Genomic DNA, 57,276 nt, shown 5'->3' with positions numbered 1-57,276 from the left:
TTCCACCATCTGCTGACCGCCTCTGTCGCCGCCAGCTCCTTTCTCTCGCCCGTGCTCACCCATGCCCAGACGTCGTCGCGCGTGCTGCTGCGCGCGGGGGACCAGAAGGGCGGCCTGCAGGCGCTGCTCGACGCGGCAGGCGAACTGAAAAACCTGCCCTATGACATCAAGTGGAGCGAATTCCCGGCGGCAGCGCCCCTGGCCGAGGCGCTCAATGCCAATGCCGTGGACTTCGGCCCCATCGGCGACGCGCCGCTGCTGTTCACCCTGGCGGCAGGCAGCCGGGTCAAGGCGTTTGCGGCCAGCCGGTCGGACGCCTACGGCACCGCCGTGCTGGTGGCCCCCAACTCGCCGCTCAAGTCAGCGGCCGATCTCAAAGGCAAGAGCATTGCCACCAACCGGGGCTCCATCGGCCACTTCGTCACGCTCAAGGTGCTGGAATCGGCCGGCCTCAAGGCCGACGACGTGCAGCTGCGCTTCATTCCGCCGCCTGACGCCAAGCTCGCGCTCACCCAGGGCTCGGTGGACGCCTGGGCCACCTGGGAGCCCTACACGGCGCTGGCCGAAACGAGTGGCCATGCGCGCGTGCTGGTCAGTGGCCGCGGGCTGTGGACGGGCCTGTCCTTCCTGGCTGCCACCGATGCGGCGCTGGCCGAAAAGCGCGCCGTGCTGCAGGACTTCAAGGACCGCGTGGCGCGCGCGCAGGTCTGGTCGTACCAGAACTCCAAGTCGTTCGGCCAGTCGCTGGCCCGCATCATCGGCATCCCGGCCGACGCTGCGCAACTGCAGTTCGACCGGCGCGCCACCCGCTGGCAGGACATCGATGCACAGGTGCTGGCCGACCAGCAGAAGACGGCGGATTTTTATCTGGCTGCAGGCCTCATCAAGCAGCGCCTGGATGTGCGGGGCACGTTCGATACCAGCTTCAATGTGGGCAAGGGTTGAGAACGTGAGCCGGTTCTAAAAAACTTCATGGGCGCCCCTGGCAAGCCAAGCAGGGTCGCAAGGGGCTGCATTCGCAGAACCTGCGCTGCAGTCGATTCAGGAAACATCAGCCCGAAGCAAGCGGTTCCAGCCATCGCGTCAAGCCAGGCCGCAGTGGGTGTTCTTCAGGGCATGCCTCTGTCGGGAATCGCGTTTTCGTGGCGACTGCGCACCCGCAGGCAGCACATACCTTGCCGTCCAATCGGCGCACCAGTGCGTAGGCCAACTTGGGAGGAGCATCCATCAAGTTCGGACAGCTCTCGCAAGCGGCTCTTCGCCGATCCACCGCCTCTGGTGGAAGCGTAGCAAACCCTGCAGAAGCCCATCGCCCCATCGCGTTGGCCAGCCCGCGTGCAAGCATTCCATTGGAAAGCGATTGAATTGGCTTCGGAGATGGTGACGGCGCAGAATCAAGCAGCGCTCGCAGCAATGGAGGGTGCCGGCGTCCTGCGAACAGCCGCTTTGCATAGTCGTCATCGTGCGCCACCCTTTGCAACACCTCACGGGAGACGGGGGCATCGAGACCCAATGCATCGCCAAGCTCCTGGCAATGCCTTTCCCAATCGATGTTCTCAGGCATCATCGAGCGGACCGAGTCTGGCAGAGGTGACATCTGTGTAGTCATGCTTGTCTGCCTGGTGTTCAAATGCTGCTGGCCTCTACGAGGCGGAAGTTCACCACCGAATGCTCTCGGTCCAATGAAGACCCATCGGACGCGCGCAGATTGCTCACGGCAATGGAAAACTCCTGTTCGACATCCTGTGGAAACCTTACCGTCAATAGAGCGCGGGTAGGATCCAGCGGATCGACCATTGCCGTCAGCACGCTGCTTACGGGGGTGATGGTGTATCTGGTCACATCAGTGACTGTTGAAGCTTTGAGCGGCAGATTGAAGGCGAGCTCAAGGCCCGCAGTGTCTGCCACAGACAGCGCCTGGGCCGATAGCAATTGCAACGCACCGGGGACAGGCGCACCAGCGCAATAAGGCAAGTTCTTGCCCGATTGCGCGTCCTTGAGCGATTGGATGCGGCAAGCTATGGAAGGCTCTTCGCAACGGTCAGACCCTCCGCGGTTGTCCTTTTGAATGCTTTCGAACAACTCGCACACCTGTTTGATCCCGCTCTTGAGATAGGGTGTTGAGTTGCCGTAGAAGGTCTGGTTGATGATGTAGCCTGCAGAGAAGTGATCCGCCTGCCCGGTGCAAGCGTATCCAGCCTCATCAGAGGGAGAACCGCCGATGAAGCGCCCGATTCCATGGCCCAGGATCAGGGCCAACCCTTCTTGTTCAAGGCACTTGGCGCGCACAAGGGCCCCTGACACCACGACCACGTTCAGTCCGTAGGCGCGAAACGCGAACAGGTTCGGCTCCGTCATCTCCCATTGCGTCACGATATGCACGCCCGGATACAGCCCCTTGTAGAGACGGACCAGATAGTCGAAGTTTGGCAGGTTGTACCCACTGGAGGGGGGAGCAATATCTGCAAACTCTTTGATGTCGTCGGCCTGCGCTTTATTGACGTACCGAACTGCATCATCAGGAAGCGCCACACGGTTGCCACCCAGCTATCACCATCGACATCGCGGAACGAGTAGCTGATGGTCGCCTGGTATGAAGCGCTGTTGGCGGACACAGCGACCGTACCGCCCTCGGGAGCGCGGATTTCCGATGTGGAGACGCGGCGAAGATGCACCCAGAACAGAAACAGCCTGCCAAACGCATAGACCGGAGCAATGTGGGGAGAGTCGATGGTGACGTTGATCTTTGCCCACTCTGTCCAGACACCTTCACCGGTCTTGGCCGCGTGGTAGTAGGTGTAGGGCTCGTCGCGGGTGCGTGCAAAGAGGAAAAGGGTCTGGGTTCCGGAAGCTTCGTCATCCTGCCGCTGACAACGGTATGCATCCACGAACGTGAGCGTGGTGATGGGTTCCAAGCCGGCGAGATAGTCGCGGTATGCCCTGGCCACGGCCCCATCGTCGACATTGGCCTGTAGCAGGGACTCCTCCAGCGCCTTGAAGACGGTCGTCTTGTTGCGCCTGACGGACGGAACGAGATAGTTCTCCGGGTACAGAAAGATTTTGCGGTTTGCCTCCCAGACGCGGTAGTTCATCATCCAGTCCCACCAGGCATCTGGAATGGCAAGCTTTTCAACCCCCGCTTCCAGGTTCAAGCGGCAGCGCTGCAAGTACAACTGCAAGGCGCTCAGGCCTTCGACGACCAGGGACGTGCTGGCGCAACCTCCGGTCTTTACATCGACGAGAAGGAATGCGTAAAGACGCGCGCTGCTATCGATGTCGGCAAATCGTTCCCGGATTTTCCACAGGACAACACCCTCGAGCATGTCGCGGCGCGCTTCGTTGAGTTTGGAGACTGCCACTGCGTCGACGGCTGGCCAGGCCTGCTCCGTGAACCGTGTCGATGCCAGAGTGGCCACAGAGGACGCTGTTCTTCGCCAGATGTTCCAGGCAGCCTCGTTGGCATCTTGCACGGGCAGGTTTTGCAGCACCAGGATGTCGTGCGCGAAACGCATGTCGGCGTTGATGCTGCCCAGCACAGAGAAGGCCGCGCTCATCCGCAAGATGCCCGGAACTGTGTTGTAGAGGTCAGCCCCATTGCCAACACGATCAGCCACTTCCGTGATCTGCTCAGGTGCCCAGCCGGTCAGATCGGACAATGCCAGGAGCTTGGTCCGCTCACCATTGACTGGATCCGGTGCAAGCGCCAGATAGCCAAGGAACTCCTGCACGGGGCAGTTGAGTTGCAGCAGCAGGCCCTTGTAGTCCACAAGCGCTTGGATATCTGCTGCCCCAGGTTGCGCAAGATCATGCAGTCCGAAGGCTTCGGGCATGGCTGTGATGGCTTGCACTTCCGCTGGTTCCAGTAGCAGCTTCTCGCAGGCGAAGAGTAGGCGGCGCAATACCTGCGCACTTTTTTCAAGTTCGTTCCAGGCTTTCGTGTTCTGCCCTACGGGCATGAAGAACTGAGCCAGCCAAGGTCGCCGACCATGCAGAACCTGGTCAAAGAACGACACAGCGGCCTGCAGCATTTGCGAGCTGGATCCGATCAGATCGGCGAGCTGTTCGGTTAAGAACGACAGCTGACCGTCGTAAGTGCGGTTCAAGGCCCGAGCCACTGCCGCGATCTGCTCGGAGTCCAGCAACTTACTGAGGAACTTGAGTTCGCCCACCCCCACACGCATCAGAACCAGTGCGATGCCACGCCCTGGGCCTAGCCCCATGACTGTCTTGTACGCTGGCCCCATCTGCAGCAAGAGTTCGGGCCGTGTGCTGGCAAGCAGTGAGTAAGTCTGAACAGACTCTTGGATATCCAGCAGATCGCCCGCAAACGATGCCGGCGTGATCAGGGTAGGCATCGCCTGGGCCCACAACGTCTTTACGCCGTTGTACGGCAACGCTGGCTTTTGCAATGCAGGTACACCGCTGGCATCGCCACGCACGATCAGATCCACCACGGCAGGCGTGAGCCCCGCGCCCGAAAGAGCCCGCGAACTCGTCAAAAGTAATTCCAGCCGGGACGCAGGCCAGGGATCGCGTGCATCCATGGAGTGCTGCGCCAAGAGCCTTTTCAAACCATTGGCTGTCAGCCGCAGGAATTTCATCAGCGTTGCGGCGCGGAAGAACAAAGTGAGGGTTGGCACGTCCAGCACTACGGTGTCACCGGAGTCGAAGAACAGCGCCGTAACGGCCGTCAGCTCTTCATCGCTCAGCCCCAGCGCCGCGGCCAGACGCATGCGCCCAAAACCGCAAGACACGGTTTCGGATCCATCGGCCGCCATGCTGCTGGGGGTGTCGCGGTACAAAGGGTTCGCCGCATAGAGTGGGTGATAGGGGCGCGTCCCGCGCAGCTGGTCCGGTCGATTGAAGACGCGGTCGAACAGACTGCCGCTCGGCCCGCCTGTCACATGGCTGTTGGTCGTCTTGATGTCGTGCCAGAAGGCACATGCAATATCCCACGGTGCATTTCCCAAGGATTGGCGCACCTGCACGGCATTGGCCAGCGCGATGAGCGAGTCGGCCGCGATGTCGTGAATCCCCAGGCTGGATAGTGCCCAATCAAGATCCGAGGCAGCGACCCCAGTCCACTCGGACAGTCTGAAAAAGCGATGGATGCGGTCTAGCGTTTTTTCATTCAGGTTCGTGACCGTCTGCTTTCCCTCGTCATCGGTCTGGACGTCGACGTAGTGCTTGTCGGCGAGCGGAGCATTGATGAAAAGGTCATGAGCCATCCCGGCCGCAATCTCGTCAGATTCCAAGTTCTGCAGAAGGAACTCCGGAAGCGATTCGCGAGACATGCCGGTGTGCTGGCGAAACAGCGCGGCATCAGCCAGCACCGAGAGCGGCTGCGCGTCACCCAGACCGTAGGCTGACTTCAGATAGCTGGCGGACGTGTCCGTGTTGGTCACGACAAAAGCCTGCTCTGTGGAGAGTGACAGGGCCTCGCGCGCGATAAAGGCCGTGTCAAGACCCACCGTGCAGGTTTCGAACCTGGATCCTGCGGCCCAATCCCGGTTCACAACGCCTGTAGCCGTAAGTGCATCCCAAGACTGCACGACACGCAACTGCTCGGCACCGCTGTTGTCCGTGACGCAGAGCACAGCGCCCGCCAGATTGACTGGAGGGCCTGACAACTCGAGGGTGAATGTGTTCTCCGTATGGGATTGGACCAGCGCGCCAAAGCGTGGTCGCTCGAACGCGCGAAATACGTCAGCCAGTGAGACATTGACCGATGCCAGATACTGCCGAACCTCCAGGAGCGGGACGTTGCCAGGCAGTTGAAGGGGATAGATTTGTGTTGCCAGGCGCTTGAACACGTCTGAGGTCCCAAGCTCAGTGCGCGCACGCTCTTCCAGCACGGTGTTCACGATCTGGAGCGTGGGAACCAAGGTATTCGTGTTCGCACAGTCCAGGCGCAAGGAAAAAAGGTCTTTGCGCCGTGACTCCAGGGTTTGATTCGCGGCGATTTTGTTCGGCTGCGTCACATAGCGATCGATGATCCTCATGAGGTCAACGAAGTACGCCGCAGGTCCAAAAACCGACCTGCAATGTTCACAGCTGCAGTAGTCCTGAGGACCAAAGAGCGCCTCGTAGTCAGGAAGACTTGAGAAGAAGTCGACCAGCCGGCTGTCCGCCGTGTGAGAGGCGATGCCTTGCGCAGTCTTCGAGCTGACAGCGCCATGAACTGCTGCCCACAGATGAGTCGCCTGGCCCTTGACTGTTTGTGCCCGGCGATGAAGGTCACGCGCTTGGCGGGCGCCTTCGGGAAAGGCGTCCTGGTTGGTGTCCACCCATAAATCCTCCGATACGGCGGCGATGGAATGGGCAGAGTCAAAGCCCCTTTGGCGCAGCAGGCTGGCGACTGCATGGTCTGAGCCTAGGCGCAAAAGGCGCTGCGTGGATTTGAGGGACTGGACGACGCCGTTGGACGCTCCCACAGACCGGGCCAGTCCATCCACGGCATCCCGTGAAAGAAAGTCGAACGACTCGATATCGAAGTCCGGATGGTGCTGCAGAAAATTCGCTACTTCCGATGACGCGTTCATACCGGCTCCTTGTTCCTGGGAGAGACCTATGCGGCGGATCGTGAGCGCTCCAGTGCCCGCACGGTAAGTTCAAGAACTGCCGCGCCGAGAATCGAATCACCCCATTGGCCATCGCGGTCAGCGCAATAGTCTTCGTAGGTGCGAAGCAAATCCGATCTTTCTACGAGGCCCATCGCCGCAAGCCTTGAGTCGCTGAAAATGCTCTGGAGCAAATTGCGAGAACGGTGCTTCAACGACTGCTCCATGACGTCGCAGAACGATTCCTTGACTTGTGGAAACGCGACTTCCTGCGAGCATCCCCGCTGCAGCAGGTAGCGTCGTTGCAGTGCGCGACCGTAGCGCCATTCGAAAGGCAGACTCCGACAGAACCAAACGAGTTCGGGCGTGAAATATGGATTGACCGGCCATACGCCGCGGCGCAGGAAGCAGGTGGTGCCGCTGGCCGCCGCCTCCAGTGCGCTCAGCTCCGTTGCGGGTCGAGGCGCTTCATCCAGACATTTCGCCGTCGCGTGATAGGCATCAAGACCCGCAGGCGTGAGGAACGGCGGAAAACCATCGCCATCCGTTTCGGGGGGATCGTCGTCAGGTTTCGATATGCCGTGCATCTGAAGTTCGCGCCAGGTCACGGCCGATATTTCGTCGCCTCCGGCTCCGGTGAACATCACATCCATTCCGTCTGCACGGGCCTGGTCGAGCAGTGCGCCAAGCGCCTCGTCGTAGTACTCGCCCCAGGGCACGTGAGATGTGCCCTGCACACGCTGGCTTCCAGATAGGAACGGCAAGTGATCCTCGGCCGGAATGTGGTGGTCGTTGGCTCCGGCCAGAGCTGCCACTTCATCCCGGCGGATGGACTGCCACCTGCCATTTTCTCCAGGCATGACAAGGCCGTAGCTGCGCAGTCCATGTCGGCTTTCCTTGGCGCCCACCAGTGCCACCACGGATGAATCCAGGCCTCCACTCAGCTGTGTCGCCATCGGCCTGTCATCGGTGAGCCAACGACGCATCGAAGCTGCCAGGATGGACTCGAACATACCCAGGACATCTGCGTCAGCGCGCAGCTCTTTTGCTGCGGGACGCGCCACTCGCGGCGGGTAGTCGATGCGAAGGTCTCCTGCAAGCCCGTTCCAGAAGGCTTCCGATCGCTCTGTGAGCTGGGATATTTCCGGGAAAAGCGTCACGCGTGAATACGGGCACCCCAGCCCCACCAGATAGTGGCTGGCTCTGCCGAAATCTATGGAGGATCGGACATGCGTGTATAGGTTTGCGACGTCCCAATCCGCGTACAGGATGCCGGGTCTTCCGAGGACGTACAGGGGGGCGACAGCCCATTCTCCCGAGTAGATGGAAACGGCGGCGGCGCACCGATCGATGATCAACGTGACATGATTCAGCGGCCAGCGCTTGGCCTCGTGCACGGCGGAGTCGAATTCATCGTCGGACACATCGCGCAGTGGTGAGACCTCAAGCGCGGAAACTCCGCGCCGCAGGTGTTCACGCACCACAAATGCCATGCGCCCTTTCGTACGGAATGCCAACGTTTCAATGATTCGATGGCTGTACGGCTTGACATAGCTTTGGCCACAGTACCATCCGGTTTCATCGGCATGCCAATCTTTGGCAAGATCTTCAGCCGTCAAGTTGCAGCTAAGCATGGAGCGTCATCTGTGATGTGTGTTGACAGCTCAGCCCTTTTTCTTGGTTCCCGAATCCGAGGAACCTTTGATCTTCGGTGGTGGATCAGCTCGGAAGCCCTGCGTGTCCCCGTGACTCCTGCTTTTGGTCAAGGGGCCCGGTGCCGAGGAATCCTCCGCAGGTTCATCACCTGCTGATTGGACGAAGAGTTCTGAACCATCGGGCACATCTTGTTCGAGCCCTGAACTGATCATTGCTTGCATCGCTCTCTCCTGAAGTTCACTTTCAATGAAAGTGCCGGAAGCCCCGGTTAGGTTGAAGGGAGTGCCAGCTTATGCGTGCATTTTTTTTGACCAAGCTCCTTTTTTGCACTTGACAGTGCGTAGTTCGCCTGACCTGCGGCGCGTTCTCGCCTGTGCAGCGATGCATTCGGTACGCTGGGCTTCGCGGGGATGAAACTCCATGGTCACCCAATCTTCGCCACAGCGAGGCTTCGACATGCTCACCCCGAACGGCTCAAGGATCCATCGGCCCAGGCGCGCCCCTTGCCCGTTCACGCTTGTCGAAGCGACGCACATCGCGCCATGAAGCCAAATGCAGGCTCAGACCTTCAACCCCCGGGGTGCATAGCGCTCCGCGCCAGCGCCCTTGCGCCAGCCGCACCACAATCGGGTGATATGACCTCTTCCTCCACGATGCTGCGGCTCATCAGCCTGGCGGCCTTTTGCAGCATGGCATCCATGCGCGTGTGCGACCCCATGCTGGTGGCGCTGTCCCTCGAATACAGGATCACCACCGGAGATGCCTCCGCCGTCATCGCCGCGTTTGCCGTGGCCTACGGCGTGCTGCAATTGGTGTACGGCCCGCTGGGCGATCGCATCGGCAAGGTGCGCGTGATCATCGGCGCCACGGCGGCCTGCGCGGTGTTCAGTGCCGTCACGGCGTTGGCGCAGAGCTTCACGCTGCTGGTGGTGGCGCGCGCCGCCATGGGCGCGGCAGCGGCGGGGATCATTCCGCTGTCGATGGCCTGGATAGGCGATGAGGTGGCCTACGAGCAGCGTCAGGAGACCCTGGCGCGCCTCATGGTCGCCACCGTTACCGGGATGATGGCGGGCCAGTGGTTCGGAGGATTGGCCACTGAGACGCTGGGCTGGCGTTCCGCGCTGGGTGCCTTGGCCGTGCTGTTCTTTGCCGCCGCCGCGCTGCTGCTGCGGCATGCCCGCGCCAGCGGGGCGCTGCGCACGCAGGCAGTGCAGGGTGCGGCGGCCTTCTCGCTGGGCAGCTACCTGGCGGGAACAATGGCTTTGTTGCGCATGGAGCGTGTGCGATGGGTGCTGGCGGTGGTGGCCATCGAGGGTGCGCTGGCATTCGGCACTCTGGCCTTCGTGCCGGCGCGCATGGTCGACGGCTTTGGTCTGTCGGCCGCGGCCGCGGGCGGCGTGATGGTGCTTTACGGTGTGGGTGGCCTCATCTACAGCGTGTTCGCGCGGCGCTGGCTGGCCGCGCTGGGCGAGCGGGGCCTGGCCGTCACGGGCGCCACGCTGATCGCCGTGGGTCTGCTGTCGCTGGCCTGGGCGCCGGTGGTGGGTTGGGCGATGCTGGGCTGCTTCATGGCGGGCATCGGCTTTTACATGCTGCACAACACGCTGCAGGTGCAGGCCACTCAGATGGCGCCGCAGGCGCGGGGAGCGGCGGTGACGATGTTCGCGTGCCTTCTGTTCCTGGGCCAGTCCACCGGGGTCCTGATAGTGGCCTTCAGCGTGGACCGTGGCTGGCTTGCGCCCGTGTTCTCCGTCGCGGCACTGGGCGTGTTCGTGCTTGGCCTGATGGTCTCGCGCCGCGTGCAGGCAAGGGGCGCGGCGGCGGTAGGCGCCTGAGACACACCGAAGAACGGCACGAACCGGCGTCCACTCTCCACCCCGGCGGGCTGCCGGGAACTTCAGCCGGGAGCGGTTTCGCTTGTAGACTCCCAAGAGGCCGCGTTCGGCGGGTGGGCCAGCCGGCCGGCCGGCCTGCGGGGACCGCTGAAAGCAACTCACGGGCCCACAGAACCACCATGGACACCCTACCAAGACACAGTCGCCGGGCCGCCAATTCATTGCCATGACCGATTTCTTTTCGTCCGCCCCCGCTGGATTTCCGCGCGCCCCTGGCGCGGCGAGCGACAAGATCCGGCGCTATGACTGGGCGCGCCACCCGCTCGGCCCGGTGCAGGGCTGGCCACGCGCCTTGCTCTTTGCGGTGGAGATGGTGCTGGCGTCAGACTTTCCCAAATGCCTGATGTGGGGCGAGCACCGCTACTGCTTCCACAACGATGCATTTCGCACCATTCTGGGTGACAAGCCCGATGCGTTGGGCCGCCCGGTGCAGGAGGTGTGGAGCGAGGTGTGGGACGTGATCAGCCCCATCGTGGACAAGGCATTCCGGGGCGAATCCACGTTTGTGGAGGATTTCCCTCTCACCATCAACCGCCACGGCTACGACGAGGAGGCGTACTTCACCTTCTGCTACAGCCCTGTGCGCGATGACACCGGCGTCGTGGTGGCCATGATGGACACGGTGATCGAGACCACCGGCAAGGTGATTGCCGAGCGGGGCCTGCGCGAGGCTGCGGCGTCGCTGGAGCAGCAGGTGGCCGAGCGCACCGCCGACCGCAACCGCCTGTGGCTGGGGTCCGACGCGCTGCTGATGGTGACGCGTTTCGACGGCCAGATCGTGGCGGTGAATCCGGCCTGGACCTCCGTGCTCGGCTGGACCGAACAGGAGACCGTGGGCCGCCAGGTGCAGGCCTTTGCCCACCCGGACGACGAGCCCACGCTGATGGGCGAGCTCAACTCACTGCAGAAAGGCGCCCCCAAGCGCCAGGGCACGCTGCGCTACCGCCACCGTGACGGCACCGATCGCTGGGTGGCCTGGACGGCCGCCCCGGCCGATGGCTTCATCCAGGCGGTGGGCCGCGACGTCACTGAAGAGCGCGCGCAGGCCGAGGCCCTGCGCAGCGCGGAGGAGCAGTTGCGCCAGAGCCAGAAGATGGAGGCGCTCGGGCAGCTCACGGGCGGCATCGCGCACGACCTCAACAACATGCTGCAGGGTATCGTGCTGCCGCTGCAGCTCATCCGCCAGCGCATCGCCCAGGGCCGCGAGGCAGAGGCCGGCAAGTACATCGACGCGGGTCTGGCCGCCGCCAAGCGTGCGGGCGCGCTCACGCAGCGGCTGCTGGCGTTCTCGCGCCGCCAGCCGCTGGATTCGCGCCCCGTGGACCTGGCCGCGTCGCTGGCGAGCCTGGAGACCATCGTGCGCAGCACCTGTGGCGAGAACATCGCGCTGCAAATGGCCTTGCAGCCCGACCTGTGGCCAGCGTACACCGACGTTCACCAGTTCGACAACGCGGTGCTGAACCTGTGCATCAACGCGCGGGACGCCATGCCCGAGCGCGGCACCCTGCGCATCGAGGCCGACAACGTGAACCTGGAGGCGTCGGGGGACAATTCCGTGCCGGGGCTGGATGCGGGCGAGTACGTCCGCGTGACCGTGAGCGATACCGGCGTCGGCATGTCCGCCGATGTGATGGCCCGCGCGTTCGACCCGTTTTTCACCACCAAGCCGCTGGGGCAGGGCACGGGCCTGGGGTTGTCGATGATCTACGGCTTCATGCGCCAGTCCGGCGGGCTGGCGGTGCTTGAAAGCACGGTGGGGCAGGGTACGCGGGTGTCGCTGTATTTCTGCCGCTCACGCGCCGAAGCCGCGGCCGAGCGCGCCGATCCGGCCCCCATGCTCACCAGCCCGCGCCGACCTGACTCGGCGCTCGTGGTGGAGGACGACGACACCGTGCGCGTCCTGGCGGTGGAACTGCTGCGCGACAACGGCTTTTACGTGATGGAGGCCGCCTCGGGCAGCGCCGCGATGGCGCTGCTGTCGGGCGCCGTGCACTTCGACCTGCTGGTCTCCGACGTGGGCCTGCCCGGCCCCAACGGCCGTCAGGTGGCCGACTACGCGCGCGAGAAGCTTCCCGCGATCAAGATCATCCTCATGACGGGCTACGCCGAGCAGGCGGCCATGAACCCCCAGTTCCTGGGCGCGCAGATGGAACTGCTTGTCAAGCCCTTCGACGCCCAGGCGCTGGTGAACAAGGTGCTCTCGGTGATGGGGGGCGGCGGGTAGCGGCCACAAGGCAGATGCCGCAGCGGCATGGGCAAAAATGCCTGATGCCGCACTTCAGTCAAGCGCTTGAAGCTATGAATTTCATAGCTACTGCGTTTTTTTGCTCGCCATATAAGCAATTCATCTAATCAATCGATTTTTTGATCGTTTGAGATATTAAGCTGCGCCGATACATTTCCTGCATCCCTTTTTTTCACTGACATGGGCGCCGTAGCGGGCCGACACCTCGGCCTGTGCGGCGCTCTCGCATTTCCATGATCGACTTACGGGGTATCACCCAAACCTACCAGGGCTCACAAGGCCCGGTCGAAGCCTTGAAGGGCATCGACCTGCACATCACGTCCGGCGAAGTGTTCGGCATCATTGGCAAGAGCGGCGCTGGCAAGAGCTCGCTGGTGCGCGTCATCAATCTGCTCAACCGCCCGACCACCGGCCAGGTGATCGTGGACGGCCGCGACCTCACCCAACTGAACGAATCGCAGCTGCGCGAGGCGCGCCGGGACATCGGCATGGTGTTCCAGCACTTCAATTTGCTGTCGTCCCGCACCGTGTTCGACAACGCCGCGCTGCCGCTGGAGCTCGCCGGCATGGACAAGGCGGCCATCCGCGAGCGCGTGAACCCGCTGCTGGAGCTGGTGGGCCTGTCGGCCCTGGCAGACCGCTACCCCGCGCAGATCAGCGGCGGCCAGAAGCAGCGCGTGGGCATTGCGCGCGCGCTCGCCAGCCGGCCCAAGGTGCTGCTGAGTGACGAAGCCACGTCCGCACTGGACCCGGAGACCACGCGCTCCATCCTCGACCTGCTGCGCCAGGTCAACCGCGAGCTGGGCCTGACCGTGGTGCTCATCACCCACCAGATGCAGGTCATCAAGCAGGTGGCCGACCGCGTGGCCGTGATCGAGGCCGGCCGCATCGTGGAGCAGGGCCGTGTGCTTGACGTCTTCACCCGCCCGCAGCAGCCCATCACCAAGAGCCTCATCGACGAGATCCTGCCGCAAGAGCTGCCCGCCAGCGTGCTCGACCATGTGCGCAAGCTCGCAGGCCAGCTTGATGCCGGTCGCACGGGCCGGCTGCTGCGCCTGTCCTACGCCGGCGACAGCGCCTACCAGCCCATCCTGTCGCAGCTGATCCGCGAGTTCGGCGTCGACATGAGCATCCTGCACGGCCAGGTGGACGAAATCCAGGACGAGACCTTCGGCTCGCTGGCCGTGTACGCCAGCGGCGAGGCCGGGCGCCTGTCGGGTGCCGTGGCGCACCTGCGCGCAGGCGGTGTCGAAGTCCAAGAAGTCGCTGTGGCAGGCTGAAAGCAGAGGAAGCAAACAACCATGTTCAACAATTTCACCCCCGCCATGCTGGACCTGTTCGCGTCGTCTCTGTGGGAGACGCTCATCATGGTGGGCATCTCCGGCATCGTCGGCGGCCTTATCGGCGTGCCCCTGGGCGTCTTCCTGCGGCTGACGGACCACGGCGGCGTGCTGGAAAACGGCCCTACCAACAAGCTCGTGGGCTGGCTGGTCAATGCCGTGCGGTCCACGCCATTCATCATTTTGCTGGTGGCCATCATCCCGTTCACGCGCTTCATCACCGGCTCGTCCATCGGCACGGCCGCGGCCGTGGTGCCGCTGACCATCGCCGCAGCGCCGTTCGTGGCGCGCCTGGTGGAAGCCGCGCTGCGCGAGGTGGACCATGGGCTGGTGGAAGCCGCCCAGGCCATGGGCGCCACCACCGGTCAGATCGTCTGGAAGGTGCTGCTGCCCGAGGCGCTGCCCGGCATCGTGGCGGGCCTGACCATCACCTTCGTCAGCCTCACTGGCTACTCCGCCATGGCCGGCGCCATTGGCGGCGGCGGCCTGGGCGACCTGGGCATCCGCTACGGCTACCAGCGCTTCCTGCCCGAGATCATGCTGGCCGTGGTGCTGGTGCTGATCTTCTTCGTGCAGGCCGTGCAGAGCCTGGGCGACTGGGCGGTGCGCAGGTTGAGCCACCGCTGAGCCGGACGGTGCATGCTATTGAATCAATAGCTGCTGACGATTGATGGTCAAGCGCAGACGGCCTTTTTTTCCTCAAATTCGGCCTCCACCGCCGCACCCATGGCCGCGCTTGTCTTCACTCCCTCCCCCCCTTGTGGGAGAGGGCGGGGGAGAGGGGGCGCACAGGCACGCCGCGTCGATTGATTGCCTCTCCCCAACCCTCTCCCGCAAGGGGAGGGCGAGCCTGGCAAGCGCCCTCGGACCGGCACACGCCATGCGGTTCTTCAGTCGGTGGTGATCTTGTTGTCTGCCACCAGCTTGCCAAAGCGCGCGGTGTCCGCAGCGATCTGCTGCCCCATCTGCGCCGGGGTGTTGCCGATGGGCTCGGCGCCGATCTCTTGCATGCGCTTTCTGAAGTCGGGCGACTGGATCACTTTGACCATCTCGGCGTTCAGCCGCTCCACCACCTCGGGCGGGGTGCGTGCGGGAGCAAGTACGCCGAACCAGGTGCCGATGTCAAAGCCCAGAAAGCCGCTTTCCGCCAGCGTGGGCACGTCGGGCAGCGACGAAGACCGCCTGGCCGTGGTGACCGCCAGCGCGCGCAGCTTTCCGGCCTTGATGTGGGGCAGCACAGGGGTCACGGTGTCGAACGACATCGATACCTGGCCGCCCAGCAGGTCGGTGGTGAGCGGGCCGCTGCCCTTGTAGGGCACGTGCAGCAGCGGCTGGCCGATGGCTGCTGCGAACTGCGTGCCGATCAGGTGCTGCGCCGTGCCCGCGCCGTTGGAGCCGTACGAGAACTTGTCGGGCGCCGCCTTCATCAGCGCCACCAGTTCCTTCACGTCCCTGGCGGGCGTGGTGGCGGCCACGGCGAGCACGTTGGGCACCAGCGCCACGGAGGTGATGGGCGCAAAGCTCTTCTGGAAGTCGTAGCCTAGTTTCTTGTACACACTGGTGGCGATGGTGTGGTGCACGGCGCCCATCAGCAGCGTGTGGCCGTCGGGCGCTGCCTTGGCCACGTAGTCCGCGCCGATGGTGGCGCCGGCGCCGCCACGGTTCTCGACGATGACGGGCTGGCCCAGGGCCGCGCCCAACTTTTCGCCGAGCGCGCGCGCCAGTACGTCGGTGGTGCCGCCTGCGGCGAACGGCACGACGATGGTGACGGGCTTGGTCGGCCAGGCCTGGGGCTGGGCCAGCGCCTGGGTGCCGGGCAGCAGAAAGGCGCCTGCGGCGATGGCGGCCGCGCACAGCAGACCTCGCCGCAGGGGTTGTGCGAACAGGTGGCCGGGATACAGCGCGGCAGGTACGCTGCCGGTGCGCCGGTGGGTGTCACGGTGCTTCATGCTTGTCTCCTTCATGGTTGTTGTGGCGTGCGGCGCATGACTTCGCTGGTCATGGGGGCCGGCCCCGTGCCGGGCAGGGGCGGGCTTTTTTTGGCACCCGTGCCGGGTGGCACCAGGCGCCCGGGTGCGCAGGCATCAGGCGGCGCGCTGCAAGGGCTGGCGCGCGAGCAGCTCGCACACGGCGTCGGTCACCTGCGCCGTGGTGGCGGTGCCGCCCAGGTCGCGGGTGTGCAGCGCCGGGTTGGCGGTGACCTGTTCTATCGCCTGCATCACCTGCACGGCCGCCGTGGTTTCGCCCAGGTGCTCCAGCAGCATCACCACCGACCAGAAGGTGCCGATGGGGTTGGCCAGGCCTTTGCCCATGATGTCGAAGGCCGAGCCGTGGATGGGCTCAAACATGCTGGGGAAGCGGCGCTCGGGGTCGATGTTGCCCGTGGGCGCGATGCCCAGGCTTCCGGCCAGCGCAGCGGCCAGGTCCGACAGGATGTCGGCGTGCAGGTTGGTGGCGACGATGGTGTCCAGCGTGGCGGGGCGGTTGACCATGCGGGCCGTGGCGGCATCGACCAGTTCCTTGTCCCACTTCACGTCGGGGAACTCCTGGCCGACCTGCGCGGCGATCTCGTCCCACATCACCATCGCATGGCGCTGGGCGTTGCTCTTGGTGATGACGGTGAGCAGCTTGCGGGGCCGGGACTGGGCCAGTCGAAAGGCAAAGCGCAGGATGCGCTCCACGCCCACGCGGGTCATGATGGACACGTCGGTGGCCGCCTCGATGGGGTGGCCCTGGTGCACGCGGCCGCCCACGCCGGAGTATTCGCCCTCGGAGTTCTCGCGAACGATGACCCAGTCCAGATCCTTGGGCGCGCAACGCTTGAGCGGGGCGTCGATGCCCGGCAGGATGCGCGTGGGCCGCACGTTGGCGTATTGGTCGAACCCCTGGCAGATCTTCAGGCGCAGGCCCCACAGCGTGATGTGGTCGGGGATGTCCGGGTCGCCGGCCGAGCCGAACAGGATGGCGTCCTTGCCACGCAGAGCGTCCAGGCCATCGGCCGGCATCATCACGCCGTGTGCGCGGTACCAGTCGCCGCCCCAGCCGAAGTTCTCGAACTCGAACTGCAAGCCTGCGTGCTGGGCGGCCAGTGCCTGCAGCACGCGCTGGCCGGCGGGAATCACTTCCTTGCCGATGCCGTCTCCGGGAATGGTGGCTATTGCGTAGGTGGTCATGGTGGTAGGGCGTTGAACGCCGTGAGTGGCTGATTGGATGGTGCGGACTGTAGGCCTGGACGCTGCGTTGGAACGGCGATAAAGTGAATCCATCGTTAACTCTGAGTTGAAGATTGCTCATGAGCTCCAGCACCATCCAGCCTGCCGAACTGGGCTTTTTCTCCACCCTGGCCGCCAGCCCCAGCCTGAGCGCCGCGGGGCGCGAGATGGGCGTGTCCACAGCAGCCGTCAGCAAGCACCTGGCGCAGATGGAGCGGCGCCTGGGCGTCGTGCTGGTGAACCGCTCCACGCGCCGCATGAGCCTCACGCCCGAGGGCGAGCTGCTGCTGGAGCACGCGCGCCGCATCCTGCGCGAGATCGACGCGCTGGACGAGCTCATCGTGCAGTCCCGCGCCAGCCCCAAGGGTCTGTTGCGCGTGAACGCCACGCTGGGCTTCGGGCGCATGCACATCGCCCCCGTGATCTCGGACTTCGTGCGGCGGTACCCCGAGGTGGATGTGCAACTGCAGCTGTCTGTGCACCCCCCGCCCATCACCGACGATGCCTACGATGTGTGCGTGCGTTTTGGCGAGCCGCCCGACGGCCGGGTGATAGCCCGGCGCATCGCCCCCAACCGGCGCGTGCTGTGCGCCGCGCCCGCTTACCTGGAGCGCCATGGCCGGCCGCGCGTGCCGCGCGACCTGATGGCCCACCAGTGCATCGGCATCCGCCAGGGCGACGAGGCCTACGGCCTGTGGCGCCTGACCACCGGGCGCGGCAGCAAGGCGCACACAGAGTCCATCAAGATCACCGGCAACCTGACCACCAACGACGGCGAGATCGCCGTGCTGTGGGCGCTGCAGGGCCACGGCATCGTGATGCGTGCCGAGTGGGACGTGAAACGGCACCTGGCGCAAGGCCTGCTGGAGCCCGTGCTGCCGCACTACCAGACCCCTGCGGCCGACGTGTACGCGGTGTACCCGCAGCGCCATCAGTTCTCCACGCGCGTGCAGACGTTCGTGAAGTTCCTGGCCGAGGCTTTGGCGAAGTCGGGCGAACTGGCGGGCGTGGGCGTCCCGGCGGACAAGCGTCCTGCGAGAGGGGCTTGATCGTTCCGGGGGCACTCACCCGCGAGTCAGGACGACAGCCGCACCATGAGCAGCCCTGCGCACACCAGCGCGACCGACACCATGCGCGCCGCTCCCATGCGCTCCTTGAGAAGCCAGGTCGAAATCAAGGCCACCAGCAGCACGCTGGTCTCGCGCAGCGCAGACACCGCGCCCATCGGTGCGCGCGCCAGTGCCCACACGGCAATCCAGTACGCCCCCATCTGCATCGAGCCGGCTGCACCGCAGCGCAGCAGCATGGCGCGGTCCACGCAAAAGGTGCGGGGCCCCTTCCAGAGAAGCACGATGAGCGCCGTGGCAATGCCGTCACCCAGGGTCAGCATGACGGCAAAGCCGATGGCCGAGCCCGCCTGTCGCGCGCCCAGCGCGTCCACCACGGTGTAGGCGGCAATCAACACACCCGTCAGCAGCGCATAACCCACGGCCCTGCGCTGGCTGGCCCGGTGGCCGGCGCTGCGCACAAGCGCCAGCGACAGCACGCCCGCGCACAAACAGGTCACGCCCCACAGGGCCCCGCTGCTCGGCCATTCACCCGCGAACAGTGCGGCTCCCAACATCACCAGCAGCGGCGCAGAGCCCCGTGCGATGGGGTACACCTGGCCCATGTCGCCATGGTTGTAGGCCACGGGCAGGGCGAAGTGGTAGGCCGTGTGGACGACGATCGACAGCACCAGCAGCGACCAGCTGGTTGCTGCTGGCATGTCCACCCACGGCAGGGCGAGCAGCGAAAGCCCGCTGCCTGCCAGCGTGGTGATGGCCATGGCGGTGATGCGGTCGCCGCCCACCTTGATGGCGCTGTTCCACCCCGCGTTGAGTGCTGCGGACAGCAGCACGATGAGAAAGACGTCGTTGGTCAGCATGGTGATGAAGTCCGCGCAGTGGCGGTTCTGTTGGGCATTTGTTTTGGCTGCGCGGATCATCTTTTTCCATCAGACATCTGTAAAGTTGAATTAAATGACGATTGAAATCAGGATTTCTGATGCGAAACCTCAACCTCGACCAGGTGCAGACCCTCATTGCGATTGCCGACCTGGGCACGCTGGCCGCAGCCGCGCAGGCCCTGCACCTGGCGCCACCCACGGTCAGCCTGCACATCAGTGAGCTGGAGTCCCGTCTGGGCGCGGCGCTGGTGGTGCGCGGCCGGCGCCAGGCCAGCCTGACGCCGGCCGGCCAGCTGCTGGTTGACGCGGGGCGGCGCCTGCTGTCCACGTCCGACGAAGTGGTGGAGCGGGTGCGCCGGCGTGCACAGGGGCTCGAAGGCGTGGTGCGTCTGGCTACCACGGCGGGGGTGAGCGCAGACCTGTTGCCTCCGCTGCTGGAGCACCTGGCCCGCCAGGGCCCGGGAGTGGACGTGAAGCTGGACGTGCTCAGCTCTGCCGAGTCCATGGCTCGGCTGCGGGCCGGCACGCTCGACCTGGCCATCGTCGCGCTGCCACAGGCTTCGGGCAACGGGGTGCAGGTGGACCCCTGGCGCAGCGACCCCATGGTGGCGTTGGTGCCGGGCGCATGGAACGCGCCTGCGCAGGCGACGCCGCAATGGCTGGCCGATCAACGCTGGATGTCGTTCGGCCCGGCCACGCAGATGTACCGGCTTATCGCCGGCTGGTTTGCGCAGGCGGGCCTGAACCCCCGGCCCCGCATGGAGCTGAACCACCCCCTGGCATTGCGCAGCCTGGTGGCGGCGGGCCATGGCGTGGCGGTGCTGCCGCTGGAGCAGCCGGGCGTGGGCGGTTCCGATGCGCATGGGCAAGACACAGAGGGTCTGCTGGTGTGCCCGCTGCATCCGCCCCTGCTGCGCGAACTGGGCCTCGCACGCCGCGCGTCAGAGCTGCACGACCCCGCCATCCAGGCGGTGTGGCGGGCGCTTGAGGCATTTGCGACCCCTTCTGTGGATGTGCGACAGGCGGCCGCAGGCGACCCGACCTAGCATCCGCTACGGCGCAGGCGCATGCCCTGCAGGGTCCAGCCGCCGGCAAAAGAACGTGGTGGCGCACAGGGCTCCGTCGGGCATCAGGGCGTAGTCGGGCACCGTGCCCACGCGCTGCCAGCCGGCGCGCAGGTACAGGCGCTCGGCATCGCCGCCGGTCACCGTGTCCAGCACCAGAATGGTTTTGCCGGCATCGCGCGCGGCGTCGTCCACGGCGGCCATCAGGAGCTGGGCCACGCCCCGGCGGCGGGCGCGGCGGTGGACCAGCATCTTGGCCACGTCGGCGCGGTGCGGCTGGTTGTCTGGCATGGCGGTAATGAGCTGCACGGTGCCCACGATGGCGCCGCCGGAGTCCTCGGCCACCAGCAGCACGCGCTCCTTGCGCGCCACGCCGTCGGCCACGCCGCGCCAGAAGTCCATCGCCTTGGCGTGCGGCAAGGGCCACATGAAACTCACCGATGCGCCACCCTGCACACAGTCGATCAGCACGTCGGCCAAGGCCTCCGCGCTGGCGGCGGCCTCGTTGGCACCCAGGCGCCGGATGGTGATGTCGGTAGCGCACAGGGCATGGGTCATGGTTTTCTCCGGGCGATCTTTGCCATGGCGCCAATGTTGGCGATGCCGGCCATGGGGGCAGGGGAGAGCGTGGTCAAGGCGACCAGGTAGCGCGCGGGCTGCGCCCCGGGGTTGTGGAACACGATGGGCTGGTTGAGCTGCATCGCCAGGCAGTCGCCGGCGGACAGCTTCCAGGTGGTGTCGCCCACCGTCATGTCCATGCGGCCCTTGGTCAGCCAGACCTGCTGGTGGATGTCGGCGTCGCGCACGGCCGAGTCCAGCGCCACGCGCTGGCCGGGCGGGAACACCACCTCCACCAACTGCAGCGGCGATGGCGCGGGGGGCGAGAGGCGGCGGCGCACATAGCCCGAGGCCGGGTCCTGCCACTGTGGCTGGTCGGCGGCGCGGATCAGCGGTGAGGGGGCTGCGCCGCCGGCGTCGGTGTCGCCGCTGTCGTCGAAGAAGGACGCCAGCGCCACACTCAACCCGATGGCGAGCTTGTCGAGCACTGCGGCGGTAGGGCTGCTCTGGCCGCGCTCGATCAGCGAGATGTTGGAGCGGCTCACGCCGCTGCGTTCTGCCAGGGCTTCGAGCGAGTATCCGCGAGCGTCGCGCAGGTAGCGCAGCCGGCGGGCGATGCGGGTGTTGATGTCCATGGTGGCAGTTTAATGGAAATTGAATCCATAAAAATGGATTTTAGCCCCCGCCTGCGCTCCCGGCTGATACTGTGTGTACATTGCATTCGCCCCCCCCAAAAACCGGAGACAAGATCATGAGCCTGCCGTTTCAACCGCTGGACGCCGACCTGTTCGCCCGCGCACAGCACCTGCTGGACGAGGAGTGGCTGGCCCGCGACCCCGATCTCGCGCCCGTTCTGCCCACCGTGTTGGCGCGCAACGTGGGCCAGGACTGGCACAAGGCGGGCACCTTTCGGCACCACCTGGTGGGCGTGGCACGCTCGCTCACCCTATGGCAGCAGCCGCGCGATGTGCGTTTGCTGGGCCTCTTGCACAGCGTTTACGGCAACGCCTTCGTGGATCTGGTGAAGTTCGACCCCGCCAAGGAGCGGGCCCGCGTGCGCGAGATCGCGGGAGAATCGGCCGAACACCTCGTGTACCTGTTCTGCACGCAGTCGCGCACGCAGTTCGTACAGAAGGTGCTGGCCGGCGCGCTGGCGGCCGATGGCAGCCTGGTGCTGGAAAAGGACGGCCAGCCGCACACGCTCACGCCTTACGAAGTGGCGGCTTTCATCGTGGTGAGCATGGCGGACACCATCGAGCAGTGGTTCAGCTGGCAGGACGACATATTTTCGCGATTTCCGGCCGTGCAGCACCGGCCGCAGCCCGTGCACTGGGCGGCGTCGCTCTGGCCCGGCCCGATGCGTCCCAGCGGGCGCATGGTGTCGCAGATCAACGGCCTGGGGCGGGCGCTGCAGCACCCCGGCCTCAAGGGATTGCTGCCCGTGCCCCCGGTGTTCGGCCACTGCATGCAGGGCCTGAGTGCGGCGGACGAAGCGGCGGCGACATCGCTGTACTGGTCGGTGATACAGCAGGACCAGCCGCTCGTGGACCTGGATGTCGCCACCGGCGTGCTGGAGAGCGCCGTGCGCCACAACCCCTGGGTGGGCGAGCCGCAGATGGTGCTGGCGCAGCTGTACCTGTCGGCCGGCCGCACGGACGAGGCGCAGGCCGCAGCCGCCAGCGCGCTGCAGCTCTTTTGCGCATGGGGCAATTCGTGGGACAAACGCGTGCAATGGGACGCCTGGGTCGCATGGACACGCATCCTGCTGCAGGGCGCCACGGTGCACGGCACCTGGCCCGAGCGCTTGGACAAGCTCAACAACGTGGCGTTGAGGTCCGCAACCTGATGCTGTGCGAACGGTGGAACAACCCGGGATGGCAGGGTTTTTATTCGATTTTGTTTTAAGGAAATAAAAACCTATTCTTTCCAGTTTTATCAGGTAAACCCTAATATGCGAAACATCTCTTAACGAAAAGGTGTTTCCCGTGAACAAGCGCTCCCTGCTGCAAACCACTCTCGCCCTGGCCCTGGCCGCAGGTTTCTCCACCGGCGTCATGGCCCAGGACAAGCCCCTGAAGATCGGCGTGACGGGTGGCCCCCATGCCCAGATCTTCGAAGTGGTCAAGAAGGTCGCCGAGAAGGACGGCCTGAAGATCCAGGTCGTCGAATTCAGCGACTACGTGCAGCCCAACGCCGCCCTGGCCGCAGGAGACCTGGATGCCAACAGCTACCAGCACAAGCCCTACCTGGACGCCCAGGTCAAGGACCGTGGCTACAAGCTCGTGCCCGTCGGCTACACCGTCAATTTCCCCATCGGCCTGTATTCCAAGAAGGTCAAGAAGCTCGAAGACCTGAAGGAAGGCGCCAAGTTCGGCATTCCCAACGATCCCACCAACGGCGGCCGCGTGCTGCTGGTGCTGCAGGACAAGGGCCTGATCAAGCTGCGTGACGGTGCCGACCTCAAGGCCACGCCGCTGGACGTGGTGAGCAACCCCAAGAAGCTCAAGTTCGTCGAGCTCGATGCAGCCCAACTGCCGCGTTCGCTGGATGACCTGGACGCATCGGCCATCAACACCAACTTCGCGCTGTCGGCCGGCCTGAACCCGGGCAAGGACGCCATCGCGCAGGAAAACGCCAAGAGCCCCTACGTCAACCTGATCGCCGTGCGCGAGGCCGACAAGGACAAGCCCTGGGTTGCCAAGCTGGTCAAGGCCTACCACTCGGACGAAGTGAAGAAGTTCATCCAGACCGAGTTCAAGGGCTCGGTGTTGCCAGGCTTTTGATGGTGCTGATGACCCGGACACAGGGGCACCCACCGGGTCACTGACATTGTTTCCAACTGAAAATGGCTGCCGCCGCTTGATATGAAAGCGCCAGCAGCTATTTTTTTGATAGCGAATGGCTGCAGCATCCCCTGCCTGGGGCCGCCCGCAGCGGCCTGTGCGCTTGATACGGCCGGGTCGGCCACCTAGGATGCATGGTCCCCCCGCTTTCAAACGGCATCCACCACCAAGGAGAGAGTACCCATGGCCCAGCTCAACATCGCTGTCATCGTCGGCAGTCTGCGCAAGGATTCGTTCAACCGCCAACTGGCCACTGCACTCGCCCGTCTGGCGCCGCAGGACGTGACTTTCACGCAGCTGCGCATTGACGACCTGCCGCTGTACAACCAGGACGACGACGGCCAGCAGGCCGCCTCGGTGCTGCGCCTCAAGGGCGAAGTCAAGGCCGCGCACGGCGTGCTGTTCGTCACGCCCGAGTACAACCGGTCCGTGCCCGGTGTGCTCAAGAACGCCATCGACCATGGCTCGCGGCCGTATGGCCAGAGTGCGTGGGCCGGCAAGCCGGCGGGCGTGATCGGCGCGTCGGTGGGGGCCATCGGCACCGCGCTGTCGCAGCAGCATTTGCGCAACGTGCTGGCCTATCTCGACATGCCCACGCTGGGCCAGCCCGAAGCCTTCATCCACGCCAAGGAGGGCCTGTTCGACGCCGATGGCAATGTTGGCGAAGCCAGCCGCAAGTTCCTGCAGGGCTGGGTGGACAAGTACGTGGCCTGGGTGCGCCAGCACCAGGGCTGATGCACCGAACCCAACAGACCAAAAAGACGAAGGGCCTGAACACTTCCCGCCAGGGAAATGCGCAGGCCCTTTGCAGGTGCGCGCTGCGTGCGGGCGGCCATGGCGGGCCGCCCCCGGGGGCGTTACGCCACGGCGGCCACTTGCGGCTGGTTGGCAGCCGTGCTCGCGTGGGCCTCAATGTCGCGGTCGGCGTTGGCGAAGGCCTGGGCCTTCGCGTCTGGGCCCATGCCCACGCCTTCGGCGCGCACGAAGCGTACGTCGGTGATGCCGAAGAAGCCGAACACCACCTTCAGGTAGCTCTCCTGGTGCTCCATGGCCTGGCCACCTTCGCTCGACGAATACACGCCGCCGCGGCTCGACGCCACGATCACCGTCTTGCCACCGGCCAGGCCCACGGGGCCCTTGTCGGTGTACTTGAAGGTGCGGCCGGCCTGGGCGAGGCGGTCTATCCAGGCCTTGAGCTGGCTGGGGATGGAGAAGTTGTACAGCGGTGCACCGATCACGATCACGTCAGCAGCCAGGAATTGGCTCACCAGCGCTTCGGACAGCGCGTTTTCCTGGCGCTCGACGTCGGTTGCGGCGGCCTGGCCCGTGCGAAAACCCAGGGACTGGGCCGACAGGTGCGACGGCGCCTGTACTGCCAGGTCCAGATATTGCACGCTGGTACCAGGGTGCGCGGCCTTCCACGCAGCCACGGTGCGGGCGGTCAGTTCGCGGGAGACGGATTGTTCGCCGGTGATGGCGGAGTCGATGTGAAGCAGTTGCATGAGAGAACTCCTTGGAATGTGGTCCGGTGGGTGCCACGGTGTGTGGCCATGGGAAGAATTGTGGGGACTCATCAAAATGTTGATAAGGTGGTGAACTTGCGATAGATTGTTCTATCAGTGGAACGATGAACTTTATGCAAGACCTCAACGACATGCTGTATTTCGCCGAAGTGGTGGAGCGCGGTGGCTTTGCAGCTGCGGGCCGTGCCCTCGGCATTCCCAAGTCCCGCCTGTCGCGGCGCGTGTCTGACCTGGAAACCCACCTGGGCGTGCGTCTGCTGCAGCGCACCACCCGCAAGCTGTCGTTGACGGAAGTTGGCGAGGCCTACCTGCGCCACTGCCAGGCCATGCGCGAGTCGGCCCAGGCGGCGGCAGACACCGTGGCCCAGGTGCAGACTGCGCCGCGCGGCACCATCCGTGTGAGCTGCCCCGTGACCCTGGCGCAGACGGTGCTGGCCGAGCTGATGCCCAAGTTCCTGGCGGACTACCCCGAGGTACGGGTCGAGATGATGGTGAGCAACCGCGCAGTGAACCTGGTGGAGGAGGGCATCGACGTGGCTCTGCGCGTGCGCCCTTCAGTGGAGGACAGCGGCAGCATGGTCGTCAAGCGCCTGGACCATGCCACTCAGATTCTGGTGGCCAGCCCCGAGCAGCTCATCCGCCAGGGCACACCCCAGACACTGGAAGATCTGGCGCGCCTGGACAGCATCGCCATGTCGGCGCCCGACGGCCGCTCCACCTGGAACCTGATCGGCCCCGGCGGCGTCCACCAGGTGGTGCACCACGCGCCGCGCTATGTGGCGGACGACCTGCTCACGCTCAAGATCGCGGCCATGGCCGGGACCGGCATCTGCTGGATGCCCGACTACATGTGCTACGAGGAGATCCGCGCCCGCCGCCTGGTGCGCGTGCTGCCCGACTGGGCGCCGCTGCCCGCCATCGTGCACGCCGTGTTCCCGTCGCGCAGAGGCCTTTCGCCCGCGGTGCGCCGCTTCCTGGACTACCTGGGCGAGGCCATGCCGGGCCGCAGCAGCCAGGTCACCCGGCAGGCGATGGAGGGGGTGGACGGCTCCAACATCTAGGAATCTGTTCAAGGAGTTTTCACGGTCGCTCCTTTTCCATGACTCCCGTTTTTGGCGCCACAATGCAACCAATTGCAACTGAATGGGCGCAGGCGTGGACTGCACGCGTCGCCCTGTACGCGCCTTGACTTCTGCCCACCCCATCGACCAGCACATCCGGCAGGTGCGCATGCACCCTTCCGTGCGGGCCATCGTGATTCCGCCCTGCCCGGAATCCCTGTTGCGGCTGCAGGCCATCATGGCCGAGCCGGAGATAGACGCCGATGCGCTCGATCAGCTGGCCTCATCCGATGTGGCCATGGCGGCGGCGTTGATCCGCCTGGCCAACAGCCCGCTGCACGCGCTGGCGCAGCCGGTGCAAACCGTGGGCATGGCGCTCACGGTGCTGGGCTTGCACCCTTCGGTGGAACTGCTGTCGGCCTTCATCACCCGCAATGCGCTGCTGGTGCGCTCACCGCTGCTCGACCATTTCTGGGAGAGCTCGCAGCGCCGGGCCATCGCCTGCGAGCACATCGGCCGCCAGCTCTACAGCTTCGACCCCGGCCTGGGCTACAGCTTCGGGCTGTTCTGCCATGTGGGTATGCCGGTGCTGGTGAAGGCGGTGCGCGGCTACGGCTCCACGGTGACCGAAGCACTGGCCCGCAGGGACCGCACCTTCACCCAGACCGAAAACGCCAACCACCGCACCGACCACGCGGTGATGGGCGCCATCGTGGCGCGCACCTGGCACCTGCCGGGGGACGTGGCGCAGGCCATCTGGCTGCACCACGACTTTGCGTGCCTGGGCGACGAGCGCTTCAACCCCACGGTGCGCCACCTGGTGGCCCTGGGGATGCTGGCCGAGTACCTTGTCAACCACCACGACAACCTGCCGCCCACCCGCGAATGGCAGGATCACGGCCAGGCCTGCATGGACCACCTGGCCGTGCCGCCAGAAGAGCTGGACCACTGGATCGACGAGCTGCACCCAGCGTTTGAGGCCGTGCGGTTCTAGGAGCCAGTCAGGGCCCCGCGTCGATCAGGTCTGCGATGCGCACGTGGCCCAGGCGCCGCGCTTGCTGCGCGGCAGTCAGGCCTTCCTGGTCTGCCAATGCGCGATTGGCGCCCAGGGCCATGATCCGCTGAACCGTGTCGGCCCTGCCGTTGGCGGCGGCCAGCATCAGTGCCGTCTTGCCCGTGTCGTCGCGGGCGTCAAGGGGGGCGCCTTGGTGCACCAGTTGCTCCACGCGCTGGATGCGGCCCTCACGCGCCGCTTGGCGCAACGCCTGCGCCAACGCGTCGCGGGGCTCGCCGGCGGCGCTGAGCTTGGCTGCAGCGGCACCGGCCGCAACGCCCCCGTTGACCGCATTGCTGCTTTGCAGGCCATGGGCTGCAGGAGCTGCGGGGGATGCCTGGGCTGCAGGCGCCGGGGCGGGCGCAGGAGCGTTTGCCGGTGCTGGTGCCTCGGCAGATCGCGCCGCATCCCTGGCGGCAGGCATGCGTTGCGCGGTGGCGCGCTCGCGCAATGCTTCAGGCGCGGCGGACGGGTTGGGCGGACCTGCAGGTGGCGACGTTGACGTTGACGATTGCGGCGACTGCGCGGGCGCAGGAGCGATCTGCGGTGCCACAGCTCCATCGGTCACCAGCGGCGCGGGCGCGGGCAGCCGCGGTGCTGCTGCGTTGCTGCCTGGCTCTCGCCGGGCGGACTCGGCCTCGGCGACTGCAGGGGCTGGGGCTGACTTGGCCAGCGGCCTGGTGGGTGTCTCTACCGGGTCAACTCTTTCTTGGAGTGCGCGTTGGGCCGCACGTCCTTGCTGGTCCCCAGCGCTGTCCGGCGTTGCCTGGGGGGGCGCTGCCGCGGGCGGTGGAGGCGCGGGGACAGCGTTGGCATCCGCCGCCGCAGAAGGCGCGGTGGTTGGCGCGGTGGGTGGCGCTGCAGGTTCGGGCGCAGGCAACTCCGCGGGGGGCGTTGCGGCCACCTGGCGTTCGCCGAATGCCACTTCTCGTTCTTCGGGTGTTCCGCGCTGGAACTGCAAAAGCAGCAAACCGGTCAGGCCCACCACGGCCACAGTGGCCAGTGCCGACAGCTTCCAGTGCGACTGGTTCGCGGCGGCGCGCCCTGGTGCGGCTGTGGTCGGCGACGGCGCTGCAGTGGCAGAGGCGGCGCCTGAGCCTGAGGCCGCAGCCGCCAGCATCTGGGCATGCGCACGCACGGCATCGCGGACCTGCGCGCCGGGGCGGGCATCGTCCTGGGCGCTGGCTTGGCGGTACCGCTCGGTCAGCTCGTCGTGGTCCGGCGCGCTCATGCAAACTCCTGCAGATGCTGGCGAAGGCTGGCCCGCGCATAGCGCAGGCGGCTCTTGGCCGTTTCAAATGGGACACCGGTGGCTTGCGCAATCTCCTGCACGCTCAGGTCGCCTTCGGCCTGCAGCAAAAAGGCTTCGCGCTGCTCGAAGGGCAACTGCTCCACCGCGGCGATCAGGGCGGCGGCCTGCTCGCGGGACTGCAGCTGGCGCACGGGTCCGAAGCCGGAGTCGGCGGCCAGCGTTTCCGCCAGGCTGCGCTCCGTGCCGTCGGTGACATCAAGGCTCAGGTGCTGCCGGGCGGTGCGGAGATGGTCCACCAGCCGGTTGTGCGCCAGGGTGAACAGCCAGGTGCGGAAACGGGCGGTGGCCTGGTAGCCGCCCGCACTGCGCGCCACGGCAAACCAGACATCCTGAAGCAGGTCGTCGGCCACCGCCTGGACCTTGACGCTGCGATAGACGAACCGCCACACCGCCAGCTCGTGCCGACCGTACAGCGTGTCGAAGGCGCCCATGTCTCCAGCAGCAAAACGCTGCATCAGCGTTTCATCGGCATCGTCGGCGTTGTCGGGCGAGGGGATGGTCGGCACCCGCGCATTATGCGAGGCGCCCATTCACCGCCGGCCCGTCGCGTGGCAGGCGGGCATGCGCAGACTGCGGCCCGCGGGCCGTTCACTTCGGGTCGGGCACATACGACACGTTGTCCGACTGCGGGAAAGCGCGGGGCGACGGCACGCGCGCTGGCTGCTCGCGGATCACGCCGCTGGCCACCAGGTTGGCGCGGCTGTCGTAGCGGATGCTGATCACTTCGTTGGGCTGGTCCTGCAGGCGTGTGAAGGTGGTGTGCGACACGACCGAGGTCTCGCGCTGGCCGTGGGCGGTGCCGAGCCGGAGCGAGGGTGCCGGCATCGACTTGGCCACGCTGCTGTTGGCGGACCGCTGCTCCGACAGCGCGGATGGCCCCGCAGCAGAGGAGTCGTCTTCAGCGGCCGGGGCAGGCGCCGCCGCTGCAGGCGGCGGGGGCAGGGCACCGGCAGAGGGCGTGCTGCGTTGCAGCTCGGCGCTGTCGCGTGCCTCGCGCCGCTGGCGGTCGGGCTCGGGCGCGATGGTCGGCACCGCCACCGGCTGCTGTTCACGGAACAGTGCCACCCCGATCACGCCCACGTTGGCTGGACGGCCGGTTCGGCCGGCATAGGAATTGGCGATGCTCGAAAATTCGAACGCTGCCACCTCGCTGCTGCTTTTGCGCCAACCGGTGATCTGGTAGCGCTCGTACGGAGAGAACACGTACCCGCGCTGGTCCCAGGCCGCGGTCTCGCCGCTGAGCACGTTGACACCGTCCACTGAAGGCACGGCCAGCAAGCGCTCCCCGCTGCGGTTGTGCACCGTGACGGCATAGCGCGCCCCCGGGCGGCCCGCCACCCAGTACTCGCCCTTGGCGAAATGCACCGGCAGCGTGGCCCCGGTGTCGCGGTCCACGATGGTGATGTCGGCCAATCGGCCGATGGCATGCGCCGGAGCGCTGGCCAGCGTCAGAACGGCAGTCAGGACCGTCAGCGCCGTCAGCGCGGGGAGGGTGGTGATGGCGGTCAGGGGGAATGCACCGGTTGTCATGGCAGCTCCATCAAAGAGGTTGTTGGTGCTGGGTGAAACGAACGGGGCGGGCGAATGGGGTTAACCGGCGCAAAAAAATATGAAAATAATTTTCAGGGCTCTCGATGCTGACGACGGGCGTCGGGGACGCATCACGGCTGGGTCTGCCCGCTGCCGCCGCTGCCCGCACGGCGAGGGGCCAGGCCGCCACCGCCCGCGATTGCGCCCGTTAGCATGGCACCATGCTGTCTGCCAAACCCTACCTCCAGAGCGCCTGCATCCGCCCGGATGCCGCCATCGACTACGACACCTACCCCTACAACATACCCGCCATCCGCGAGCTGGGCCGGCTGGAGTTTCACCCGGACGTGACGTTCTTCGTGGGTGAAAACGGTTCTGGAAAGTCGACGCTGCTGGAAGGCATCGCCCTGGCCCTGGGCTACAGCCCCGAAGGCGGCACCCGCAACTTCCAGCTGACCACGGCGGGGTCGGAGTCGTCCCTCCACGAGGTGCTGCGGCTGGCGCGCAGCTACCGCGCCCCCAAGGATGGCTACTTTCTGCGGGCCGAGAGCTTCTTCAACGTGGCCACCTACATGGACGAGGTGGGTGGCTTGGAGCACTATGGCGACAAGTCACTGCATGCCCGCTCGCACGGCGAGGCATTCATGGCGCTGCTTACGTACAGGTTCGGCGGCAAGGGCCTGTACTTGCTGGACGAGCCTGAATCCGCGCTGTCGCCCAACCGGCAACTGGCCGCGCTGTCGGCCATCCACCAACTGGTGGAGGACAAGTCGCAGTTCATCATCGCCACGCACTCGCCCATCCTGCTGTCTTACCCGAACGCCAAGATCATCCAGTTCGACGGCGGCGGCGTGTCCGAAGTCGCATTCGAGGACACCGAGCACTATGTGGTGACGCACGACTTCCTGAACAACTATCAGGATCGACTCCCACGCCTGCTCGCAGGGTGACAGATCCAAGCCGGCTGGTTTTATAGACCTTTTGGCGATTAAGTAAGAGCTATATATTCGTTTGGGTTTTAAAGATCGACTCGCAGAATGCTCCATCAGACATTGAAGGAGCACGTTCCATGGCCACCCTGCGACTCGGCGATATCGCCCCCGACTTCACCCAGGACTCCACTGCCGGCACCATCCGCTTTCATGAATGGGCGGGCGATTCGTGGGTCGTGCTGTTCTCCCACCCCGCCGATTTCACACCCGTGTGCACCACGGAACTGGGCAAGACGGCGGCCCTGGGCGGCGAATTCGCCAAGCGCCGCGTTTTGCCCATCGCCGTGAGCGTGGACCCCGTCGATTCGCACAACCGCTGGGTGGGCGACATCAACGAGACGCAGAACACCACCGTCAACTTTCCCATCCTGGCCGATGCGGACAAGAAGGTGGCAGACCTCTACGACATGATCCACCCCAACGCATCGACCACGGTCACGGTGCGCAGCGTGTTCATCATCGACCCCAAGAAGGTCATCCGCACCACATTCACCTACCCCGCCAGCACGGGCCGCAACTTCGACGAGATCCTGCGGGTGATCGACTCGCTGCAACTGACCGATAGCCACAAGGTGGCCACGCCCGCCAACTGGAAGGACGGCGACGACGTGATCATCGTGCCCAGCTTGCAGGACCCGGCCGAGATCGCGCAGCGCTTCCCCAAGGGCTTCAAGGCCGTGCGCCCCTACCTGCGCATCACGCCCCAGCCCAACAAGTAAGCCGCAGGCACCAAAAAGCACAAGTAGAACCACCAGGGCAGGGCTGCGGCATCGCCGTGGCCGGCCCTCCGATTTCCGTGACCACCACTTCCATCATCATCGTTCCCGGCTGGCGCGACTCGGGCCCCGGACACTGGCAGAGCCTGTGGACCGAACGCCTGCCGCATGCCAGCCGCGTGGTGCAGGACGACTGGATCACGCCCACCCGCTCCGCCTGGGTGGGGCAGCTTGAAAAGACCGTGCTTGCCGCGCCCAACCCCGTGGTGATCGTGGCGCACAGCCTGGGCTGCATTGCCACGAGCCACATGGGCCCCGAAGCGGCGGCGCGGGTGTGTGGCGCCTTGCTGGTGGCCCCGGCAGATCCCGAGCGCCGCGCCGTGCTCAGCGACTTCGCACCCGTGCCCTATGCGGCGCTGCCGTACCGCAGCATCGTGGTGGCCAGCAGCAACGACCCTTACTGCCCCATCCGCCTGGCCGGGGCCTACGCCCGCGCCTGGGGCAGCGAATTCGTGCGCATGCAGAACGCCGGGCACATCAACATCGAATCCGGCCACGGCGAATGGCCTTTGGGGTGGGCGCTGCTGCAGTCCCTGGAAGGAGAACCCGCGCTCAAGGGTTCGGTCGCCCCGCTGCAGCAGGTATTGTCATCACCACTCTAGCGTTTTGCTATATTTTTAATAGCTTCCGGCGCTTTCTGGTCAAGCGCTACTGGCATTTTTTGGCCAGGAATGCCGCACTGCGCACATGCATCCGGTGGCTGTGGGCAGCCGCTGGCAATCATTCGCCCTTCCACCATAGCGAATCTATATTCCAATAGCTGATTATTTAACAAGAATATATTCTTTTGAGTTTTAAGCCATTGCTCCACACAATGGCGAATCTCCGTATCAGCACCTTAGGCGACGCGACCATGACTTCTTTGAAACTCAAGACTCTCCTGGCTTCCCTGGCCCTGGCCGCCAGCGGCATGGCCGCAGCGCAGAACTCGCTGCTCAACGTGTCCTATGACGTGGCGCGCGAGTTCTACAAGGACTACAACGCCGCCTTCGCCGCCCACTACAAGAAGACGACCGGCCAGGACGTGAAGATCGACCAGTCGCATGCCGGCTCCAGCGCCCAGGCGCGCGCCGTGAACGACGGTCTGGCCGCCGACGTGGTCACCATGAACACCACCACCGACGTGCAGTTCCTGGCCGACAGCGGCGTTGTGGCCAAGGATTGGGCCAAGAAATTCCCGCACGATGCATCGCCCACCACCTCGACCATGCTGTTCCTGGTGCGCAACGGCAACCCCAAGGGCATCAAGGATTGGGATGACCTCATCAAGCCCGGCGTGCAGGTGATCGTGGTGAACCCCAAGACCGGCGGCAACGGCCGCTATGCCTACCTGGCTGCCTGGGGCGCCGTGCGCGAAAAGGGCGGCACCGAGGCACAGGCCGCCGAGTTCGTGGGCAAGCTGTACAAGAACGTGCCCATCCTGGCCAAGGGCGGGCGCGATGCGACTGCCACCTTCCTGCAGCGCAACCAGGGCGACGTGCTGATCACCTTCGAATCCGAGGTGGTCTCCATCGACCGCGAGTTCGGCACCGGAAAGGTCGATGCGGTGTACCCCTCGGTGAGCGTGGTGGCCGAGAACCCGGTCGCCGTGGTCGAGCGCACCGTGGCCAAGAAGGGCACGGCGCAATTGGCCAAGGCTTATCTGGACTACCTGTACTCCGAAGAGGCCCAGGAGATCGCCGCCAAGCACGCCATCCGTCCGCGCTCTGAAACCGTGCTCAAGAAGTACGCCGACACCTTCAAGCCGCTCAAGCAGTTCACGGTGGCCAAGTACTTCGGCTCGCTGACCGAAGCGCAGAAGGTGCACTTCAACGATGGCGGCCAGTTCGACAAGCTCTACACGCCCGGCGCCAAGTAAGCCCAGCGCGCTTTTCGTCTTTCTACCTCGCATATGACCACCGCGACTGCAGTGGCCGCAGCCCCGGCCGGTCGGCGCGCGCCCAAGCGCGTGCTGCCCGGCTTCGGGCTGACCCTGGGCTACACGCTTTTCTATCTGAGCATCATCGTGCTGATCCCGCTGTCGGCACTGATCTTCAAGACCTTCACCCTGACCTGGGAGCAATTCTGGGCCGCCATCAGCGCGCCGCGCGTGGTGGCTTCGTACCGCCTTACCTTCGGCGCCTCGTTCCTGGCGGCGCTGGTCAACCTGGTGTTCGGCCTGCTGATCGCCTGGGTGCTGGTGCGCTACAAGTTTCCCGGCAAGAAGATCGTGGACGCGTTGGTGGACCTGCCGTTCGCATTGCCCACCGCTGTGGCCGGCATCTCGCTGACCGCCTTGTTGGCCGGCAATGGCTGGGTCGGCAGCATCCTGGAGCCCCTGGGCATCCAGCTCGCGTTCAAGCCCGCGGGCATCGTGATCGCGCTGATCTTCATCGGCCTGCCGTTCGTGGTGCGCACCGTGCAGCCCGTGCTGGAGGACGCCGAGAAGGAACTGGAAGAAGCCGCCACCTGCCTCGGGGCCACGCGCCTGCAAACCTTCACCAAGGTCATCCTTCCTTCCATCACCCCCGCGCTGCTCACCGGCTTTGCCATGGCATTCGCACGGGCCGTGGGGGAGTACGGCTCGGTGATCTTCATTGCCGGCAACATGCCCATGGTGTCTGAAATCACGCCGCTCATCATCATCGGCAAGCTCGAGCAGTACGACTACGCCGGTGCCACCGCCGTGGCCGTGGTCATGCTGGTCATATCGTTCATCCTGCTGCTGATCATCAATGCGCTGCAGGCCTGGCAACGGCGCCACGCGGGGGCTCCAGCATGAGCGGCAGCAATTCCCGCACCATCCGCCGCGCACAGGCGGGCACCACCGAGGCGCCCTGGGTCCGCTATACGCTGATCGGCATCGCGCTCGCCTTCATGCTGCTGTTCCTTGTGCTGCCGCTGGCCGCCGTGTTTGCCGAGGCCTTGCGCAAGGGCTTTGGGGCCTACCTCGAGGGCCTGCGAGAGCCCGACGCCTGGGCCGCTATCAAGCTCACGCTGATCACCGCCGCCATCGCGGTGCCGCTGAACCTCGTGTTCGGCGTCGCGGCCGCCTGGTGCATCGCCAAGTACGAGTTCAGGGGCAAGGCGTTCCTGACCACGCTGGTGGACCTGCCGTTTTCCGTCTCTCCCGTGGTGGCGGGCCTGATCTACGTGCTGATGTTCGGCGCGCAGGGCTGGTTCGGCCCCTGGCTGCAGGCGCATGACATCAAGATCATCTTCGCGGTGCCGGGCATCGTGCTGGCCACGGTGTTCGTGACCTTCCCGTTCATCGCCCGCGAGCTCATCCCGCTGATGCAGGCCCAGGGCAACGACGAGGAGCAGGCCGCCATCGTGCTGGGCGCCACCGGCTGGCAGACCTTCTGGCACGTGACGCTGCCCAACATCAAGTGGGGTCTGCTGTACGGCGTGATCCTGTGCAATGCGCGGGCCATGGGCGAGTTCGGTGCGGTGTCCGTCGTGTCGGGCCACATTCGTGGGCAGACCAACACCATTCCGCTGCACGTCGAAATTCTCTACAACGAGTACCAGTCCGTGGCCGCGTTCGCTGCTGCATCGCTGCTGGCCTTGCTGGCCCTGGTCACGCTGGTCATCAAGACCATTGCCGAACACCGCAACGAGCAGGCGCAGAAGGCAGCTGCCGAATTGCCCCCGGAGCGGCCCGCACCCGCCGCCCGCTGAAGGAACAAGACCATGAGCATTGAAATCCGTAACGTCAGCAAGCAGTTCGGTGACTTCCACGCGCTGCGCGACGTGAGTCTGGACATCGCCTCGGGCGAACTCATAGCGTTGCTGGGGCCCTCGGGCTGCGGCAAGACCACGCTGCTGCGCATCATCGCGGGCCTGGAGACGGCCGATGTCGGCACCATCCACTTCAGCGGCGAAGACACCACCGACGTGCACGTGCGCGAGCGCAACGTGGGCTTTGTGTTCCAGCACTACGCGCTGTTTCGCCACATGACCGTGTTCGAGAACGTGGCCTTCGGCCTGCGCGTCAAGCCCCGTGGCGAGCGCCCGAGCGAGGCGCAGATCAAGCAGAAGGTGACCGACCTGCTCAAGCTCGTGCAGCTCGACTGGCTGGCCGAGCGCTACCCCTCGCAGCTCTCGGGCGGGCAGCGCCAGCGCATTGCGCTGGCCCGCGCCCTGGCGGTGGAGCCCAAGGTGCTGCTGCTCGACGAGCCCTTCGGCGCCTTGGACGCCAAGGTGCGCAAGGAACTGCGCCGCTGGCTGCGCCGCTTGCACGACGAGCTGCATGTGACCAGCATCTTCGTGACCCACGACCAGGAAGAGGCCCTGGAGGTGGCCGACCGCGTGGTGGTGATCAACCAGGGCCGCATCGAGCAAAGCGGCTCGCCGCAGCAAGTGTGGGACCAGCCTGCCAGCCCCTTCGTCTACGGCTTCCTGGGCGACGTGAACCTGTTCCACGGCCGGGCCCATGAAGGTCTGGTGCACCTGGACGGCATGCAGATCGACTCCCCCGAGCACCAGGGCGCGCAGAACGCCAAGGCCTTTGCGTACGTGCGCCCGCACGATCTGGACGTGGAGCGCTACTCCCCGGGCGCCGGACTCGACGCCCAAGGCCGCCCCCGCGGCATCGTGGCGCAGCTCAGCCGCGCCATCGTGGTGGGCCCGATCGCGCGCCTGGAACTTATTCCATCCCAGGATCACAAACCAGCGGACAATGCGTCCCCGGAACACTTGATCGAAGCGCAGATCCCTGCGCAGCAGTTCAAGGAGATGGGTTTCAAGGAGGGTGAAACGCTGGTGGTGACACCGCGCCGCGCCCGGGTTTTTCTGGACCACGCCGCTGGGATCTGACTCCCCCTGAGCCGCTGCGCGTCTTCCCCCTCTGGGGGACGCACCCGGTGGACTGGCGGAGCCAGATCCACGGATGCACTGGCGCGGACGGTGCCCGTTTCACCGGCGGCACCGTTTGCAATGGCTACTGATGAGGGATAAGAAATGAATTGGTTGACTGCGGCCCCGCGCCGCGTGCTGGCGCTGATCAGCGTGGCGTGTGTGGCGATGCTGGCTTTCGGCATGTACCTGCAGCACGTGGTGGGCCTGGAGCCTTGCCCGATGTGCATCGTGCAACGCTATGCTCTCATTGCTGTAGCAATTTTCACAGGCCTGGCAAGCGCAAGGGGCTCAAAAGGCTGGTGGATGGGCTGGGGTGTGCTGGCCCTGATCGCATCCGGCTTCGGCGCATTTGTGGCTGCCCGTCAGAGCTGGCTGCAGTGGTACCCGCCCGAGGTCGCCACTTGTGGCCGCGACTTCTACGGCATGATCGAAAACTACCCCATCAGCCGCGCCGTTCCCATGATCTTCCGTGGCTCGGGCGACTGCGCTGCGATCGACTGGACCTTTCTGGGTGGCTCCATCGCCAACTGGTCGTTCGTCTGCTTCGTGGGGTTTGCGGTGGTGCTGCTGGCGTTGCTGGTGCGTGGCCTCAAAACCGCTGGCAGGAAGGGTTCGGGGTACTCGATGGCGTGATGCCGTTGGCTTCGTGGAAGCATCGAAAGGGCGCTCATTGAGCGCCTTTTTGCTTTTTGGCAGCGTGCCGCGCCATCCATTCCAGTCTCAATGCAGCGGCGCCTCGGAGAAAGGAAAACCCACACCTTGCGCCCCATCCACCCACGGCGGCAGCTTGGGCATCACGCTGGCCAGCAGCGGCGACGCCTGCCATTGGGCCAGCCAGGCCTGCAAACGCGGCCAGGGCTGAGCGGCCCACCAGTCCGTGTCGATACCTGCGAACTGTCTCACGAAGGGGGCGATGGCCATGTCGGCGATGGAGACCGCGTGTCCGAAAAGATGGGGCGCTGCAGACAGGCGGGCTTCCAGCAAAGCCAGCCATGCAGAGGCTTTGGCACGCTGCGAATCCGTATCGGTGCCCGGGTAGCGGCTGGGGTACTTGCACCGGTCAAGCGCATGTTTGAAGCTGCCGTCGCACTCGGCCATCAGCGCCAGCATGTCCTCAAGGCTGCCGTGGTCCGGGGCGAGCCAGGCAGCGGGGTCGTTTTGCCGCAGGGCCCACAACATGATGTCCAGACTCTGCTCCAGCACCTGGCCATTCGGCAGCACGAGCACGGGCACGGTGGCCTTGGGCGAGGCCTGCAGCAGCCCCTGCGGCTTGTTCTTGAGCACCACTTCGCGCAGCTCGCAGGCCTGGCCGCTCACGGCGATGGCCAGGCGGGCGCGTATGGCATAGGGGCAGCGGCGGAAGGAATAGAGGACGGGCAGGGCGCTCATGGGGCTGTGCCTCCGCCCTCGCCCTCATTGTCCGCATCGGTCTGCCTGGGGGCTGCACGCGCGGAGCCGGGCTGCCGTGCGCCGATGTGCTCTTCGCCGCGCTGCGCGGCCAGCTGCATCTGCCGCTCGCGCTCGGCCAGGGCCCGCTCCTGCTCGGGCGTGCGGGTGCCGTGGCAATACGGGCAACTCACGCCTGCCACATAGTGCGGCGACTGCAGTTCGGCCTCGCCCAGCGGCATGCGGCAGGAGCGGCACAGCTGGTGGTGCCCGCGCACCAGGCCGTGGCCCACCGACACGCGTTCGTCGAACACGAAGCAGTCGCCCTGCCAGCGGCTGGCGTCAGCGGGTACGGTTTCGAGGTACTTGAGGATGCCGCCTTCGAGGTGGAAGACCTCCTCGAATCCCTGCGACCTGAGCAGCGCGGTGGACTTCTCGCAGCGGATGCCGCCCGTGCAGAACATGGCCACGCGTGGCTTGCCGGCCAGCACGCCGCCCGGCTGCGATTGTTCGGCCACCCAGGCCGGAAACTCCGCAAAGCTTTGGGTATGCGGGTTGACCGCGCGCGCGAAGGTGCCGATGCCCACTTCGTAGTCGTTGCGCGTGTCGACCACCACCACGCCGGGGTCATCGATGAGCGCGTTCCAGTCCTCGGGCTTGACATAGGTGCCCGCGTTGCGGGCCGGGTTCAGTCCGGGCACGCCCAGGGTGACGATCTCGCGCTTCAAGCGCACCCTCATGCGGTAGAACGGCATGCGCTCGGCCGGTGCCTCCTTGTGCTGCAGGGCGGCAAAGCGCGGGTCGCTGCGCAGCCACGCCAGCACGGCGTGCACGCCCTGCGGTTCGCCCGCGATGGTGCCGTTGATGCCCTCGGGCGCCAGCAGCAGCATTCCGCGCACGCCGTGCGCGTCGCACAGCGACTGCAGTGGCTCGCGCAGCTGCGCAAAGTCCGGCAGGTCCACGAACTGGTAAAGCGCGGCGGTGAGAAGGCGGGGTGTGACGGAGTCCACGAAATGTCCACGAAATGGCGGGAGGCAGGAGGAATGGGAGGGGAGGGGGCTGATGATAGCGGTCACTTTTAGTTACGATGTGTGCCGGGCATGCATGGCTCGCTCCCACCATCGCTGGACGCAAGGCTTTTTATGGGCAAGGAATCCACAGTCAACCTGTTTCGCAGGCTGGAGCAGCTCAACGGCATCGGTGCTGCGCTTTCGCGCGAGCGTGACATAGACCGGCTGCTGGAGAACATTCTGGAGGCCGCCAAGGCCATCACCGGCGCCGACGGCGGCACGCTCTACAGCGTGACGGAAGACGGCGAGGCGCTCAAGTTCGAGATCCTGCGCACGGACTCGCTGGGCATCCGCCTGGGTGGCACCACGGGCAAGCCCATCGACTTTCCGATGTTGCCGCTGCGCCATGCGGACGGCTCGCCCAATGATTCCCTGGTGGCCGCGCATGCCGCCATCCACGACCGCACCGTGAACATTGCCGATGCCTACAGCGCGGCGGGGTTCGACTTCTCGGGCACGCGCGCCTTCGATGCGCGCACCGGCTACCACTCGCGCTCGTTCCTCACCGTGCCGATGAAGAACCACGACCACGAGCTCATCGGCGTGCTGCAGCTCATCAACCCGCACGACCCGGAAACAGGCGCGGTCACCACCTTTTCGGAGGCCGACCAGAGCCTGGCCGAATCGCTGGCGTCGCAGGCCGCGATCGCCCTCACGAACCGACTGCTCATCACGCAGCTGGAGCGGCTGTTCGAGTCGTTCGTGAACCTCATCAACCTGGCCATCGACGAAAAATCTCCCTACACCGGCGGCCACTGCCAGCGCGTGCCGGCCCTCACCATGATGCTGGCGGAAGCGGTCAATGCCACTGAGCACGGGCCGCTGGCGGGCTTTTGCATGACAGACCGGGATCGGTATGAGCTGAAGATGGCCGGCCTGCTGCACGACTGCGGCAAGATCACCACGCCGGTGCACGTGGTGGACAAGGCCACCAAGCTGCAGACCCTGTATGACCGCATCGGCCTGGTGGACACGCGCTTCGAAGTGCTCAAGCGCGATGCAGAACTGGCCGCGCTGCGCCGCCAGCTCGCCCTGCGCCCGGTGGTCGATGCGCGCGCCGAAGGGCAGGAGCTTCTGGCCCTGCAGCACGAGATCCACGCGCTGGAGGAGGACCGCGAATTCCTGCGCCGCAGCAACACAGGCACCGAAGCCATGCGGCCCGAAGACCAGCAGCGCGTGCGCGACATCGCTGCCATGCGGCACTGGCGCAACCCGCAGGGCGTGCAGACCAGCTTTCTCACCGCCGAGGAGGTGGAGAACCTCACCATCCGCGCCGGCACGCTGAACCAGGCTGAGCGCGACACCATCAACTACCACATCGTCGCCACCATCAAGATGCTGGAGACGCTGCCCTGGCCGCGCCACCTGAAGAACGTGCCCGAATACGCGGGCGGCCACCACGAGCGCATGGACGGCAAGGGCTACCCGCGCGGCCTCACGCGCGAGCAGATGTCGCTGCAGGCCCGCATGATGGGCATCGCGGACATCTTCGAGGCCCTGACGGCCGCCGACCGCCCCTACAAGAGCGGCATGACCTTGTCGCAGGCGCTGGCGATCATGTGCCGCATGCGGGACAACGGGCACATCGACCCCGACCTGTTCGAGGTGTTTGTGCGCGAGGGGGTGTACCTGCGCTATGGCCAGGAGTTCCTGGATGCGGGGCAGGTGGACGCGGTGGACATTGCGGCGCTGGGGTTTGCCTAGGGACCCTCTGCACGAATCACCGCGCCGGGGGCATCTGCGGGCCCGGGCGGTCTGCGGCGCAAGCAAATACTCGCAATAGCTACAGCGATTGCTGCGTCTTGCGCCTCGCAGCCCTCGGCTGGAATGCTGCCTGGCAGCGGTTTCCGTAGCGGCTGCACCTGTTGCATTTGCTATTTATTTTGTAGCTAATTGCGCTTGTACAGAGAGCGCTAGAGGCTGAATCAATCCGATTTTTCTGCTCCACTGCGAGCCTCGGCCATCAGCCAGTCGCTGAATGCCGCCATGGCGCCGCTGGCCGGGCGGGACTGCAGCCGCGTGAGCCAGTAGGAGCCTCGGTGCAGCTCTTGCGCGAAAGGCTGCACCAGCCGGCCCTGCCGCAGCTCGCGCATGAACATGCGCACCGGCAGCAGGGCCATGCCCGCCCCCTGGGCAGCGGCCTCGGCCAGTGTCAGCGACGAGTCGAACACGGCGCCGCGCACCACTGGGCAGGGTGCGCCTGCTGCGGCGAACCAGGCTGCCCACTCGTCTGCGCGATAGCTGCGCAGCAGCGGCTGGCGCGCCAGGTCGGAGGCGGTTCGCAGGCCGTGTGCCAGGGCCGGTGCGCACATCACTGACATGGGCGCATCCATGATGCGTTCGGCGTGCGTGCCGTGCCAGGCGCCATCGCCAAAGCGGATCGCAAGGTCCAGGCCTTCGCCCGCCATGTCCACGCGGTTGTTGTGCGTGAGAAGGCGCAGGTCCACAAACGGGCAGGCGGCCTGGAAGTCTCGCAGGCGAGGCAGCAGCCAGCCCACGGCGAACGTGCCCACGGCGCCCACGGTCAGCACCTCGCGCGGGCGGGCGTCGCCCAGCTTGTCGAGTGCGCGCTCCAGCTGCCCGAAGGCCTGCACCACCGCCGGCAGCAGCGCCTGGCCTTCGTCCGTCAGCGCCAGGCCGCGTGGCAGGCGGCGAAACAGCGGCTTGCCCAGGCGGTCCTCAAGTTTGCGGATGTGCTGGCTCACGGCGGTCTGGGTCACGTGCAGTTCTTCGGCTGCGCGTGTGAGGTTGAGGTGGCGCGCGGAGGCTTCGAAGGCCCGCAGGGCGTTGAGCGGCAAGTGCATTCAGAGGCCTCAGTTTTTCTTGGGTCTGGCGGCAATTATTGTCGATGGTGCCAAGGGATCGAAGTACTTATCGTTTGGGTCTTGTTTCCACTTCACTCCAAATCTTTATGCAAAGACGACAGTTTTCCTTGGGATTGATGGCCGCTGCTGCGGTGCCACTGTGGGGCTGTGCCGGTGCCGGCAACGCTGCCAGTGGGCCTGGCAGTACAGCCAGCGGCAGCCAGGCCGCGCGTGCCTGGAACGAAACCCTCGCCGGTATCGAGCGCACTGCGCAGGGCCGCCTGGGCGTGGCGATGCTCGACACGGGCTCGGGCCTTGCCTTGGGCTGGCGCCAGGACGAGCGTTTTGCCATGGCCAGCACCTTCAAGGCCGTGCTTGCGGGCTGGATGCTGTCGCTGGTCGACCAGGGCAAGGAGAGGCTGGACCGCCGCCTGCAGTACGGCCGCGATGCCGTCATCGCGCATTCGCCGGTCAGCGGCCCGCGTGCGGGCGACGGCGGCGGCCTGACGGTGGGCGAGCTGTGCGCCGCCACCGTGAGCCTGAGCGACAACACCGCCGCCAATGTGTTGTTGGCGCAGCACGGCGGGCCGGCAGCTTTCACGGTATTCGTGCGCTCGCTGGGCGATACCGTTACGCGGCTGGACCGCACTGAGCCTGCGCTGAACGAGGCCAAGGTGGGCGACCCGCGCGATACCACCACGCCGCTGGCCATGTTGCAGACGATGCACAAGCTGGTGCTGGGCGATGCGCTCAGCCCTGCATCGCGTGCCTGGCTGCAGCGCTGGCTGGTGGAGACGAGCACCGGCGACAAGCGCCTGCGCGCTGGCGTGCCGGGCTGGAAGGTGGGGGACAAGACGGGCACCACCAACAGCGGCACCTCCAACGACATCGCTGTGATGTGGCCGCCGGGCGGGGGGGCGCCCGTGGTGGTGACCTGCTATGTCACCGCGTCGACGGCGTCGTCTGAACAGCGAGATGCGGCGATTGCGCAGGTGGCGCGCGCGGTGGTGGCTGCCAGGCAGGGGTAGCTTTTTTTCAGTCTCGGCCAAGCGTTCGTCACCGCTTGGCCGTTCGGGCCGAGTCTTGGCCGCCACCGACCGTTCGGGCTGAGCCTGTCGAAGCCTTGCGCTGCGCTTCGACAGGCTCAACGTGAACGGTTCGGGGGTTGCCGTGCCGCAAGGCGCCCAGGCCGATGATCAGAGCCGAATGCCGAAGACCGAATGCCGAAGACTCAGAGCTTCTTGACCAGCACCTGGCTCTTGCGGTCCCAGTTGTACTTGCGCTTGCGCGCGTCGGGCAGCCAGTCCGGGTCCACCGGCTGGAACCCGCGCTTGATGAACCAGTGCATGGTGCGGGTGGTCAGCACGAAGATGCTGTCCAGCCCCAGGATGCGGGCGCGCTGCTCGATGCGCTTGAGCAGCTTCTCGCCGTCGCCCGTGCCCTGGCTTTGTGGCGACACCGTCACGGCCGCCATCTCGGCGGTCTTGGCCTCGGGGTAGGGGTAGAGTGCCGCGCAGCCGAAGATCACGCCGTCGTGTTCGATGATGGTGTAGCTGGCGATGTCGCGCTCGATCTCGGTGCGGTCGCGCTTGACGAGGGTGCCGTCCTTCTCGAAAGGCTCGATCAGTTGCAGGATGCCGCCCACGTCGTCGATGGTGGCTTCGCGCAGCTCTTCGAGCTTTTCGTCGATCACCATGGTGCCGATGCCGTCGTGCACGTACACCTCCAGCAGCAGGGAGCCATCCACGGCAAAAGGCAGGATGTGGCTGCGCTCCACACCGGCCTTGCAGGCCTTTACGCAGTGCTGCAGGTAAAAGCCCGTGTCGGTGGGGGTCTGTGCCGTGGGCAGCGTGGCCAGCAGGGCCTGCGCGGCGGCCAGCGGCAGCTCGGTGTCGATGGGGTTGTCCTCGCTCTCGGGCTCGGAGGGCTGCATGCGGATGCCCGGTACCTCGGTCAGGAAGATCAGCTTGTCGGCGCGCAGCTCGATGGCCACGCTGGTGGCCACTTCTTCCATGCTGAGGTTGAAGGCCTCGCCCGTGGGCGAGAAACCGAACGGCGACAGCAGCACCAGCGCACCCATGTCCAGCGTACGCTGGATGCCGGCCACGTCCACCTTGCGCACCAGGCCCGAGTGCTGGAAGTCCACCCCGTCGACGATGCCAACGGGCCGGGCCGTGAGGAAGTTGCCCGAGATCACCCGTACCGTCGCACCCGCCATGGGCGTGTTGGGCAGGCCCTGGCTGAAGGCGGCCTCGATCTCGTAGCGCAGCTGGCCGGCGGCCTCCTGAGCGCAGTCGAGCGCCACCGAATCGGTGATACGAATGCCGTGTGAATACTTGGCCGCGTGCCCCTTGGCCGCCAACTGCTCGTTGACCTGCGGGCGAAAGCCGTGCACCAGCACGATCTTCACGCCCATGGCCTGGATCAGCGCCAGGTCCTGCGCGATGCTGTGCAGCTTGCCCGCCGCGATCGCCTCGCCCGTGAGCCCGATCACAAACGTCTGGTTGCGAAACTTGTGGATGTAGGGCGCCACCGAGCGGAACCAGGGCACGAAGGTGAAATTGAAAACGGCGGACATGGCGGTGTGCGGGGTCCTCAAAGGGAGCGTCTGACAGGGGAAATCGGCGGCCAGCCAACAAAAGGGCGGCCCTCAGGCCGCCCGGCTCAGGCGCGCATCATAAGCATGCAGGGCCTCAGTGTGGCGGCGAGGGCCTTACTGCGTGGCGCCGCGACGCTGAAACAGCGCAAGGCGGTCGGCAAACGGCTCCAGCACCAAGGTGTCCTCGGCAACGCTGCAGGCCGGCCGCACGATGACGGCAAGGCCCTGCGCCGCCATCAGCGCCTGCATCTCGTCCTGCGCGATCATGCCGTGGTCCATCAACGCCCCCACCAGTGCGTTGAGCGCGGCCTGATTGTCGTGCAGCAGCGCCTGGGCGCGCCGGTACTGGGACTGCAGCAGCGCCTCGATGGCGGTGTTGCTCGGTCCCACCTCGGTGTTGATGTGGTTGTCCATCTCCACCGTGGTGTCGGTGCGGCTGATGCGCGCGCCAAAGCCGTGGTGGCGCACGTAGCGCGCGGCCTCGGCGGTCACCTGCTTGTAGTCCTGCTCGGCGCCCGTGGTGCAGGCCATCTCGCCGAACACCAGCTCTTCGGCCACGCGGCCGGCCAGGCCCACGCACATCATGTCCAGCGCGTTTTGGCGCGTGGTGACCTTCAAGCCCGCAAAGCTGTTGTAGCCGCCTTCGAACGAGGCGATGTTGATCTTCACCTCCTGCGGGGCCTGGCCGAACAGCAGGCAGTACAGCAGCGCATGCCCGGCTTCGTGTACCGCCAGCAGCGCCCGGAAGTCCGCGTTGGCGCGCTGCTTGAGGCGGTTGAGTTCCAGCGCCACCGCGAACTGACGCTCGTGCGTGCCGCCGTGGGCGTCGGTGCCTTGCACGGCCAGGTGGCGGCGGTCTGCCGCGAGGTGGATGGCGAACACCTGCGACAGCGGCAGCGATTGCTCCATCACCCACAGCGTGGCCTTGACCAGATTCGCGCTCAGGATGGCGTGCACCGACGAGAACAGTGGCCGTGTGCCCTGCGCGGGGAAGACCGCGTTGGCGTAGATCTCGCGCTGCACGTCCTCTCCGATCGCAAAGCGCACGCCGCACTGGGCGGCCACATCCTGCACGTAACGGTCGCACAGCTGGCGGATCAGCAGCTCGTACGTGGCGCGGCTGAACGACGGGTAGATCACATGCTCGTTGCCCAGCCGCGCGATCTGCTCGGGCTTGAAGCGCTCGGACAGCGCCTTCTTCACGTCGATGATGGATAGCTTGCGCGTGAGGCGGTGAAAGATGTCGGCGTCGGTATCGCAGTCTTCCACGCGCTGCGCGGTCTCGTGGTACATCTCGTCGAGGTTGCCGCACACGAAGACCAGCAGCCGGCTGTAGTCGGTCTCCCACGACTGGTTGGAGCGCTGGAACTCCATGTACATCGCCAGCACCTTGGCCGAAGGCCATTGCATGATCTCGGCCAGGGGGTCGGAGAGCTTGAGCATGCGCTTGAGCTCCTGCGCGTCCCATGCGTCGAGCTGAAAGCGGTAGGGCTTCTTGCCCGCGCGTTCGTTCTCGTCGTCCTCGGCGCGCTCGGCCTCGTAGTGGCTGTCGGCCAGCTTGCGTTCGATGTTGGACAGGGCCGTCAGCGCGGGCGGCAGGCGCCCGTCCGACAGCAGGGACCACACGTCCTGGTAGCGCTCCACCTTGGCCTCTTCGCCCTTGCGGTCCACCGTGCGAAAGCGCTGGAACTCGTCCAGCACCAGCATGCCCGGCGCGCCTTCGGAGATGCCGGAGTCCGCCAGCATGCCGGAGATGGTGGAGCTGCGGTAGCCCGCGCCGTGGCTGAAGCCGTCCATCTGCACTTCGACAAAGCGGTCGTAGAAGCCCAGCAGCTGGGCCAGGCGCCGCGTGAGCTGCGTCTTGCCCGTGCCGGTCAGGCCCCACAGGCAGACGATGACCGGGCGGCGGATGAGCTGCGGCAGCACGTACCAGGCGCGCACCGCATCGATCACGCGGTCGATGACCTCGTCGATGCCGACGAGCTCGGTCTTGAGTTGCGCCGCGGTGTCGGCCAGGTGCTGCTGGCGCTGGGCCAGTTCGGCGGCGGTGGGCAGCCGGTGTGTTGGCACAGCCGCTGCACTGTGCGCTGGCGGCAGCCCGTGCAGGGTCGCGGTGGCGTCCACGTGCAGCGTGCGGGTCTCCGCCGGGTCGAGCGTTGCCCTGGATGCAGGTTGCCCTGGTTGCCCTGGGTACCCAGGTTGAGCGGGGCCCCACGGCGCCCGCGTGTCCGCCAGTGCGGCGGTGGAATGGTTGTTGTCAGTCATGGAAAGAAAAGTCTGTTCGTGTCGCCTTGCGCAGGGCGACCTTGTCCGCGCGGCGCTGGGCGCCGGCGCTTCGGATGTGCTTGCCTGCCGCGCTCGACAGGCTGCGCTGGGCCAGCGCAGTGGCCACAGGGTTTCGGGGCGGGCCCGAAGCCTCGAGCCTCAGAACCAGGGGCTGCTTCATGCGGCGCAGCTTCTTGACTTGACCCTGGGCAAAGGCCCGAGAGATTTTTTGAGCACTCATGTGCACTCCACAAACAAAAAACCCCGGCAAGGTAGCCAGGGCTTGTGGAGCGCTGCACAGGGTGCAATAGCGCGCTTGTCGGCCTTGGCTGGACTTGTGAATGCACAGTCCAGCCGGGGCGGTGGACTGTGGTCAGGCGGGAGCGAACAAAGGAACAAACATAGCGATGACCTCCAGTGCTTTCAGGGGCTGCCGTGGCGGCGGGCACATGCCTGAAAGAAGAAAGCGCGAATTGTGGCGAGGGTCTTTGCGCTTGGCAATACGGCGGTGCCGCAGCCCGCAGAATCTGTCGCAAGAAAGGAACAGCTCCTGCAACGGCGGGGTTGTGGGCGAGCGAGAAAAGGGGGCCCTGGCGTGGCGCGCGTTCAGTCCTGGCGTCGGTCCTGGCGCTTGTAGACCCAGCCCGCAGCGCGCATCCATTCCTGCTGGTCACGTGTCTCCACGACCAGCTCGACCAGGTCGCGGCCGTCGTTGAGCGGCACTTGCACGGTCATGCCTGCGCGGTCTCCCGTGAGCGGCAGGAGAAACTGGCTGTCATCCCAGAACAGGTATCCGGGCAGCTCGGGCAACTCCCTCAATGAGGCCGTGCCCACGCCGAAGGCCAGCGGGATGGACTCGGGCGCCTCGTTGGACAGCAGCCAGGTGCTGCCCACCCGTGCCTTCCACTGCGAAGGCAGCGGCGCAGCTGCGGCGGGCATCTGCTGCGCCATGGGCATCGTCACCCAGTAGTGCCCCGCTGGCGCGGGCTCGCGGGACAGCAGGTAGCGACGTCCGTTGGACTGCTCCCAGCGGTACTGGGTGCCGGGCTGGGCATCGGACCACCACCATCCGTCGCTGCGCAAGCGCAGCCCCAGGCTCAACTGCGTCCAGTCCTTCGCCTCGGCCGACCACATCCACAGGTCGATCTGCTGGCTATCGGGCGACGCCACCTTCAGGGGTTTGGACGAGCGGCCGTAGATGCCCAGCAGCGCATCGACCGCGCTGGCGGAGGTGGTGGCCAGGGCCGGTGCGGCGCTTGCCACCTTGGGCGGCAGGGCGTTCAACTGGCCGGTCTCCTGCAGCGCCCGCAGCAGGATGCCCTCGGCCAGCGGGCCGGGCTTGAACGCCGAGGCGCTGCCGGTCAGCAGCACGGCCATGCCTGCCTGCGGCAGCACATAGAAGTCGCTGGAATAGAACATGGTGCCGCCGCTCTTTTGCCAGGCCAGGAAGCCGGCCGCGTCCAGGCCCTGCTGGCGCGCGCTGTCCCAGCCCAGCCCCCAGCGCCAGTCGGGCGTGAGGTCGATGCGCATGCCCAGGTTCTGGCCGCGCCCCATCTCCTGCACCGCAGCCTTGGAGACGACGCGCCGGCCGTCGTATTCGCCGCCCTGGATGAGCATGGATGCGAGCTTCATCATGTCGCCGGGCGTGGTGCACAGCCCGCCGGTGGCGTGGCCCATCACGAACTCCTGACCCTGGCGCCGCTTGCCGATGTAGCCGTGGGCGAAGCTGCCTTCGGGCAGCGGCAGCAGCGTATAGCCCGAGCGCGCCATGCCCAGCGGGTTGAGCAGGGCCGACTGCACGAACGCCGGGTAGGTCTGCCCAGTGACTGCCTGCACGATGCGCTCGACCAGCGTGAAGCCGTCGTTGCAATACACCGCCATGGCGCCCGGCGCATGCTTGAGGTGCGTGTCCGCCAGCGCCGCCTCCAGCTCGGCGGCGTAGCCGGGAAGCGGTGCCAGGGCGAACATGTTGCGCGTGTGGGTGCCAGGCAAGCCTGATGCATGGCTCAGAAGGTGGCGCACGGTGATGTCGCGAAAGCCGGGCGACAGCATCGTGAACTGCGGCAGGTAGTACACCACCGGCGTATCGAGCTGTACGAGCTGGCGGTCCACCAGCACCATCACGGCCAGCGCTGCGAGCACCTTGCTGACCGAGCCCACGTTGAAGCGCGTGTCCGGCGTTGCCGGGGCGCCGGTGGTGTCGTCCAGCACCCCGAAGGCCTCCTGCCAGACAAGGCGGTCTCCGTGCAACACGGCGATGGATGCGGCGCGCGCCTCGCTGCGCTGCATGGCCTGCCGTATCTCGCTGCGCCCCCAGGCCACGGTGGCCGCCAGGGTGGGCCCGGGGTTGCCGGTGCCTCCGCAGGCGGGCAGCAAGGGCGCGAGGGCTGCTGAGCCAGCCCATGCCAGCCAGCTGCGGCGCGATGGAGGCTGCACGAAGTGGCGGTCGTCGGCGAAGAGATTCGGGGCAGATGTCTGCGGGAGCATGCGGTCGTTCCAGAGGGCACCCGCCGCGCAGACATCGTCGCGGCGGAACCGGGCTATTACATACTGAAATCCCCGGCATCAAAAAGCAGCAAGCGACAAAATCGGCGCGTCGCCGGTGCGGGGGTTGGTGCACGGGGCTGCAAACATGGCCTGTGTTGCAAGGGGCCAACGCCGGCCTCGGATAATGCGTGCCTTCATGACCGAATCCGCGCCTCCCACCTCCCCGCCAGCAGCCCCGCACACTGCCCCCAAAACCGCACCGCTGCGCATCACCTTCCCGGAATCGCTGCCGGTGTCGGGCAAGCGGGAAGAGATCATGGCCGCCATCGAGAAGCACCAGGTCGTGATCGTGTGCGGCGAAACAGGCTCGGGCAAGACCACGCAGCTGCCCAAGATCGCGCTGGCGCTGGGCCGCGGCAAGTGCAATGCCGGGCCCGGGCAGAAGGGCCAGCTCATCGGCCACACCCAGCCGCGCCGCATCGCCGCCAGCAGCGTGGCCAAGCGCATTGCCGAGGAGCTGAACACGCCGCTGGGCGATGTGGTGGGCTTCAAGGTGCGCTTTCAGGACCGGCTCTCGCGCGACGCGTCGGTCAAGCTGATGACGGACGGCATCCTGCTGGCCGAGACGCAGACGGACCCGCTGCTCAAGGCGTATGACACGATCATCATCGACGAGGCCCACGAGCGCAGCCTGAACATCGACTTTCTGCTGGGCTACATCCGGCAGATCCTGCCGCGCCGGCCGGACCTCAAGGTCATCGTGACCTCGGCCACCATTGATGCGGACAGATTCGCCAAGCATTTCGAATCGGCCAAGGGCCCTGCACCGATCATCTATGTGTCGGGCCGCACCTTTCCGGTGGAGCAGCGCTGGCGCCCGTTCGAGGACACACGCGACTACGGCCTCAACGAGGCCATCGCCGATGGGGTGGACGAACTCTGGCAAGGCAATGCGGCAGGCGACATCCTGATCTTCTTGCCCGGCGAGCGCGAGATCCGCGAGGCCGCCGACCACCTGCGCAAGCACCTGGCCCACCAGCCGGTGATGCGCAACGCAGAGGTGCTGCCGCTGTTCGCCCGTCTGTCCCAGGCCGAGCAGGACCGCATCTTCGACGGCCACACCGGCCGGCGCATCGTGCTGGCAACCAACGTGGCCGAGACCTCGCTCACCGTTCCGGGCATCCGGTACGTCATCGACGCAGGAACGGCGCGCGTGAAGCGCTATTCTTTCCGTAGCAAGGTGGAGCAGCTGCTGGTGGAGCCCATCAGCCAGGCCGCCGCCAACCAGCGCGCGGGCCGCTGCGGCCGCGTGGCCAACGGCATCTGCATCCGCCTGTACGACGAGGCGGACTTCAATGCCCGCCCACGTTTCACCGACCCGGAAATCCTGCGCAGCTCGCTGGCCGGCGTCATCCTGCGCATGAAGTCGCTGCACCTGGGCGATGTGGTTCAGTTCCCGTTCATCGAGGCCCCGTCGGGCCGTGCCATCGCCGACGGCTACCAGCTGCTGGCCGAACTGGGTGCGGTGGACGACGCCAACGAGCTCACGCCCATGGGCGTGGAGCTGTCGCGCCTGCCGTTAGACCCGCGCGTGGGCCGCATGATCCTGGAGGCGCGCGACCGCAAGGCGCTGGACGAGGTGCTGGTGATCGCCAGCGCCCTGAGCGTGCAGGATGTACGCGACCGACCGCTGGAAGCCCAGCAGCAGGCCGACCAGGCGCACGCCAAGTTCGACGACGAGAAAAGCGAATTCAGCGGCTACCTCAAGCTGTGGAAGTGGATCAACGAGGCCCGGGGCGGCGCGCCCACGCTGCCATCGGCCCGCGCACAAAAAGCCATGGCGAACCAGCGAGCGCCCTCGCAGGCCCATTTGCCTGTGGCGCAGCGCATGGTGACCGCCGCGGCCCCTTCGCCTGCCGTGGCCAGTGCTGCGGCGCCCGCGCCCACGCACAAGCTCAGCAATCGCCAGTACGAGCAACTGCTGCGCCAGAACTTCATCAGCATCCGCCGCCTGCGCGAATGGCGAGACATCCACACCCAGCTGCTCACCGTGGTGACCGAGCACAAGTGGGCCATCAACACCCAGCCTGCGAGCTACGAGCAACTTCACCTGTCGATGTTGGCGGGCCTCCTGGGCAACATCGGCGCGCGCAGCGAAGAGGAAGACTGGTACCTGGGCGCGCGCGGCATCAAGTTCTACAAGCACCCGGGCGCGCACTTGAACAAGAAGCCGGGCCGCTGGATCGTCGCAGCGGAACTGGTGGAGACCACGCGCCTGTTCGGCCGGGGCATCGCCGCGATCGAACCGCAGTGGATCGAGCAGGTGGGCGGGCACCTGCTGAAGAAGCAGCTGCTCGACCCGCACTGGGAGAAGAAGTCCGCTGAGGTCACGGCGCTGGAACGCGCCACGCTCTACGGCATCGTGATCTACAGTGGCCGGCGCATCAACTTCGGCAAGATCGATCCCTATGCTGCACGCGAGATCTTCATCCGCGAAGCGCTGGTGGGCGGCAACTGGGAAACCCGGCTGCCCTTCCTGGCCGCCAACCAGAAGCTGATTGCCAAGGTCGAAGAGCTGGAACACAAGTCGCGCCGCCAGGACGTGTTGGTGGACGACGAACTCATCTACGCCTTCTACGACCAGCAGTTGCCGCCGGATGTCTGCAACGGCCACGGGTTCGAGGCCTGGTACCGCGAAGAGTCGAAGAAGAAGCCGGACCTGCTCAAGCTCACGCGCGAAGAGCTCATGCGCCACGAGGCCGCTGGCATCACCAGCAACGCGTTTCCCAAAACCGTGCGGCTGGGCGGCGTGGACTGCGCGGCCACCTACCTGCACGAGCCGGGCGACCCGCGCGACGGCATCACCGTGACCATCCCGTTGTTCGTGCTCAACCAGGTGAGCGAAGAGCGCTGCGAGTGGCTCGTGCCCGGCATGCTCAAGGACAAGATCCAGGCCCTGCTCAAGAGCCTGCACCAGCGCCCGCGCAGCCGCTTCGTGCCGCTGCCCGAATCGGCCGCACGCCTGGCCGCGTTGTTCAACGCGCCGGAGCGCTTTGGCACTGGCAGCCTGACCGACGCCTTGCTCAAGCAGGTGCGTGATGAGACCTCGCTCGATGTGAAGCGCGCCGACTTCAAGCTTGACATGCTCAGCCCGCACCTTTTCATGAACTTCCGCGTGGTGGACGAGCATGGCCGCCAGCTGGGCCACGGCCGCAACCTGGGCGCCCTCAAGGCCGAGTGGGGCGCCAAGGCGCGTGGCGCCTTCCAGGCGCTGGCGGGGCTCAAGCTGGGTGGCGGCGCGGCTGAGGCACCAATTACGGAGTCGAAAACGGCCCCGCAGGTTGCTGGTAAAGCGCAGAGTGCTATCGGATCAGGAGCAAATGGCGCGCCTTCTGCCAAGGCTTCGGGGCCGGCGGCAGCACCCGCAGCCCCGGCCGGCCAGCGCTACACCGCCTGGACCTTCGGCGAACTGCCCGAGCTGATGGAAATACGAAAGGGCGGCCAGACGCTGGTAGGTTTCCCCGCGCTGATCGATGGCGGCGACGCGGTGAGCATCGAAGTGTTCGACGAGCCCGAGGTGGCCGCTGCAAAGCACCGCGCAGGCTTGCGCAGGCTGTTTGCGCTGCAGATCAAGGACGCGCTCAAATACCTGGAAAAGAACATTCCCGACCTGCAGAAGATGGCGGTGGCCTATATGCCGCTGGGAACGCAGGAAGAGCTGCGCACCCAGATCATCGACGTGGCGCTGGACCGCGCCTTCCTGCTCGACCCGCTGCCCACCGACGAGTTTGCCTTCAAGCGCCGGGTGGAAGAGGGCCGCGGGCGCCTCACGCTGATTGCCAATGAAGTCGCGCGCCTGGCGGGAACCATTCTGGTCGAGTACGCGGCGGCAGTGCGCAAGATCAAGGACACGAAGAACGCTCCTGACGCCACGCAGGATGCCCAGCAACAGCTGCAGCGCCTGGTTCCCAAGGCCTTCATCGCGCAGGCCCCCTGGGCGCAGCTGGCGCACTTCCCGCGCTACCTCAAGGCCATCACCCTGCGCCTGGACAAGTACCGCGCCGACCCCGCCCGCGACGCCGCCAGGCTGGCCGAACTGCGCCCGCAGGAGCAGCGCTACTGGCGCCTGGTGGCCGAGCGCAAGGGTGCCCTGGATGCGCGCATGCAGGAGCTGCGCTGGCTGCTGGAGGAGTTGCGAGTGAGCTTCTTCGCGCAAGAGCTGCGCACGCCGCAGCCGGTGAGCGTGAAGCGGCTGGACAAGCTGTGGGCGCAGGTCAATAGCTGACCTGGACTGATCACGGTCCCCGTGGCGCCGTCAGCCATGGGGCGAGTTCCCCGGATTTCGCGCGCACGGGGCAGGGTGGAGCGTCTGCGAAGCAGCGATCTCTGCGAGATCGTCAACACGTTCTCAGGGCCGGGTCCAGATCCTGACCGTCACATACATCGCATAGGCCAGCGCAAGCACCATCCACGCCACAAAGAAGAGATTGCCCCAGTACTGCCCTGAATGCTCAGCCAGCGTGTAGATCTGGCCCGCGCAGCCCTTTCCGACGCAGGGAATCTCTCGCGTCACCACTGCGCGCAAGGCGGCAAACGCCAGGTAGCAGGTGATGATGGCCACGACCACGAAGCCAATGGGGCCGATGGGCGGCTTGGTGAATTCATCGTTTTCGTCGCGCACGCCCTGGCGCAGCAGTTTCTGTCCGTACCGGTACCAGAAGTATCCGACGAGGATCATGAGCGCGTAGTACAGGGCGGTAAGCATGTCGGCGAGGTCCTATGGTGGTCGTTGCAGGAAAAGTGGATCGATTCGACGATGGTAGCCGAGGGCTTTTGGTAACCATTGGTTTGCCCGTGCGCCTTGGAAGCGCCACGCCCGGCGCTGCGGGCGTCACCTTTGCGACGCGGCATCAGTGGCATCCCCAATGCCCTCAGGCACCATGCGATCTAGGCTGTTTTCTTCAAAGGAACCCTTGATCCATGCGCCCTCACTACAAGTTCTGGCCCCATCGTCTGCCCAAGGCCATCACCCTGCCATCCACCTCGCTGTGGGACAACCTGGCCATCAGCGCGCGCCGCTATCCGGACAAGGCGGCCCTGGTGTTCTTCGGCAGCACGCTGAGCTATCGGCAATTGGTCGATGGTGCCGAGCGCCTGGCTGCGCGGCTGGCGACGCTGGGAGTGCAGCGCGGCGACCGCGTGGTGCTGTGCATGCAAAACTGTCCGCAGCTGGTGATGGCGCATTTCGCCATCCTGCGCGCGAACGCGGTGGTGGTGCCGGTCAATCCCATGAACAGAGCGGAAGAGCTCAAGCACTACATCACCGATCCCGACACCAAGGTCGCGATCACCACGGGCGACCTGGCTCCCGAACTGGCCAAGGCCAGCAACGCGCTGCCTGCTGGCGAGCGCCTGGCGCACCTGATGGTCACGCAGTTCTCCGACGCGTTCGATGTGGGCGTGACCGGCACCGATGCGCCGCCCGAGGCCTGGATGGACTGGCTGGGCACCCGGCACCCACTGCCCGCACTGGACGGCGGGCACGTCCATGCCTGGACGGATGCGCTGGCCGCCGCCGACACACCGCCAGTGCTGCAGGTGGGCCCGAATGACCTCGCATTGCTGCCCTACACCAGCGGCACCACGGGCCTGCCCAAGGGCTGCATGCACCTGCACAGGAGCATCCTGCACAACGCCGCTGCGGGCGCGCTGTGGGGAACTGCGTCGGTCGACACCGTCACGCTGGCCGTGGTGCCCATGTTCCACATCACCGGCATGGTGAGCGTGATGCACACGGCGATCTACGCGGGTGCGACGCTGGTCATCATGCCCCGGTGGGACCGCGACCTGGCCGGGCGCCTCATCTCCCGCTACCAGGTCACGAGCTGGACCAACATTCCCACCATGGTCATCGACCTGCTGGGCAGCCCCCATTTCGCGAGCTACGACCTCACCAGCCTGGCCTACATCGGTGGCGGCGGCGCGGCGATGCCGCAGGCGGTGGCGCAGCGGCTGCTGGAGCAGTACGGCCTGCGCTATTCCGAAGGCTACGGCCTTACCGAGACGGCCGCGCCTTCGCACTCCAACCCGCCGGACCACCCCAAGCAGCAGTGCCTGGGCATCCCGTTCATGAGCACAGACGCACGCGTGATCGACCCTGACACCCTGCAGGAGGTGCAGGTGGGCGAGCAGGGCGAGATCATCATCCATGGCCCCGAAGTGTTCGAGGGCTACTGGAAGCGGCCCGACGCCACAGCCTCTGCTTTCATCGAGTTCGATGGCAAGCGATTTTTCCGCTCGGGCGACCTGGGGCGCATGGATGAAGACGGCTATTTCTTCCTGACCGATCGCTTGAAGCGCATGATCAATGCCAGCGGCTTCAAGGTCTGGCCCGCCGAGGTCGAGGCACTGATGTTTCGCCACCCGGCCATCCAGGAGGCCTGCATCATCGCCGCCAAGGACAGCTACCGTGGCGAGACGGTCAAGGCCGTGGTGGTGCTGCGCGCATCCCACAAGGACAGCACCACCGAGCAGCAGATCATCGACTGGTGCCGCGAGAACATGGCGGTCTACAAGGTGCCGCGCATCGTGCAGTTCGTGAGTGCCTTGCCCAAGAGCGGTAGCGGCAAGGTGATGTGGCGGGCGCTGCAGGAGCAGGAAGCGCAGCAGTAGCACGGCGAGGCATTTGCGGGGGCAAACCGGGCTTTGCGTCCTCTTTGCTTGCGAAAGAGGGCTGGGGAGAGTATGCGTTCAAGGCCGCACGGCGCCCCTCAGTGCTGCGGCCCCGCCAGCGTCAGCTCACCCAGGTCTCGCTCCAGCAAGGCGGGGTCGCCCAGTTGCAGCTCGATCAGGCGGCGCAGGTGGGTCACGCTGTCCAGGTCGATGCCGCGGCACAACAGGCCGGCGTGCAGGCCCTCGACATGGGCGATTTCGGTGGACATGGCGATGTGGTTTCCCGTCTCGGCCAACGGAATCGTGAGCTGGCACAGCATGCCGGCTTCCAGGTCTGCCTGCGCCGGTGCCGTCAGCAGCGCGCCCTTGAGCGACAAGTCCAGCACATGCACGCTGAACGCATCCGTGGCGGTGGTCAGCAGGGCCGGCGCATCAAAACCGACGCGGACGAAGTGGCGGCGTTCATGGGGCATCGCTGTCTCCTGGGCGAAGCGGGTGGTGGGCACATGCTACTCCAAGCGCGCCGGTCGTCTATTACGTTTGGATGTTTTTGCAACCTTTCGTTAACATGGGGTTTTCTCCTGTGGGATCGGCTTGTGATTTCACGCGCATCCCTGATCAGAATCTGGCGCGCTCCCTGGTTGCGCTGGGCGGTGATGGTGCCGCTGCTGTCTTTGTTGTACGCGGGTGCAGGCGCCAGCGCGAACGCTGCGCCGCGCGAGCTGCGCGTGGGCGTGTATTCCAACGAGCCCAAGCTGTTCCTGGACGCGCAGGGCCGACCATCGGGCATCTTCGTGGACCTGCTGCAACTGGTGGCCGAGCGCGAGCAGTGGACGCTGCGCTATGTGCCCTGCGAATGGCAGGACTGCCTGGATGCCCTGGCGGCCGGACGCCTTGACCTGATGCCCGATGTGGCCCGCACCAAGGAGCGCGAGCGTCTGTACGACTTTCACTCCACGCCGGTGCTGCACAGCTGGTCGCAGGTCTACCGCGCGCGTGGCAGTCCCATCCAGTCGATGTTCGATCTTGCGGGCAAGCGCGTGGCGGTGCTCAAGGGCTCCGTGCAGCGCACCACGTTCCTGAGCATGATGGACAGCTTCGGCATTGCGGTGCTGTTGATCGACGCGACGACGCTGGGCGAAGCCTTCGAGTTCGTGCAGCGCGGCGATGCCGACGCGGTGATCTCCAACCACCTATTCGGCAACCTGCAGGCGGGGCAGTTCGGACTGATCGATTCCGGCATCGTGTTCTTGCCTTCTTCGCTGTACTTCGCCACGGGGCCGGGCCGCAATCCCGACGTGCTGGCGGCCATCGACCGTTCGGTACAGCGCTGGCGTACGGGCGCCGAGCCGCGCTATGCGGAGGTGATGGGCCGCTGGGCCAGGCCTGAGGCAGGCCCGCAGATGTCCTCCGCCATGGGTTGGGCCATGGTGGCTCTGGCCGTCTTCGCGCTGCTGGCAGCGGTGTCGGCCGTTCTGCTGCGGCGCAAGGTGGAGGAGCGCACGCGCAAGCTGCAGGCCAGCGAACAGAAGCTGGCCACCATTCTGGACAGCGTGGGCGCCTTCATCTATATCAAGGGCCGGGA

At 65.8% G+C, this 57,276-nt stretch carries 47 protein-coding genes (2 of these 47 running past the window's edge); 25 read left to right on the top strand and 22 right to left on the bottom strand.

Features of this window, described 5'->3' with window-relative positions:
• A protein-coding gene (locus KW835_RS07005) for an ABC transporter substrate-binding protein (RefSeq protein WP_218381643.1) crosses the window boundary here: on the top strand, positions 1–945 show its 3' portion. 15 nt of this gene lie to the left of the window's left edge; only the last 945 of its 960 coding nucleotides appear in the window; the start codon falls outside the window, past its left edge; its stop codon occupies positions 943–945.
• Positions 946–1,626: 681 nt separating this feature from the next.
• Here KW835_RS07005 and KW835_RS07000 read toward each other — a convergent pair.
• From KW835_RS07000 to KW835_RS06985, 4 genes are read right to left on the bottom strand one after another with little or no spacing between them, the layout of a single operon-like run.
• The gene (locus KW835_RS07000; RefSeq protein WP_218381642.1) at positions 1,627–2,358 is read right to left on the bottom strand and encodes a hypothetical protein; all 732 of its coding nucleotides are present in this window, start codon (positions 2,356–2,358) and stop codon (positions 1,627–1,629) included.
• Between the two features lie 11 nt (positions 2,359–2,369).
• Positions 2,370–6,542, bottom strand: coding sequence for a neuraminidase-like domain-containing protein (locus KW835_RS06995; RefSeq protein WP_218381641.1), 4,173 nt, complete (start codon positions 6,540–6,542; stop codon positions 2,370–2,372).
• 26 nt (positions 6,543–6,568) lie between these two features.
• Positions 6,569–8,179 (bottom strand): asparagine synthase-related protein, encoded by a 1,611-nt coding sequence (locus tag KW835_RS06990; protein ID WP_218381640.1) that lies wholly within the window; start codon positions 8,177–8,179, stop codon positions 6,569–6,571.
• A 45-nt stretch (positions 8,180–8,224) separates the two neighbouring features.
• A complete protein-coding gene (locus KW835_RS06985) occupies positions 8,225–8,437 on the bottom strand; it encodes a hypothetical protein (RefSeq protein ID WP_218381639.1) in 213 nt (70 codons plus the stop codon).
• A gap of 414 nt (positions 8,438–8,851) precedes the next feature.
• On the opposite strand from KW835_RS06985, the gene KW835_RS06980 reads away from it, so the two are divergent.
• The 4 genes from KW835_RS06980 to KW835_RS06965 all read left to right on the top strand — a co-directional run bounded on the left by KW835_RS06980 (position 8,852) and on the right by KW835_RS06965 (position 14,323).
• Entirely contained in the window at positions 8,852–10,051 is a 1,200-nt protein-coding gene (locus KW835_RS06980; protein ID WP_255593353.1) for an MFS transporter, read from the top strand.
• A gap of 226 nt (positions 10,052–10,277) precedes the next feature.
• Positions 10,278–12,335, top strand: a complete 2,058-nt coding sequence (locus tag KW835_RS06975; RefSeq protein ID WP_218381638.1) for a PAS domain-containing sensor histidine kinase — start codon at positions 10,278–10,280, stop codon at positions 12,333–12,335.
• 254 nt (positions 12,336–12,589) lie between these two features.
• Positions 12,590–13,636: a methionine ABC transporter ATP-binding protein gene (locus tag KW835_RS06970; protein WP_218381637.1), complete on the top strand. Its 1,047-nt coding sequence runs from the start codon at positions 12,590–12,592 to the stop codon at positions 13,634–13,636.
• A 21-nt stretch (positions 13,637–13,657) separates the two neighbouring features.
• Positions 13,658–14,323: a methionine ABC transporter permease gene (locus KW835_RS06965; protein WP_218381636.1), complete on the top strand. Its 666-nt coding sequence runs from the start codon at positions 13,658–13,660 to the stop codon at positions 14,321–14,323.
• A gap of 263 nt (positions 14,324–14,586) precedes the next feature.
• On the opposite strand, the gene KW835_RS06960 is transcribed toward KW835_RS06965, so the two are convergent.
• Both KW835_RS06960 and KW835_RS06955 read right to left on the bottom strand, forming a co-directional pair.
• Positions 14,587–15,645, bottom strand: a complete 1,059-nt coding sequence (locus KW835_RS06960; RefSeq protein ID WP_255593352.1) for a tripartite tricarboxylate transporter substrate binding protein — start codon at positions 15,643–15,645, stop codon at positions 14,587–14,589.
• 135 nt (positions 15,646–15,780) lie between these two features.
• On the bottom strand, positions 15,781–16,869 hold the full coding sequence (locus KW835_RS06955; protein WP_218381635.1) for a tartrate dehydrogenase: 1,089 nt from the start codon (positions 16,867–16,869) through the stop codon (positions 15,781–15,783).
• 119 nt (positions 16,870–16,988) lie between these two features.
• Here KW835_RS06955 and KW835_RS06950 point away from each other — a divergent pair, with 119 nt between their 5' ends.
• Entirely contained in the window at positions 16,989–17,957 is a 969-nt protein-coding gene (locus tag KW835_RS06950; RefSeq protein ID WP_218381634.1) for a LysR substrate-binding domain-containing protein, read from the top strand.
• A 26-nt stretch (positions 17,958–17,983) separates the two neighbouring features.
• Here KW835_RS06950 and KW835_RS06945 read toward each other — a convergent pair whose 3' ends face one another.
• Entirely contained in the window at positions 17,984–18,835 is an 852-nt protein-coding gene (locus KW835_RS06945) for a DMT family transporter (protein WP_218381633.1), read from the bottom strand.
• A 119-nt stretch (positions 18,836–18,954) separates the two neighbouring features.
• Between KW835_RS06945 and KW835_RS06940 the strand changes: the two genes are divergently transcribed.
• Entirely contained in the window at positions 18,955–19,902 is a 948-nt protein-coding gene (locus KW835_RS06940; RefSeq protein ID WP_218381632.1) for a LysR family transcriptional regulator, read from the top strand.
• Between the two features lie 6 nt (positions 19,903–19,908).
• Here KW835_RS06940 and KW835_RS06935 read toward each other — a convergent pair whose 3' ends face one another.
• Entirely contained in the window at positions 19,909–20,478 is a 570-nt protein-coding gene (locus tag KW835_RS06935) for a GNAT family N-acetyltransferase (protein ID WP_218381631.1), read from the bottom strand.
• A complete protein-coding gene (locus tag KW835_RS06930) occupies positions 20,475–21,113 on the bottom strand; it encodes a helix-turn-helix domain-containing protein (RefSeq protein WP_218381630.1) in 639 nt (212 codons plus the stop codon). The genes KW835_RS06935 and KW835_RS06930 overlap by 4 nt, the downstream gene beginning before the upstream one ends.
• 116 nt (positions 21,114–21,229) lie before the next feature.
• Here KW835_RS06930 and KW835_RS06925 point away from each other — a divergent pair, with 116 nt between their 5' ends.
• The 3 genes from KW835_RS06925 to KW835_RS06915 all read left to right on the top strand — a co-directional run bounded on the left by KW835_RS06925 (position 21,230) and on the right by KW835_RS06915 (position 24,056).
• Positions 21,230–22,324 (top strand): DUF6817 domain-containing protein, encoded by a 1,095-nt coding sequence (locus KW835_RS06925; protein ID WP_218381629.1) that lies wholly within the window; start codon positions 21,230–21,232, stop codon positions 22,322–22,324.
• A gap of 139 nt (positions 22,325–22,463) precedes the next feature.
• Complete coding sequence (locus tag KW835_RS06920) at positions 22,464–23,261, top strand: MetQ/NlpA family ABC transporter substrate-binding protein (RefSeq protein ID WP_218381628.1); 798 nt, start codon at positions 22,464–22,466, stop codon at positions 23,259–23,261.
• A 243-nt stretch (positions 23,262–23,504) separates the two neighbouring features.
• Positions 23,505–24,056, top strand: a complete 552-nt coding sequence (locus KW835_RS06915) for an NADPH-dependent FMN reductase (protein ID WP_218381627.1) — start codon at positions 23,505–23,507, stop codon at positions 24,054–24,056.
• A gap of 122 nt (positions 24,057–24,178) precedes the next feature.
• On the opposite strand, the gene KW835_RS06910 is transcribed toward KW835_RS06915, so the two are convergent.
• Positions 24,179–24,823 carry an FMN-dependent NADH-azoreductase gene (locus tag KW835_RS06910; protein ID WP_218381626.1) on the bottom strand — a complete coding sequence of 215 codons (645 nt, stop codon included), beginning with the start codon at positions 24,821–24,823 and terminating at the stop codon, positions 24,179–24,181.
• 134 nt (positions 24,824–24,957) lie between these two features.
• Between KW835_RS06910 and KW835_RS06905 the strand changes: the two genes are divergently transcribed.
• Both KW835_RS06905 and KW835_RS06900 read left to right on the top strand, forming a co-directional pair.
• Positions 24,958–25,905, top strand: a complete 948-nt coding sequence (locus KW835_RS06905; protein ID WP_218381853.1) for a LysR family transcriptional regulator — start codon at positions 24,958–24,960, stop codon at positions 25,903–25,905.
• A 124-nt stretch (positions 25,906–26,029) separates the two neighbouring features.
• Complete coding sequence (locus KW835_RS06900) at positions 26,030–26,899, top strand: HDOD domain-containing protein (protein ID WP_056412575.1); 870 nt, start codon at positions 26,030–26,032, stop codon at positions 26,897–26,899.
• Between the two features lie 7 nt (positions 26,900–26,906).
• Here the strand turns inward: KW835_RS06900 and KW835_RS06895 are convergent, their stop codons facing one another.
• Genes KW835_RS06895 through KW835_RS06885 form a run of 3 tightly spaced genes read right to left on the bottom strand, consistent with a single transcriptional unit; the run spans position 26,907 to position 29,801 of the window.
• On the bottom strand, positions 26,907–28,190 hold the full coding sequence (locus KW835_RS06895) for an ankyrin repeat domain-containing protein (protein ID WP_218381625.1): 1,284 nt from the start codon (positions 28,188–28,190) through the stop codon (positions 26,907–26,909).
• Positions 28,187–28,801: a sigma-70 family RNA polymerase sigma factor gene (locus tag KW835_RS06890; protein WP_218381624.1), complete on the bottom strand. Its 615-nt coding sequence runs from the start codon at positions 28,799–28,801 to the stop codon at positions 28,187–28,189. The genes KW835_RS06895 and KW835_RS06890 overlap by 4 nt, the downstream gene beginning before the upstream one ends.
• Before the next feature lie 58 nt (positions 28,802–28,859).
• Entirely contained in the window at positions 28,860–29,801 is a 942-nt protein-coding gene (locus KW835_RS06885; RefSeq protein ID WP_218381623.1) for a hypothetical protein, read from the bottom strand.
• A 221-nt stretch (positions 29,802–30,022) separates the two neighbouring features.
• Here KW835_RS06885 and KW835_RS06880 point away from each other — a divergent pair, with 221 nt between their 5' ends.
• From KW835_RS06880 to KW835_RS06845, 8 genes are all read left to right on the top strand, one after another.
• Positions 30,023–30,751 carry an AAA family ATPase gene (locus KW835_RS06880; protein WP_218381622.1) on the top strand — a complete coding sequence of 243 codons (729 nt, stop codon included), beginning with the start codon at positions 30,023–30,025 and terminating at the stop codon, positions 30,749–30,751.
• Between the two features lie 119 nt (positions 30,752–30,870).
• Positions 30,871–31,512, top strand: a complete 642-nt coding sequence (locus KW835_RS06875; protein ID WP_218381621.1) for a peroxiredoxin — start codon at positions 30,871–30,873, stop codon at positions 31,510–31,512.
• Positions 31,513–31,583: 71 nt separating this feature from the next.
• Positions 31,584–32,171, top strand: a complete 588-nt coding sequence (locus KW835_RS06870; RefSeq protein ID WP_218381852.1) for an alpha/beta hydrolase — start codon at positions 31,584–31,586, stop codon at positions 32,169–32,171.
• A 251-nt stretch (positions 32,172–32,422) separates the two neighbouring features.
• A complete protein-coding gene (locus tag KW835_RS06865) occupies positions 32,423–33,427 on the top strand; it encodes a sulfate ABC transporter substrate-binding protein (RefSeq protein ID WP_218381620.1) in 1,005 nt (334 codons plus the stop codon).
• A gap of 33 nt (positions 33,428–33,460) precedes the next feature.
• Complete coding sequence (cysT, locus tag KW835_RS06860) at positions 33,461–34,330, top strand: sulfate ABC transporter permease subunit CysT (protein ID WP_218381619.1); 870 nt, start codon at positions 33,461–33,463, stop codon at positions 34,328–34,330.
• Positions 34,327–35,229: a sulfate ABC transporter permease subunit CysW gene (gene cysW, locus KW835_RS06855; RefSeq protein WP_218381618.1), complete on the top strand. Its 903-nt coding sequence runs from the start codon at positions 34,327–34,329 to the stop codon at positions 35,227–35,229. Before cysT ends, cysW begins: the two co-directional genes overlap by 4 nt.
• Before the next feature lie 12 nt (positions 35,230–35,241).
• Positions 35,242–36,366: a sulfate/molybdate ABC transporter ATP-binding protein gene (locus KW835_RS06850; protein ID WP_218381617.1), complete on the top strand. Its 1,125-nt coding sequence runs from the start codon at positions 35,242–35,244 to the stop codon at positions 36,364–36,366.
• A gap of 144 nt (positions 36,367–36,510) precedes the next feature.
• Positions 36,511–37,041, top strand: a complete 531-nt coding sequence (locus tag KW835_RS06845) for a disulfide bond formation protein B (RefSeq protein WP_218381616.1) — start codon at positions 36,511–36,513, stop codon at positions 37,039–37,041.
• Positions 37,042–37,128: 87 nt separating this feature from the next.
• Here KW835_RS06845 and KW835_RS06840 read toward each other — a convergent pair whose 3' ends face one another.
• Together KW835_RS06840 and KW835_RS06835 are read right to left on the bottom strand one after the other, a co-directional pair.
• Positions 37,129–37,797 carry a glutathione S-transferase gene (locus KW835_RS06840; RefSeq protein ID WP_218381615.1) on the bottom strand — a complete coding sequence of 223 codons (669 nt, stop codon included), beginning with the start codon at positions 37,795–37,797 and terminating at the stop codon, positions 37,129–37,131.
• On the bottom strand, positions 37,794–38,804 hold the full coding sequence (locus KW835_RS06835) for a rhodanese-related sulfurtransferase (protein WP_218381614.1): 1,011 nt from the start codon (positions 38,802–38,804) through the stop codon (positions 37,794–37,796). Before KW835_RS06835 ends, KW835_RS06840 begins: the two co-directional genes overlap by 4 nt.
• 132 nt (positions 38,805–38,936) lie before the next feature.
• Between KW835_RS06835 and KW835_RS06830 the strand changes: the two genes are divergently transcribed.
• Positions 38,937–40,568 (top strand): HD family phosphohydrolase, encoded by a 1,632-nt coding sequence (locus KW835_RS06830; RefSeq protein ID WP_218381613.1) that lies wholly within the window; start codon positions 38,937–38,939, stop codon positions 40,566–40,568.
• A gap of 221 nt (positions 40,569–40,789) precedes the next feature.
• Here KW835_RS06830 and KW835_RS06825 read toward each other — a convergent pair whose 3' ends face one another.
• On the bottom strand, positions 40,790–41,668 hold the full coding sequence (locus KW835_RS06825; RefSeq protein ID WP_218381612.1) for a LysR family transcriptional regulator: 879 nt from the start codon (positions 41,666–41,668) through the stop codon (positions 40,790–40,792).
• Positions 41,669–41,775: 107 nt separating this feature from the next.
• On the opposite strand from KW835_RS06825, the gene bla reads away from it, so the two are divergent.
• Positions 41,776–42,696 carry a class A beta-lactamase gene (bla, locus tag KW835_RS06820; RefSeq protein WP_218381611.1) on the top strand — a complete coding sequence of 307 codons (921 nt, stop codon included), beginning with the start codon at positions 41,776–41,778 and terminating at the stop codon, positions 42,694–42,696.
• Positions 42,697–42,899: 203 nt separating this feature from the next.
• Here bla and argA read toward each other — a convergent pair whose 3' ends face one another.
• The 4 genes from argA to KW835_RS06800 form a co-directional block, all read right to left on the bottom strand.
• Positions 42,900–44,246 (bottom strand): amino-acid N-acetyltransferase, encoded by a 1,347-nt coding sequence (gene argA, locus KW835_RS06815; protein ID WP_218381610.1) that lies wholly within the window; start codon positions 44,244–44,246, stop codon positions 42,900–42,902.
• Positions 44,247–44,381: 135 nt separating this feature from the next.
• A complete protein-coding gene (locus KW835_RS06810; protein ID WP_255593351.1) occupies positions 44,382–46,532 on the bottom strand; it encodes an AAA family ATPase in 2,151 nt (716 codons plus the stop codon).
• On the bottom strand, positions 46,525–46,773 hold the full coding sequence (locus KW835_RS06805) for a hypothetical protein (RefSeq protein ID WP_218381609.1): 249 nt from the start codon (positions 46,771–46,773) through the stop codon (positions 46,525–46,527). Before KW835_RS06805 ends, KW835_RS06810 begins: the two co-directional genes overlap by 8 nt.
• Positions 46,774–47,138: 365 nt before the next feature.
• On the bottom strand, positions 47,139–49,019 hold the full coding sequence (locus KW835_RS06800) for a serine hydrolase (RefSeq protein ID WP_218381608.1): 1,881 nt from the start codon (positions 49,017–49,019) through the stop codon (positions 47,139–47,141).
• Positions 49,020–49,215: 196 nt separating this feature from the next.
• Between KW835_RS06800 and hrpA the strand changes: the two genes are divergently transcribed.
• A complete protein-coding gene (hrpA, locus tag KW835_RS06795) occupies positions 49,216–53,304 on the top strand; it encodes an ATP-dependent RNA helicase HrpA (protein WP_218381607.1) in 4,089 nt (1,362 codons plus the stop codon).
• 123 nt (positions 53,305–53,427) lie between these two features.
• On the opposite strand, the gene KW835_RS06790 is transcribed toward hrpA, so the two are convergent.
• Complete coding sequence (locus KW835_RS06790; RefSeq protein WP_218381606.1) at positions 53,428–53,784, bottom strand: hypothetical protein; 357 nt, start codon at positions 53,782–53,784, stop codon at positions 53,428–53,430.
• 215 nt (positions 53,785–53,999) lie between these two features.
• Here KW835_RS06790 and KW835_RS06785 point away from each other — a divergent pair, with 215 nt between their 5' ends.
• A complete protein-coding gene (locus KW835_RS06785) occupies positions 54,000–55,691 on the top strand; it encodes a long-chain fatty acid--CoA ligase (RefSeq protein ID WP_218381605.1) in 1,692 nt (563 codons plus the stop codon).
• 98 nt (positions 55,692–55,789) lie between these two features.
• Here the strand turns inward: KW835_RS06785 and KW835_RS06780 are convergent, their stop codons facing one another.
• Positions 55,790–56,164, bottom strand: coding sequence for a PilZ domain-containing protein (locus tag KW835_RS06780; protein ID WP_218381604.1), 375 nt, complete (start codon positions 56,162–56,164; stop codon positions 55,790–55,792).
• Between the two features lie 183 nt (positions 56,165–56,347).
• On the opposite strand from KW835_RS06780, the gene KW835_RS27040 reads away from it, so the two are divergent.
• On the top strand, positions 56,348–57,276 hold the 5' end (the start) of the coding sequence (locus tag KW835_RS27040; protein WP_304505161.1) for an EAL domain-containing protein. It continues 2,035 nt past the right edge of the window; only the first 929 of its 2,964 coding nucleotides appear in the window; it begins with the start codon at positions 56,348–56,350; its stop codon lies off the right edge, out of view.

The organism is Acidovorax sp. sic0104 (genome assembly GCF_019219095.1).
Classification (GTDB): Bacteria; Pseudomonadota; Gammaproteobacteria; order Burkholderiales; family Burkholderiaceae_C; genus Acidovorax.
This window is presented reverse-complemented; position numbering and strand designations above follow the sequence as displayed.

Bases quoted from the DNA above. Each gene is read 5' to 3' on its own strand.
- KW835_RS06985 (WP_218381639.1), bottom strand. From the start codon at position 8,437: ATGCAAGCAATGATCAGTTCAGGGCTCGAACAAGATGTGCCCGATGGT.
- KW835_RS06865 (WP_218381620.1), top strand. From the start codon at position 32,423: ATGACTTCTTTGAAACTCAAGACTCTCCTGGCTTCCCTGGCCCTGGCC.
- KW835_RS06925 (WP_218381629.1), top strand. From the start codon at position 21,230: ATGAGCCTGCCGTTTCAACCGCTGGACGCCGACCTGTTCGCCCGCGCA.
- KW835_RS06840 (WP_218381615.1), bottom strand. From the start codon at position 37,797: ATGAGCGCCCTGCCCGTCCTCTATTCCTTCCGCCGCTGCCCCTATGCC.
- KW835_RS06995 (WP_218381641.1), bottom strand. From the start codon at position 6,542: ATGAACGCGTCATCGGAAGTAGCGAATTTTCTGCAGCACCATCCGGAC.
- KW835_RS06980 (WP_255593353.1), top strand. From the start codon at position 8,852: ATGACCTCTTCCTCCACGATGCTGCGGCTCATCAGCCTGGCGGCCTTT.
- KW835_RS06790 (WP_218381606.1), bottom strand. From the start codon at position 53,784: ATGCTTACCGCCCTGTACTACGCGCTCATGATCCTCGTCGGATACTTC.
- KW835_RS06955 (WP_218381635.1), bottom strand. From the start codon at position 16,869: ATGACCACCTACGCAATAGCCACCATTCCCGGAGACGGCATCGGCAAG.
- cysT (WP_218381619.1), top strand. From the start codon at position 33,461: ATGACCACCGCGACTGCAGTGGCCGCAGCCCCGGCCGGTCGGCGCGCG.
- KW835_RS06960 (WP_255593352.1), bottom strand. From the start codon at position 15,645: ATGAAGCACCGTGACACCCACCGGCGCACCGGCAGCGTACCTGCCGCG.
- KW835_RS06805 (WP_218381609.1), bottom strand. From the start codon at position 46,773: ATGAGTGCTCAAAAAATCTCTCGGGCCTTTGCCCAGGGTCAAGTCAAG.
- KW835_RS06945 (WP_218381633.1), bottom strand. From the start codon at position 18,835: ATGCTGACCAACGACGTCTTTCTCATCGTGCTGCTGTCCGCAGCACTC.
- KW835_RS06940 (WP_218381632.1), top strand. From the start codon at position 18,955: ATGCGAAACCTCAACCTCGACCAGGTGCAGACCCTCATTGCGATTGCC.
- bla (WP_218381611.1), top strand. From the start codon at position 41,776: ATGCAAAGACGACAGTTTTCCTTGGGATTGATGGCCGCTGCTGCGGTG.
- KW835_RS06965 (WP_218381636.1), top strand. From the start codon at position 13,658: ATGTTCAACAATTTCACCCCCGCCATGCTGGACCTGTTCGCGTCGTCT.
- KW835_RS06895 (WP_218381625.1), bottom strand. From the start codon at position 28,190: ATGAGCGCGCCGGACCACGACGAGCTGACCGAGCGGTACCGCCAAGCC.
- KW835_RS06970 (WP_218381637.1), top strand. From the start codon at position 12,590: ATGATCGACTTACGGGGTATCACCCAAACCTACCAGGGCTCACAAGGC.
- KW835_RS06850 (WP_218381617.1), top strand. From the start codon at position 35,242: ATGAGCATTGAAATCCGTAACGTCAGCAAGCAGTTCGGTGACTTCCAC.
- KW835_RS06915 (WP_218381627.1), top strand. From the start codon at position 23,505: ATGGCCCAGCTCAACATCGCTGTCATCGTCGGCAGTCTGCGCAAGGAT.
- KW835_RS06785 (WP_218381605.1), top strand. From the start codon at position 54,000: ATGCGCCCTCACTACAAGTTCTGGCCCCATCGTCTGCCCAAGGCCATC.
- KW835_RS06845 (WP_218381616.1), top strand. From the start codon at position 36,511: ATGAATTGGTTGACTGCGGCCCCGCGCCGCGTGCTGGCGCTGATCAGC.
- cysW (WP_218381618.1), top strand. From the start codon at position 34,327: ATGAGCGGCAGCAATTCCCGCACCATCCGCCGCGCACAGGCGGGCACC.
- KW835_RS06825 (WP_218381612.1), bottom strand. From the start codon at position 41,668: ATGCACTTGCCGCTCAACGCCCTGCGGGCCTTCGAAGCCTCCGCGCGC.
- KW835_RS06935 (WP_218381631.1), bottom strand. From the start codon at position 20,478: ATGACCCATGCCCTGTGCGCTACCGACATCACCATCCGGCGCCTGGGT.
- hrpA (WP_218381607.1), top strand. From the start codon at position 49,216: ATGACCGAATCCGCGCCTCCCACCTCCCCGCCAGCAGCCCCGCACACT.
- KW835_RS06910 (WP_218381626.1), bottom strand. From the start codon at position 24,823: ATGCAACTGCTTCACATCGACTCCGCCATCACCGGCGAACAATCCGTC.
- KW835_RS06810 (WP_255593351.1), bottom strand. From the start codon at position 46,532: ATGACTGACAACAACCATTCCACCGCCGCACTGGCGGACACGCGGGCG.
- KW835_RS06780 (WP_218381604.1), bottom strand. From the start codon at position 56,164: ATGCCCCATGAACGCCGCCACTTCGTCCGCGTCGGTTTTGATGCGCCG.
- KW835_RS06800 (WP_218381608.1), bottom strand. From the start codon at position 49,019: ATGCTCCCGCAGACATCTGCCCCGAATCTCTTCGCCGACGACCGCCAC.
- KW835_RS06885 (WP_218381623.1), bottom strand. From the start codon at position 29,801: ATGACAACCGGTGCATTCCCCCTGACCGCCATCACCACCCTCCCCGCG.
- KW835_RS06890 (WP_218381624.1), bottom strand. From the start codon at position 28,801: ATGGGCGCCTCGCATAATGCGCGGGTGCCGACCATCCCCTCGCCCGAC.
- KW835_RS06950 (WP_218381634.1), top strand. From the start codon at position 16,989: ATGAGCTCCAGCACCATCCAGCCTGCCGAACTGGGCTTTTTCTCCACC.
- argA (WP_218381610.1), bottom strand. From the start codon at position 44,246: ATGTCCGCCGTTTTCAATTTCACCTTCGTGCCCTGGTTCCGCTCGGTG.
- KW835_RS06880 (WP_218381622.1), top strand. From the start codon at position 30,023: ATGCTGTCTGCCAAACCCTACCTCCAGAGCGCCTGCATCCGCCCGGAT.
- KW835_RS06905 (WP_218381853.1), top strand. From the start codon at position 24,958: ATGCAAGACCTCAACGACATGCTGTATTTCGCCGAAGTGGTGGAGCGC.
- KW835_RS06930 (WP_218381630.1), bottom strand. From the start codon at position 21,113: ATGGACATCAACACCCGCATCGCCCGCCGGCTGCGCTACCTGCGCGAC.
- KW835_RS06830 (WP_218381613.1), top strand. From the start codon at position 38,937: ATGGGCAAGGAATCCACAGTCAACCTGTTTCGCAGGCTGGAGCAGCTC.
- KW835_RS07000 (WP_218381642.1), bottom strand. From the start codon at position 2,358: ATGACGGAGCCGAACCTGTTCGCGTTTCGCGCCTACGGACTGAACGTG.
- KW835_RS06975 (WP_218381638.1), top strand. From the start codon at position 10,278: ATGACCGATTTCTTTTCGTCCGCCCCCGCTGGATTTCCGCGCGCCCCT.
- KW835_RS06875 (WP_218381621.1), top strand. From the start codon at position 30,871: ATGGCCACCCTGCGACTCGGCGATATCGCCCCCGACTTCACCCAGGAC.